This is a genomic window from Desulfuromonas thiophila (assembly GCF_900101955.1).
GTDB classification, from domain to species: Bacteria; Desulfobacterota; Desulfuromonadia; order Desulfuromonadales; family Desulfuromonadaceae; genus Pseudodesulfuromonas; species Pseudodesulfuromonas thiophila.
Window position 1 is genome coordinate 57,672 of record NZ_FNAQ01000004.1, and the last position, 56,651, is coordinate 114,322.

The window sequence follows — 56,651 nt, forward strand, 5'->3', positions numbered from 1 at the left end:
GTGCATCTGACCAATGACGCGCACCTCCACGCCCAGGCCGGCCACCACCGTCTGCATGGCAAGCAACTCGGCCGCCGACAGGCTGCAACGATGATCGAGGGTGCGCGGCTGCAGCACCAGGGTCGCCGCTGGCGCCCGTTGCACCACCAGCGCGGCGGCCTGCTCCAACTCCGTCGTCGCAGTGCCCGGACCGACCACCAGCTTGACCCAGCAACAGCGCTGCGCTGCCAACCGCAGGAACTCGTCATGAGCAGCCCAGGGGGTTGGCACACCGGTCTGCGACGCCAATTTGATATCCATCGCCACAAAATCGAGCCAGGGCAACAGTTCGGCCAGCGCCTGCGGCAAGGTACCGTTGGTTTCGAGCTGCACCGGCAGCAGTCCCCGCAGCTGCGGCAACCAGTCGCGCAGCAACGCCCCATGCAGCAACGGCTCGCCACCGGTCAGCGCCAGGCTGTGATGGGCACCGGGAGCCTGCTGCAGCCAGTCACGGATCTGGCCCAGTACCATCGGCAGTGCCACCGGATTGGGCCAGAGAACAAACTGGCCACTGCCCGGCTGCTGTTCCACCCGACAATGCGCCGACGGCGCAAAATCGGTATCACAGTACGCACAACACAGATTGCAGCCAGCAAGGCGCAGGAAGATCTGGCGACAACCGATCAGCAGGCCCTCGCCCTGCACGGACGAAAAAAGTTCCAGCACTGGCGCCCCAGCGCCGGTTTCAGGTAAGGCTGTAGCTGGCACAGGCCTGATCCGATTCCCACACGGTAACCACCTCAACAGCAACATTGGCGCTATTAAGACAGGCGGATAACTGACCAAACAGGTAGCAGGCAATATTCTCCGACGAAGGACTCAGCTGGTTGAAGGGTTCCAATTCATTGAGATACTTGTGATCAAGCTGCGCCAGCACCTCCTTGGTGCGGGCCTTGAGAATCTTAAAATCGATTCCCAACCCGGCCTGATCGAGTTCCTGAGCACAGACCGTCACCTCGACCTTCCAGTTATGGCCATGCAGGTGTTCGCAATCGCCCTCGTAATGCATCAGGTTGTGAGCAGCAGCAAAATGGGTAAATATCTTCAGACGATACATCAGCTTTTCCTTTATAAACAAACGAAATCAGGGCTCTTCTTCCTCTTCTTCAATCGGGCTTGCGGCGGCCCCGGCAATGCGATAGTCGCCCGCCGCCCAGTTCCCTAGATCCAGCAGACGACAGCGCTCGCTGCAAAAGGGGCGCCACGGGTTATCCTGCCACAGACAGGATATGCCACAGATTGGACAACGAACCTTCAAAACGTTATTCTCCTTAGAAACTCGCCGGTCTGACCGGCTTCTCAGCCACAGGAGTTCATCCGCCATGCTCAACCCCCAGCTGCTCGATCCACAACTCTACCAAATCGATAGTCTGACCGATGAAATTCGTGCTGACCAGAACTGTGCCACCCTGCTGCGGCAGATTCATCAGCAGCTATTGCAACAGGGCGAGTCTCCACTGCAGGCCGGACTGCTGGCACGCGGCGCCGATTATTTTCTGCGCGACTTCCTCATCGGCCATCGACGGCAGAACATCCTCTGCCCACCCGCCGAGGCTGTCTGGCAGTTCGGCGGCCACTGGTATATCATCCAGAACCTGGAACCCGATCTCGATATCCTGATGGACATTCTGTCCGGCGTAGCCACGTTTTACCGCCTGTTACACGAACAGTTCCCTCTGCCACCCGCCACGTTGGAACGGCTACTGCAGGACTGCCACCAGCGGGACATTTATGCCTGTCGGCTCGAACAATTCTGGGGGCTGGCACCTGACGGCTACGACAAATGGCGGCAGGACTGCCCGCTGCCGCCCCTCAATTGACGGATCGCCAAGGTGTCCCCCTTAACATCGAGCCGCCGCTGCCCGGCGATACAGGCGACCAGCCTGGCCATCCTGATCTCCGGTCTGCTGGCGCTGGTCAAGGGCGCCATCGGCCTGACCAGCGGTTCACTGGCCCTGCTGTCATCGGCGATAGACTCCTGTCTCGATCTGTTGCTGTCGTTATGTAACTACCTGGCCCTGCGTCAATCCCGCAAACCGGCCGACGCCCGCCATCCCTACGGTCATGGCAAATTCGAAACCCTGGCCACCTTTGGCCAGAGTCTGGTAATCGGCGCCACCGGTCTGGCCATCATGACCGAGGCCGGAAAACGCCTGTACCAGCCACCGATGATGCTCGACAACCAGTGGCTCAACATCGGACTGGCCGTTCTGACGTTAAACCTGGTAGCCGCAGCCCTGCTCAGCCGACACCTTCGCCGCGTTGGTCACCAACTGGAATCCTCCGCCCTGCAAGCCGACGCCCTGCATTACGCTACCGATGTCTACAGCAATCTGGCCCTGCTGATCGGCCTGAGCTGCGCCCAACTGTTTGATCTGGCCTGGATGGACCCGCTGCTGTCCCTGCTGGTGGGTGGCTATATCCTTCGAGCGGCCTGGCCGCTACTGCGCGGCTGCCTCGACGAATTTCTCGATGTACGCCTGCCGGAGGATCAACTGCAGCAGGTACGGCGCTGCATTGAAGGATTCCGGCCGCGCATCACCGGCTATCATCACCTGCGCAGCCGGCGCACCGGGCGCCGCAAGATGATCGATTTCCACCTCAATGTCTGTCGCTTCAAGACCATTCAGGAGGCCCACGATCTGGCCGACCAGATTGAACGGGCCATTCAGCGACAGCTGCCCATGGCTGATGTCACCATCCATGTCGAACCAACTGACTGCGCCCAGTGCGGCCAGTGCGCTGATTGCCAGCTGACCTGTGAGCGGCGCTCAAGAACCGGGACGGGAGGCTGCGTGGCCCGCGACTGGTGATCGTCCCAGGGTCTGCGCAGCCAGGGCTAACGTCCCAGCATAATGCCGAGTTTTTCTGCCGCCCGCACCATATCCCCATCAGGATCAACCAGATTGAGCTGCCCGACCGCCTCGGCGATAGGCGTGGCCAGCACCTCACGACCGCGCAGCGCCACCATTTGGCCGTAGCGTCCTTCAGCGATCAGGTCGACCGCCTTGACACCAAAGCGGGTACCGAGAATGCGATCAAAAGGCGTCGGCGAGCCGCCGCGTTGGACATGGCCCAACACCACGGTGCGGACCTCCATATCGAGACAATGGGTCAGTTGATCGGCCACGGCATGGGCGATACCGCCAAGGCGCGGCACGCCACAACAGCTCTGGTCGGCACTGACCTGCAGAACCTGCTGACCATCACGCGCAAAGGCGCCTTCGGCCACCACCACGATGGAAAAACGGCTGCCGCCTGCCCGCCGGCGTTGGATGGCGGCACAGATCTTCTCGATATCGTAGGGGATCTCCGGCAGCAAAATCACGTCGGCGCCACCCGCCAAGCCTGATTCCAGCGCAATCCAGCCGGCATCGCGCCCCATCACCTCCACCACCATCACCCGCTGATGGCTCTCAGCCGTGGTATGCAGGCGATCAAGCGCCTCCGTCACCACACTGACTGCCGTGTTATAACCAAAGGTCACATCGGTAGCCCGCAGATCGTTATCAATGGTCTTGGGCACACCAACCACCTGCAATCCGAGTTCGTGCAGACGCTGGGCAATCTTGAGGGTGCCGTCACCGCCCACCGCCACCAGCGCCTCGGCACCCAGGGCACGAAAATTGTCCACCACCTGCTGCGACACATCGCGAAACACCGTCTGGCCATTTTCCTGCACCGGATAACTCAGCGGATTGCCACGATTACTGGTACCGAGTAAGGTTCCTCCCAGCTGCAGGACACCACGGACAGCTGCCAGATCAAGCTCGCGCACCCGCGGTCCATTGAGCAGGCCGTCAAAACCATCCTCGATGCCCAGCACCCGGAAACCATAGGTCTTGATCGCTGAACGAACCACGCCGCGAATCACCGCGTTAAGCCCAGGGCAATCGCCGCCACCGGTCAGAATGGCAATGGTTTTGGCCATGAAACCCTCCTTCGTCTAAGACCGGCTCAGCGGCCGGTTCCGTTATCCCCTGTCTGGGTGGCGATAGCCAGATCGGTCAGTCCCGCCTGGCGGGCTGCATCCATGATAGCCACCACCTGACCATGACGCGCCTGACGATCCGCCAGTAAAACAATCGCCGGGCGCGGCTGCTGACGCCCGAAATGGCGCAGTCGTTCCAGCAATTCAGCCTGCGACAACGCCACATCATCCAGTCGAAGCTGCCCCCTGTCGGTCAGATAAATCCGCACCTCGCGCGGCGCGGCAACAGAGGCGGTGTCCGAAGCCTGCGGCAGGTTGATGCCAATGCTGCCACGATCGAGGAAGGTCGTCGACACCATGAAAAAGATCAGCAGCAGGAACACCACATCGACCATCGAGGTCAGTTCGATGCGAATTTCCTCCCGCCGTTTTTTACGTCCGAATGCCATGCCCCGGATTCCGTCAGGCCGGCTCGGACAAATCGTCCGCCAGACGATCCACCAGCCGCAAGGAGTAATCCTCAAAATCGGCGGCAATACGATCCGCCCGGCTGGTCAGATACTTGTGCAGCAATATCACCGGAATCGCCACACTCAACCCGGTAGCTGTGGTGATCAGCGCTTCGGAAATGCCGCCACCCAGGGTTTCCGGGGTACCAACACCCTTGAGCGATAACTCGGTGAAGGCGCGGATCATGCCCAGAACGGTTCCCAGCAGACCCAGCAACGGGCTGATGGCGGCAATGGTTCCCAGCAGACCGAGATAACGTTCCAGTTCGGCCATGCGGCGCGACCCCACCTCTTCAACCAGCGTCTTAAGCCGTTCACGGCTGCGACCGGCTGCCTGCAAGGCCACCAGAAAGATATCGGACAGCAGAAACGGCCGTCCGGCGCAAAGGGCCCGCGCTTCGGTCAGATGCCGTTCCAGCACCATACGATCGACCTCGGCATACAGGCGGCGGCCACGCCGTTGCAACAGGACATAAGTCAGCAACCGTTCAAAAAATATGGCCAGGGCCAGCACCGAACATAACAGGATCGGGTACATCAGGGGGCCGCCCTTATGAAACAGTTCCAACATTCGTGGCAATCCTTATCTCAGGCCGGACGATCAGCGTTGTGAGCTCCAGCCGATGGCCTGTCGTCGTCAACAGGCGGCTCATCGACCGGTCCAGCCGGCAGTTCAATGACTGGTGCCGAGCGGGAGGGTTCCTCATCCGGCAGAAACTCGGCATCCGCTACCGGGTTCTGCTCATCAGCGGCCGGCGACAGGGCCTCAGCAGCTGGGCGAACCTCCGGGACCGGCCGCTGCGCCTCAGCGACCGGTGCAGCGGCTGCCTTTACTGTCGACGCTGGCGGAGCACTCGGCTGCGATTGCGGAGGGCTGCCGGCAGATTCCTTCTTCGGGGCAGTCCCGGCCTGACGCAGCTGCCGTTTGAGCTGGAGGATCTTCAGGCTGCTGGCGAAGGAAGCCGCGATCATGCCGAGAATAAAGGTACTGACCAGCAGCAGAAACAGCGGAATCTCCGGCGTCAGATAGGTATGGAACTTCACCGTCACCGGCAGCGGGTTATCCAGACTGAATTTGAAGACCAATGCCAATCCCACCAGGGCCAGCAGCATTTTGACGAATTTCATCATCCCCCTCCGATCGCGCTAAGGCTTGCATAAAAAGGCTGACGCCCGCCACAGGCGCAGCCCGAGAACGTTAGACGATTTGCTGGCAGGCGTCAATGTCGATCACCTCGGCCCGGACGTCCTGATCCCCCAGATACAGCAGGGCAGCGCTGCGACGCATGGCACCGCGGCCAGCCGTCAGACTGCCGGGATTGAGCAGCAGCAACGATCCGATGCGACGACAGAGCGGCACATGGCTGTGACCAAATACCAGCACATCGATGGTCTGATCGGCAAAGACCTGCAACACCCGCTGCTCCAGCCCGGCGGGCGGGCCCCAGCCATGGACCAGGCCAATACGCCAGCGACCGAAGCGCAGAAGACGGCGGGTTGGCAGGTCGGAGCCAGAATCGCAGTTTCCGGCGACAGCATACAGTGGCAACGGCGCGAACAGCAGCGCCGCATCGGGAGTCACCAGGTCGCCGGCATGAAGCACCGCGTCTGCCGTGGCAAAAGGGCCGGTCAACAGATTCCCGACCAGTTCCCGTCCGTCTGCCACGGTGCGCCAGTGGCTGTCCGATACCACCGCCAGTTTCATCACCACCTCGGACACACATGACCGCTCCAAAGAACAAAAGCGCCGCGGACGGCGCTTTCGGGAACGGCAGTAAAAATCATCAGGTCAGACTGTTTTCCATGCGAATCAGCAGACTCTGGCCCTCGACCACCGGCAGGGCATCGATGCGTTCCAGCGCCTGACGGATATTCCGTTCGCAGGCATCATGGGTAACCATGACAATAGGAACAAAACCTCCCACCTTGCGCTCGGACTGAATCATTGAGCTGATGCTGATGCCGCAATCTCCCAGCACACCGGAGATCTGGGCCAGCACACCCGGCACGTCCTTTACCAGAAACCGCAGATAATACTGGCTGACCACCTCGTCCATCGGCCGGACAGGCAACCGCGCCATGCTCAGCGGCGGATAACCCAGCGCCGCCGCGCGGCCCTGGCGGGCCAGGCTCATGACATCACCCATCACGGCACTGGCAGTGGCCTCCATGCCGGCCCCGCGGCCTATCAGCATCACCGGTCCGACAAAATCACCCATCAGCCGTACGCCGTTGAACACGCCACGCACATCGGCCAGCGGATAATGCTGCGGAATCATGGTCGGATGCACACGGGCTTCGATCACGCCATCCTCGCATTTACCAATAGCCAGCAACTTGATCTGGTAACCAAACTGGCGGGCGAACTGAATATCGAGGGCGCTGATGCGGGTAATACCCTCGGTATAGATCCGGTTAAAATCGATCCAGGTACCGAAGCACATGGAAATCAGGATGGCCAGTTTATGGGCAGTATCAATGCCCTCGATATCGAAGGTCGGATCGGCCTCAGCATAGCCAAGCCGCTGGGCATCCTGCAGCACCAGAGCAAAATCCTCGTTTTCCTCGGTCATGCGGGTGAGGATGTAATTGCAGGTTCCGTTGAGGATGCCGAACACACCACTGAAACGATTGGCTCCGAGGTTCTCGCGAATGGCGGACAGCACCGGGATACCACCGGCCACCGCCGCTTCAAACAGCAGCCGCACACCGTTTTCCTCCGCCGCCTTGAACAGTTCCTCACCGTAAAGGGCCAGCAGGGCCTTGTTGGCCGTCACCACATGCTTACCATTGTTCAGGGCAGTCAGCACAAAGGTGCGGGCCGGCTCGTAGCCGCCGATCAATTCGATGACCACATCGATTTGCGGATCGTTGAGAATACTCTGGGCGTCGGTGGTGAGACGGGCCGTCGTCGCCACACCGCGATCAGTCGTCACATCCAGATCGGCGATGGCCACCAATTCCAGAGCCATCCCCAGCCGCTGCCGCATCAGATCGGCATTGGTGTGAAATACCTTGGCCACACCGGTACCGATGGTGCCAAATCCCAGCAATCCTGCCTTTAACGTCTCCATGGGACTCCTTGTCGATGAAAGAGTAGCGAGGGCAACAGCTCTAGGGCTTCGGCCGTGTGTCGCCATGCTGGCGGGCAATCCGGTCGAGAACGCCGTTGAGAAAAGCCGGGGTATCGCTGGTACCATAGCGCTTGGCGATTTCAATGGCCTCATTGATCACCACCCGCGCCGGCGTCTGCGGCATATACAGCAACTCGAAGGTGGCCAGCCGCATCAACGACAGATCAAGCCGCGCCATACGCTCCAGCGACCAGTTACGCGACACCTGCATCAACAGCTGGTCAATCTCCTCCAGCTTGTCGTACACGCCGCGCACCAGCTCTTCGGCAAACTGCTTCACCGACAGCGCAAGCCCGACCGACGCAGCTTCGTCGGCCTCGCCCAACACATCATCGCGAAAACGGAAGCTGGCCCAGAAATCGGCCAACACCGCCTCCAGCGGCTGATCATGATCGTAGAGACTGTAAAGAATTTTAAGCGCGTACTCACGGCCCGCGCGGCGTGTCCCCTGTGCCATGTTAACCCAGCTGCTTCAACAGGTTGATCATTTCGATCAGCGTCATCGCCGCCTCGGCACCCTTGTTGCCGGCCTTGCTGCCGGCGCGTTCGATAGCCTGCTCAATGGTATCGGTCGTCAACACACCGAAAGCCACCGGCACACCGGTCGCCAGGCTGACCGATGCGATGCCCTTGGACACCTCGGCGCTGACATAATCGAAATGGGGCGTCGCACCGCGGATCACCGCACCCAGACAGATCACCCCATCATAACGGCCACTGGCCGCCAGACGCTGGGCCACCAGCGGGATTTCGAAGGCCCCCGGCACCCGCACGATACTGATCTGGTCATCGCTGGCGCCGTGGCGCTGCAGGCAGTCCAGAGCTCCTTCCACCAGTCGTTCACAAATAAAACTGTTGAAGCGACTTACCACCAGTGCGACCCGCTGGCCGCCAGCATCAAGTTGACCTGCGATCTGATGTGCCATGAATAATCTCTCCTTGGCTGCCGGAGGCGACAACCCAATTAAATTCCAGAAGATGTGAGCCGGGGGAAAGCTATCTGCTCATCTTGCAGGGGCTGAAAAAAGCCCTTCCTGCAGTCGTTACCGTATCCTGCTACAGGTGTTCGAGCAGATGTCCGAGCTTGTCCTTCTTGGTCTGCAGATAGCGTTTATTGACGCGATTGGCCGGCATTTCAATAGGCACCCGTTCGATCACCTCCAGACCATAACCCTGCAGGCCAACCATTTTCTTGGGGTTATTGGTCATCAGGCGAATCTGCCGCACCCCGAGATCCGCCAGAATTTGCGCACCGATGCCGTAATCGCGCATGTCGGGCTTGAACCCCAGCGCCTCATTGGCCTCAACCGTATCGTGACCGCAATCCTGCAGGGCGTAGGCCTTGAGCTTGTTGACCAGGCCGATTCCCCGTCCTTCCTGGCGCATGTAGATGATGACGCCGGAGCCGGCCTCGTCGATCTGGGCCATGGCCGCCTGCAACTGCTGGCCGCAGTCGCAGCGCTGTGAGCCGAACACATCGCCGGTCAAACATTCGGAATGCACCCGAACCAGCGTCGGCTGCTGCGGATCGATGGTGCCCTTGATCAACGCCACATGGTGGGCGTTATCAACGTCGTTTTCATAGACGATGGCCTTGAACTCACCGCCATACCAGGTGGGCAGCACCGTTTCGGCGCCACGCCGCACCAGCAATTCCTTGCGCATACGGTAGGCAATCAGGTCAGCAATCGAGATAATCTTCAGATCATGCTGCTCGGCGAACACCCGCAACTGCGGCATCCGGGCCATGGTGCCGTCATCGTTCATGATCTCACAGATCACCGCCGCCGGTTTGAGACCCGCCAGCCGTGCCAGATCGACAGAGCCCTCCGTCTGGCCGGTACGCACCAGCACTCCGCCCTTGCGCGCCCGCAACGGAAACACATGACCAGGCCGCGCCAAATCGCGCGGGCCGCTGGCGTCGTCGATAGCCACGCGGATGGTGTGGGCCCGGTCGGCCGCCGAGATGCCGGTAGTGACGCCCCGACGGGCCTCAATGGACACGGTGAAGGCGGTGCCGAAGGATGAGCTGTTGTCGGACACCATCAGGGGCAGTTCCAATTCGTCGGCCCGTTCTTCGGTCAGGGTCAGGCAGATCAGGCCGCGCCCTTCACGGGCCATGAAGTTGATGGCTTCCGGGGTCACCATCTCGGCCGCCATGGTCAGATCGCCCTCGTTTTCGCGATCCTCATCGTCGACCAGAATCACCATCCGGCCCTGACGCAGATCCTCCAGCGCCGCTTCAATTTTTGCGATAGGCACTTGCCCTCTCCTTTCCAGCTGTACGTGAAGATACGCGGCGGCCGCTCTCAGGCAAAGCCGTTGCTTATCAGCGTCTCCAGACTCAGGCCAGCAGGCGGCGCAGTCGCACCACAGGCCGGCTGAAGCAGTTTTTCGACATAGCGGGCCAACAGATCCGTTTCAATGTTGACCCGGGCGCCGACAGCATAGTGCTGCAGGCTGGTTTGTGCAAGACTGTGTGGAATCAGCGCCACACCAAAACCTGCCGCATCAACACTGTTGACCGTCAGGCTGACGCCATCAATGGCGATGGAACCCTTTTCAACCACATAACGCAAGGCAGCAGGGTCAAGAGCGAACAGGAAGCGTTCGGCGTTGCCATCACGAAAGCGGCGTTGCAGCACAGCGCAAGCATCGATATGACCGCTGACCAGGTGGCCGCCAAGCCGATCGGTCAGTCGCAGGGCCCGCTCCAGATTGACCGGGCTACCCGGCTGAAGGGCGCCAAGATTACTGCTTTGCAGGGTTTCCGGCGACACATCGGCAGCAAAGCCCCCGGCCAACCGCTCCACCACAGTCAGGCAGACACCGTTGACAGCAATGCTGTCTCCCAGGGCGATTTCTGCCAGCGGCAGGCGGCAATCCAGGACAATGCGGCAGGCACCGCCCCGTCGCACCAGTTGCCGCAGTCGCCCCACATCCTCGATCAGTCCGGTGAACACGCCAGCTCTCCTTCCAGCAGCAGATCATCGCCAAAGCGGCGCAGGCGGATATCCCGTACCGGCAAGGCGTCAGCCAGATCGAGCGGCCCCGGGCCATCGAACAGACCCTTGCCATCTCCACCGCCGAGCAACTTGGCTCCCAAATAGAGCATCAACCGGTCGATCAGACGCTGCTGCAAAAAAGCCTGATTCACCCGCGCGCCGCCTTCCACCAGCAAACTGAGCAGACCGCGGCGGCCCAGTTCGTCGAGCAGGGCCGGCAGAGACACACCGCCGGAGGCGTCCGCCGGCAATTCCAGCAGTTCGACTCCCGACCGGCCGGCCAGCGCGGCACGCCGAGCCGGACAGGCCAGCGCCGTGGTGGCAATCAGGGTCGGGGCCGGCGAATCCAGCGACAACAGCGCTGCCGAATCCGGTATGCGCAAGCGGCTGTCCAGCACCAGTCGCAGCGGATCGCGGCCGGCGGGGGCGCGACAGGTCAGGCGCGGATCATCGCGCAAAACAGTCCCGACACCGACAAGAATAGCATCCACGCGATCGCGCAGGCGGTGAACCTGTTCGCGACAGGCAGCGTTGGTAATCCACTGGGAAGCACCACTGGCTGTGGCGGTACGGCCATCGAGGGTCGCAGCAGTCTTAAGAATCACCAAGGGCCGACCACTGCGCTGATGCTTGGCAAACGCGGCGATCAGGCGGCGGGCCTGGGCTTCGAGGATACCACACTGCACCTGCAGCCCGGCCTGACGCAACCAAGCCAGACCACGACCGTTGACCTGCGGATTGGGATCGGCACAACCGACGAAAACCCGCCGTACGCCGGCAGCAATGATGGCGGCACAGCAGGGGCCGGTGCGCCCCTGATGGGAACAGGGTTCCAGCGTTACATACAAATCGGCGCCACGCGCCAGTTCACCCGCCTGCCGCAGAGCGAAGATCTCGGCGTGTGGCTCCCCGGCCCGTGGATGAAAGCCCTCACCGATCAGCTGGCCGTCCCGCACCAGCAGCGCTCCTACCGGCGGGTTGGGTGCCGTGCGCCCCTCGCCCCGACGAGCCAGCTGCAGCGCCCGCGCCATCCAGCGCCGCGGGCTGTCTGTCATCTCGGTCATGGACAGCGTTCCCGCTGCTTCTGCTGGCGCAGGATATCGGTCAGCTCATCCATAAATTCATTAATATCCTTGAACTGACGATAGACCGAGGCGAAACGGACATAGGCCACCTCGTCGAGATCGTGCAACGCCTGCATCACCGCCTCGCCAATACGGCTGGCGGCAATTTCGCGCTCGCCACTTTCCTGAAAACACATCTCCAGCTGATCGACGATTTTCTCGATATCGGCCACCGGTATCGGCCGCTTTTCGCAAGCCCGTCGCATCCCGGCAACAATCTTGGCCCGGTCAAAGGGCTCGCGCCGGCCATCCTTCTTGACCACCAGCGGCAGAATGTCTTCAATGCGTTCGTAGGTGGTAAAGCGCCGGTCGCAGGTGCCGCACTCTCGCCGGCGACGAATGCTGTTGCCCTCGCGCGCCAGGCGCGAATCCACCACCCGGGTTTCCGGCGCACTGCAGAATGGGCACTTCATACCTGCTCCAGCGGCGGCGAGCTGAACTGGCAAAGCTCAATCCCCGCCTCCCTCAGCAGGCCCAGCGACAGATCGTCGGGATAGCCGTCAAGGTAGACGATCCGGCACAGGCCGGCATTGATCAGCATCTTGGCGCAGATGACGCAGGGTGCGGTAGTACAGTAGAGACAGCCGGCGGCAATATTGACGCCGTGCTTGGCCGCCTGGATGATGGCGTTCTGCTCGGCATGCAACCCCCGGCACAGTTCGTGGCGCTGACCGGACGGCACCTGCAGCTTTTCACGCAGGCAGCCCGTCCGGCTGCAGTGAGCCACACCGCAGGGGGTGCCATTATAGCCGGTGGTCAGGATGTTCTTGTCCTTGACAATCACCGCTCCCACCTGCCGGCGCAGACAGGTGGAGCGGCTGGCGACCAGACGGGCGATGTCCATGAAATAGGCTTCCCAGGATGGTCGCTGCATGGCTTGACGGCTCCCTACTGCAGCCGATAAACGTAGAGAGGAAACTGCTGACAGAGTTCCTTGACCTCACCGCGAATGACCGCCAGCGCGGCGGCATTGTCATGCTGCTGCAGAGCCCGGTCAATCCAGACCGCCACCTGGCGCATTTCCGCCTCTTTCAGACCGCGGGTGGTGGTGGCCGGTGTGCCGATACGGAATCCGCTGGTGACAAAGGGCGAACGGGTGTCGAAGGGCACCGCGTTCTTGTTGACTGTGATGCCGGCCTCCTCCAGCGCTGCCTCGGCCATTTTACCGGTGATCTCGCTGCCACTGAGATCAACCAGGATCAGATGGTTGTCGGTGCCGCCGGACACCAGATTGTAGCCTCGCGCCAGCAGCCCTTCAGCCAAAGCCCGGGCATTGCTCACCACCTGACGGGCATAGAGTCTGAAATCGTCCTGTTGGGCTTCCTTGAAAGCTACGGCCTTGGCGGCAATGGCATGCATCAACGGGCCACCCTGAGAGCCGGGGAAGATGTTGCTGTTGATGGCCTTGGCGAATTCCTCCCGACACAGGATCATGCCACCACGCGGACCGCGCAGGGTTTTATGAGTGGTGGTGGTGACAAACTCGGCAAAAGGGACCGGATTGGGGTGCTCCCCTCCCGCCACCAGACCGGCGATATGGGCCATGTCGACCATCACCGGGGCACCAATCTCGTCGGCCACCTGGCGGAAGGCGGCAAAATCGATCTGGCGCGGATAAGCGCTGGCGCCGACCACGATCAGCTTCGGCCGGTGCTCACGCGCCAGTCGGGCCATTTCGTCATAGTCAATGGTGCCGGTCTCACGTTTCACGCCGTAGGGCACAATATTGTACAGCTTGCCGGAAAAATTGACCGGGGAACCGTGCGTCAGATGGCCGCCGTGGGCCAGATTCATGCCCAGGATGGTGTCGCCCGGCTGGCAGACACTGAAGTAGACGGCCATGTTGGCCTGCGACCCCGAATGGGGCTGCACATTGGCGTGATCGGCCCCGAACAGAGCCTTGGCACGATCAATGGCGAGCTGTTCGGCAATATCGACCTGCTCGCAGCCACCATAATAGCGCTTGCCGGGATAGCCCTCGGCGTACTTGTTGGTCAGTACCGAACCCTGAGCTTCGAGCACCCGCTCGCTGACAAAGTTTTCCGACGCGATGAATTCCAGGTTGTATTCCTGGCGGCGGGTTTCGGCCTGAATGGTCTGGAAGATTTCGGGATCGAATTGCGCCAGTGTCTGCTTGTTCATGAGCGGTTCTCCCTGGATAAATAAGATGCCAAAACAAAGACAGGCGGTACTAGCCTCCCCGCCCGTCCGTTCCTCGTTGATGGCCAGCCGCGTCTGCAGCCGACAGCTGTCAGCATGCTACTCCCGCAGCACTTTCAAGACGCTGGATCTTGTCCAGCCGTTGCTGGTGACGCCCGCCCTCGAAGACATGCCCCAGCCAGAGGTCCACCATGACACAGGCCAATTCGGGATCAAGCACCCGGCCACCGAGCACCAGGATATTGGCGTCGTTGTGCTCGCGCGCCATCTGGGCGGTAAAACCATCATGGGCCAATGCGGCCCGCACGCCGGGAAACTTGTTGGCAGCGATGGACATGCCGATGCCGGTGCCACAAATCAGGATACCGCGCTCGGCCGTGCCGGCCGACACCGGTGCGGCCACCAGGGCGGCATAATCGGGATAATCGACCGACTCCGGCCCATTCACCCCCAGATCCCGCAGCGCAACGCCACGGGCCTGCAGATGCGCCACCAGCTTCTGTTTCAGCTCAAAACCACCGTGGTCACTGGCGATCAGCAGCATGCCCACCTCCTAGATCTTGCGGAACAGCAGGGTCGCGTTGGTCCCACCGAAACCGAGGGAATTGGACAACGCCACGCGGATATCGGCCTTCCGGGCGCAGTTGGGGACATAATCCAGATCGCATTCAGGCGAAGGCTGCTGCAGATTAATGGTCGGCGGCACCACGCCCCGCTCCATGGCCAGCAGGGTATAGACCGCCTCAAGTGCTCCGGCCGCACCCAATGCATGCCCGGTCATGCTCTTGGTTGAACTGACCATGACCTTGGCGGCCTGGCTGCCAAGAGCCGACTTGATCGCGAGGGTTTCATACAGATCGTTGAACGGCGTCGAGGTTCCGTGCGCGTTGATATAGTCAACCGCGTCGGCCGCCACACCGGCATTGCGCAACGCCATCCGCATGCAGCGGGCGGCACCCTCGCCACCCGGCGCCGGTGCCGTCAGATGATAGGCGTCAGCCGTCAGGCCATAGCCACCAATTTCGCCATAGATATGAGCACCGCGCTTTTTGGCCGCCTCATATTCCTCCAGTACCAGAATACCGGCACCTTCAGCCATAATGAAACCGTCCCGCCCCTCATCGAAGGGACGACTGGCCGCCTTGGGATCATCATTGCGGGTCGACAGGGCCTTCATAACACAGAAACCGGCCACACCCAGCGGCGTAATGGTGGACTCGGTGCCGCCTGCGATCATGGCATCGGCATCACCCCGTCGGATGATATGATAGGCATCACCGATCGAATGGGTGCCGGTAGCGCAGGCCGAAACCGAAGAAACGTTGGGGCCCTTGGCGCCAAAGCGGATGGAGATCTGCCCCGGTGCCAGATTAATGATCAGCATCGGAATGAAAAAAGGCGATACCCGCTTGTAACCACTGGTCTGCAATACCTCGTGGTATTTCTCGATCGCCGGCAGTCCGCCCAGGCCCGAGCCAACCAGCACACCAACCCGCTCGGCATTACTTTCGTCGATCACCAGACCGGAATCCTTCATGGCCATCTCAGCAGCCGCCAGCGCATACTGAATAAAGAGGTCCATCTTCTTGACCTCTTTTTTGTCGATAAAGTCCTCGGGAATGAAATCCCTGACCTCACCGGCAATGCGAACCGGCATATCCGCCGGATCAAAGCGGCTGATCAGATCAATTCCGGACTGCCCGTCGATCAGGGCCGACCAGTTTTTCTCAACGCCGGTTCCCAGGGAGGAGACAGCGCCCAGACCGGTGACAACGACTCTACGCATGAAGACAACCCCTGTATCTTAGGTTCTGTTCCACGACCGGCAACGCGGCAGCGTCGATCCGGCCCTTCGGCATCCCAGCCCCAGCGAGGGCAGAAGAGTATTTTCCGTCATGGCCGGACGCCCGACATTGCGTTTGGCGCCGGCACTTCACCGGCGGGCCCAACGGACCCAGCACGGTGACAGCTTGCGGGGTGGTGCAAAAGTCCCTTGCGGGGCTTTTGCAACCCCACCCGACTGAACACTACAGGCCAGCTCGCAGGGTGCAACCAGCCTGCAGCAGGTCAGAATCAGCTGTTGCTGGCGACGTAGTTGACTGCATCCTGCACGGTCTGGATTTTCTCGGCGTCCTCATCGGAAATCTCGATATCGAACTCCTCTTCCAGCGCCATGACCAGCTCAACGGTATCAAGCGAATCAGCACCCAGATCGTCCATGAAGGACGCTTCAAGGGTCACCTGCTCTTCTTCCACACCCAGCTGCTCTGCCACGATTTTCTGTACGCGTTCCTCGATTGAAGCCATGACTAACCTCCGTTTAAATGTGATTTAACCGCCTGAAGCCGGACGGATTCTGTTGTTTCCATCCCACTGCCTGCATGAACAGGCTGTCTGGCAATGACAGCCTGGGGACAGGTCGAAAGCCTGCTTCCGGCCTATCTTATCGAAAAAGCTGAGGGTCAGGTCATCGCCTGACACAGAACCTGTACTTATAGCAGGAGGTTGAAAAAGTTCCCCCCGGGGCTTTGCCAACGACGCAAGCCGAAAATACGCTTTCCGTATTGCTTACAAAATCAATCCATTACAAGTAATGATTGAGTTTGGTCGCCCATCCATGGGCGCTACAGGCTGTTTTTCAACAGCCTATTAGGCCATGAACATGCCACCATTGACGGCAAACTCCTGCCCCGTGATATAAGCAGCCGTGGGTGAAGCCAGAAAACATACAACGGCAGCGACATCGGCCGCCTCACCGAAACGACCACAGGGAATCTGATCCAGCATCTGCTCACGGATTTTTTCAGGCAAGGCCGCCGTCATATCGGTTTCAATAAAACCAGGTGCCACCGCATTAACGGTGATATTGCGCCGCGCGAGTTCGCGCGCCATGGAGCGGGTCATGCCGGCAAGACCCGCCTTGCTGGCACAGTAATTGGCCTGACCGGCATTGCCCATCTGACCCACTACGGAACTGATATTGATGATCCGGCCATAGCGCTGTTTACTCATCAGCCGCGCCGCCGCCCGACTGCAGAGAAATGCGCCGGTCAGATTGATCCGCAAAACACTGTCCCAGTCGTCATCCTTCATCCGTGCCAGCAGGGCATCACGGTTGATACCCGCGTTATTGACCAGAATATCCACCCGGCCAAAGCGTTCTTGAGCGGTCTGAAACAAGCCATCAACCTGGGCCGCATCACCCACATCGGCTGCAAAAGACAGGGCCTCGCCACCGCGCTCCTGAATCTGCCGCGCCAACTCAGCAGTATCCTCGGCCCGCCGACTGACCAGCACCAGCCGGGCTCCTGCCACAGCCAGGGTTTCGGCGATGCTGCGGCCGATACCGCGTGAGGCTCCAGTTACCACAGCGACCTGATCTGTCAAGCTCAACATGACTTCCTCCCTGCTTCCACAGCTGTGTGGCCGTTGGCCACCTCCCGAATCAGAGGGCGCGCAACGACGCCAGATCCTCGACATTGGCAACGGCAACACCACGTTCGATGCGTCGAATCAGGCCCGCCAGCACCTTGCCCGGCCCCAGCTCGATGAATCGCTCGACTCCCTGCGACACCATGGCACGCACCGACTCCTCCCAGCGCACCGGCGCACTGACCTGGGCCACCAGCAAATCGGCAACACGCGTCTCATCCTGATTGGCGCAAGCCTCAACATTGGTGACCACCGGAACAGCCAGCGGCACAATTTCAAGCCCGGCCAGAACCTGCTGCAGCTGCCGGCCGGCTGGCTCCATGAGAGCGCAATGGAAAGGAGCACTGACCGGCAGCAGCAAAGCCTTTTTGGCTCCTCTCGTCCGTGCCAGCTCAATGGCACGCTCCACGGCAGCACGATGGCCGGCAATCACAATCTGCCCAGGACCATTAAAATTGGCCGGCGCCACCACCTGACCAGTCGCAGCCTCGTCACAGACCGCCTGCAACTCGACCGCTTCCATACCGAGAATGGCAGCCATGGCCCCGTCACCAACGGCCACAGCCTGCTGCATGAATTGGCCCCGCTGACGGACCGTGCTGACGGCATCGGCAAACCCCAGGGCGCCGGCAGCAACCAGGGCGGCATATTCCCCCAGTGAATGGCCAGCGACAAAAGCAGGTTGCAAACCGGTTTCCCGCGCCATGACCCGCCAGGCAGCGATACTGACCGTCAGAATGGTCGGCTGGGTATTGGCCGTGAGCTTCAGAGCCTCTTCCGGCCCTTCATGACACAAGCGGGCAACATCCTCACCAAGAGCCTCACTGGCTTCCTCGAAGCAGTGTCGCGCCTCGGCAAAATTGTCATACAGCTCCTTGCCCATGCCCACATACTGAGAGCCCTGGCCAGGAAAAACAAAAGCTATCATCGATACTTTTTCCCTGCGGATAAAAACAGATCAACCCTTGGCACAAGGTTCAGCCACTACCAGCGCACCAAGGCCGCCCCCCAAGTGAACCCGCCACCAAAGGCGTCGAACACCAGAATATCCCCCTGCCGCAGCAGACCCTTGCGATTGGCCTCGTCCAATGCCAGCGGGATAGAAGCCCCCGAAGTGTTGCCGCAGAAGTCGACATTCACATACATCTGCTCCTCACGCAATTCCAGTCGCTTGCGCACGGCTTCAAGAATCCGGCGATTGGCCTGGTGCGGAAACAGCAGATGCACATCGGCGGCCGTCAGTCCATTGGTCTCAAGAGCCTCGATAGCCACATCGTAAAGCGAGCGCACAGCGGTCTTGAACACCTCGTTACCGGCCATTTTCAGAAAAGGCAGGCGCTGTTCGATGCCAGCGACGCTGGCCGGATGACGGCTGCCGAAACCCGGCTGGTAAAGCAGTTGCCAGTCGCCTCCGTCGGCATGCAGATGGGTCGAAAGAATGCCGAAATCACCGTCCTGGGCCTCCAGCACCACGGCTCCCGCACCATCGCCGAACAGGATACAGGTATTGCGATCCTGCCAGTCGATCACCCGGCTGAGCACCTCGGCGCCGATGACCAGGGCATAGCGGGCACTGCCACTTTCGATAAATTTACTGGCACTGGCCAGAGCGTAAACGAAACCGCTGCAGGCGGCCGACACATCCCAGGCCGCGGCACGGGTCGCCTTGAGACGGTCCTGCACCAGACAGGCCGTTGACGGCCAGGGAAAATCGCCGGTAATGGTGCCGACAATGATCAGGTCGAGCTGGTCGGCGCTGATGCCGGCCATCTGCAAGGCCTTTTCGGCAGCAAAAACGGCCAGATCGGATGTCATCTCGTTTTCGGCGGCAATCCGGCGTTGCTGGATACCTGTACGAGCGGTGATCCACTCATCGCTGGTGTCGACCATCGTTTCGAGATCGGCGTTGGTCAGGATTTTCTCCGGCAGATAGGAGCCGGTACCGATAATGCGCGCTCTTTTCACAATCCGCTTCCCCCTGTGCAACCTGTCTCCGCCGAACCGCCAGGCCCCTCCGCCCGGCGGTCGCGACGCTGTTTATCTGCGATTCTTGCCTGCTACGCATTACATCCGGCGCTGGTCTGCCACCAGCTCAGAGGGCTGCCAGCTGTACCGTCTCCGTCTGGCCCAGACAGTCAAGCTGACGCATCAACTCCTGATTCACCGAGGCACGCACGCTTTCCGCCGCCTGATGGATGGCATTGGTCACCGCCTTGACGTTCGAACCGCCATGACAGATCATGGCCGTGGCACAGATCCCCAAGAGCGGTGCACCACCGTATTCGGCGTAATCGACACGCTTTTTAAACGCGTCGAACGCCGGTTTGGCCAGCAGATAGCCCAACCGTGAACGCCAGCGTGACCGCAGTTCACCGCGCAACATCTGACCAATGGACTCGGCCAGCCCCTCCGACACCTTGAGCACCACATTGCCGACAAAGCCGTCACACACCACCACGTCTACCGCGCCACTGTACAGATCGCGGCCCTCGACATAGCCAATATAGTTCAGAGGCTGGGTCTTGAGCCGCTGGTGGGTTTCGCGGGTCAGATCGTTGCCCTTCTTCTCCTCGCTGCCGTTGGAAAGCAGCCCGATACTTGGACGGACTCTCCCCATGACATGACGGGCATAGACATCACCCATCAGAGCAAAATGCTGCAGATGAGACGGACGACAGTCGACATTGCCTCCGACATCCAGAATCAGCGACTGCCCCTTCATCGTGGGAATGATGGTGGCAATGGCCGGCCGTTCAATACCGGCAATTCGCCGCACAACAAACATGCCGGCGGCCATGGTGGCACCGGAATTGCCGGCACTGACCACAGCATGAGCCTGATTCTGGCGCACCAGTTCAAAGGCCACCCGGATGGATGAGTCCTTTTTTTTGCGCACCGCGTCCGAAGCGGCATCCTCCATCGTCACCACCTCGGAAGCGTGGTGGATCTGCAGCGGCAATCCCTCAATAGCATGATGCTGCAACTGCTGGGCAATGCGCTCGGCATCGCCCACCAGAATAATGGTCATGCCCCAGCGACGAGCCGCTTCAACCGCCGCAGCCACCTCGACGGCCGGAGCGTTGTCGCCTCCCATGGCATCCACTGCAACGACTACAGAACGCATCGGCGTCAGCCAGCCTTTCGTCAGTTGGCGTTGCCCAGAACGTCACGGCCCTTGTAAAAACCGCAGCTGGCACAAGCACGATGCGGCTGCGTCGGCTCGTCGCACTGAGGACATACCGACAGACCGGGAGCGCTCAGAGCGTCGTGGGCGCGGCGGCTATCACGTTTGGCTTTCGATGTTTTTCCCTTGGGTACAGCCATGAACAGGGTCTCCTTGTTGTGCAATCCGGTTTAGGGTGCCAATCAGCCGCCCTGATGGCAGCAAACAGGCGTTTCAGAAGTAAAAAACACGAAGCTGACAGCAGCTTCGTGAACGAACAGACGTCTCTGGACAGAGAACCGGGCAAAACTAAACCGATTCCTGTCTACTTTTCAACCTTAAAATCCTTCAGCGCCGCAAAGCTCAGGCGCGCCGGTGGCAGGGCACAGTCGCACCGTTCACGGTTGCGGTCAATGCCGCACTGCGGGCAAAGCCCCTGGCACTGCTCCGAACACAGGGGATAGGGCGGCATAGCCAGCAACAACTGCTGTTCGATCTCGCCAGCCACATCGATGGTTTCGCCATCGTAGAGTTCCAGCCCCATGTCATCGGCAGTCAGCCCGTCCTCTTCATCTCCGTCACAGGCAACTTCCGGCAACTGCTCGGCAAAGGCCTGGTGGAACCGCACATTCAGTTGCTGGCGGCACGGCGCCAGACAACGCGAGCAATCCTGTTCCACCTCCAACTGAAGCTGGCCTGTCACCTCAATCAGTTCGGCGCAACGGCTCAGCTGCAACCGGGCCCGGACCGGTGAGAGAAAACGCACCTGGCCACCATCCTGCAGCGCGGCCAAGGCCGGGAAGGACGCAACCGGCTCCTGCAGCTCCAGATCAAGCGGCTGGCGTTTAAGTTCCCGCACATCGATACGCATAACGTTTTCTCCCCCAAAATGAAGGCGGTCAGTATAGAATCTGCCCTTGACTTGTCAAGAAATTTTCCCGGTCCCCCAACCGCTATTCGCAACCCTTCACAGGGAGTCCGCATGCCGTTCCCACCCCCGCAAAGAAACCAGACACAGCAGGCCGATCCACTCCTTGACCGCCTGCGCGCCCTTATCGTTCAGTTGCGCTCGCCTGGAGGTTGCCCCTGGGACCAACGCCAGGACTGGCAGAGCCTGGCACCTCATCTGCTGGAAGAATGTTACGAGGTACTCCAGGCCATCGACCTGCAGAATGGCCCGCTGCTGTGCGAGGAACTGGGTGATGTCTTGATGCTGCTGGTCTTTCTGGCCGAGATCGCTGCAGAACAGCAGCTGTTCGATTTCGATCAGGTCATCGAGGGCATCTGCGCCAAGCTCATCCGTCGCCATCCGCATGTCTTTGAAAAGTCGACAGCGCTGAGTGACAGCGAACTGCATCGCCAATGGCAGCAGATCAAACAGAGCGAGCGCCAAAACGTCCGTCCCCCGCCCACGGCCGGCACTGCCCGTCCCTTGCCAGCCCTGCTGCAGGCGCAACGCCAACTGCAGCCTCCGGCCGGCGCTGACCAGGCTTCGCAACTGTTAGCACAGCTGACTGAGCGCCTGTCCGCCACGGCCCGTCAACCGGAACAGCTTGACGCCCCCGGCTATGGCGCCCTGTTGGCCGAACTGGTACGCTGTGGCCAGAGCCTGCAACTTGATGCCGAAAGCTGCCTGCGCCAGCACCTTGCCAGGCTGGCCACACAGGGGCAGATCAAGGAAGAAAAATCTTGACAGCGGCAAAAGCCAACCAGTTCGGCCCAGTTACCCCACTTCCCCACACGGCCTGTGGATAACCTGTTCACAACGCTGTGAATGAAGCTGCCTGGCGCCATGCCGGAGGGGTCTGCATCATTTTGCCTATTTTTTTTGCACTGTTTTTATGTAAATAATTTCGATTACTTAAACGAGATTCCGCCAACATAGCCGCTATAGACTGGCTTTTTTGGGTACTCCTGAGCCGAAAAATGAACAAAGCCAAACGAAAGTGACGAAAATGTTTATAAAACTGCTGTTTGCCTTCATTTCCGTGCCGCTGCTGGAGCTTTATGTGCTGCTGCAGATCGGCCGCTGGCTTGGTGCCCTGCCAACCATCGCCCTGGTCATCGTGACAGCCATCTGCGGTTCTGTCCTGATGCGCAGCGAGGGTCTGCTGACCCTGCAGCGCATCCAGCTCAGCCTGCAACAGGGACAGATGCCGACGGAGGAACTGCTCGACGGCCTGCTGATACTGCTCGGCGGTCTCTGTCTGCTGACCCCAGGCTTCTGCACCGATCTGTTCGGTCTGTCGCTGCTTCTGCCCTGGAGCCGGCCCCTGCTTAAAAGCGCCCTGCGACGCCTGCTGGAACGACATCTGCGAGGCTGTCAGATCGAAATCCGTCTGCCCTAGCCAAAAAAGCGGCACCACAATACCCCCAGGTCAGCGATGCGGCCGGCGACGGTGCGGCTTTTTTGCAAAGATCACCCTCAAAAAACTGCGGCCAGCCGTCAGGCAGGCGGTCGCTGTCCAGTTACCAGAAAAACAGGATAAACCTTTTCTCCACCGGCGCGCTGCTTGCGGATACAATGCGCCGTCATCGCCCGCACCGCCACCAGCCCCTGCTGGCGCAGCTGTTGCTGCAGCAACTCGCGGTCAATGCCGGCATGTGCTACCCCCTCACCCTGATCATGAAAGTCGCCGTCCTCCAAATCCAGATCGGCCAGCGCCAGATAGCCGCCGGGGGTCAGGGCTGCCACCAGCCGGGCCACCACGGCGGCGTAATCGGGCACATGATGCAACACCATGCTGCTGTAGATCAGTTCGAAGGTGTCCCCTGGTGGCAGCAGAGTGTCGTCCGTTGCCAGAAAGGTCGACACCCGCTCACCCTGCCCCAGCTCACGGGCCTTCTGTTCGAATACCTGCAGCATGGCCGGCGCCCGGTCGACCCCGGTCAGCGTTGCCAGTTGCGGCAGCAGCAGATAGCTCACCAGCCCGGTACCACAACCAAATTCGAGCGCCCGTGGGCTGACTGCCAACGGAATTTCGCTGCGGATAGCCCCGGCCACCGCCTGGGCCAGCAGCTGACGCCGGGGTTTGGCGTCCCAGCTCTGCGCCACGGGATTAAAATCCTTGATGCGTTTATCCTGGGTCATGATTCCCTATTCTCCTTCGTTGAAATACTCACACCAGCCGTCCCATAAAGGAAAATACAACGCCGCCCGACAGGGCTGTTGCGGTTGCCACTGGCGGTAGAGCCACAGGTAACGCTCCAGCTGCGGCCCGTAACGCTCCAGCTGCCGCGCATAGAAAACGGCATGGGCTTCGCCGCTGGCGGGTACGGCGCTTTTGTAATCGACGATCAGCCGTTCACCGCTGCGGGCGTCGACAAAACTACGATCAACCACACCCTCGATCCATTCGCCATCACGCCAGCCGGCCAGAGCCTGTTCGCAGACCGCCAGAGGATGCGGTTGCAACAGCCAGGCGCCGCGTTCACTGGCCAGCACCTGCTGCAGGGTTGCAAGAAGTTCGCGGCTGAGAGCCTCGGCCCGGTCGGCGAATCCCTGTTGACGACAGTGCTGTAACAGCTGCGGCTGCAGCTGGGCCAGCGCCTGCGGTTGCTGCCAGCAGGGCTGTTGTGCCAGCAGGGCCAGCCACTGATGCAACAGCGTGCCCGCCTGACGCGCCTGCCAGCGGGCCAGGGGTTCGCCCATTTCGTTCTGCCACCGTCGGGTCAGCCCTGTAGCAACCGCTAACGCCGGCGCGGGCAGCTGCGCCAGCGGCCGGCGCCACAGGCCCGGCGGTGTTTCCGGCAAAGACGGTAACCTGTCGCGTTCAGCGCTTTCACCGGCCAGCGAATCGGGCAAGCGGGCAAGAAAGTCTTCCTCCACAGCCGGCCACAGCAGCTGCAACAGGCTGCCGGCCGGCGGCTGGGGCGACTGTTCCGGGCCGGTCAACCGCAGATGACCGAACAGATGCAAGCCCTTGCGGGCCCGGGTCAGCGCCACATACAGTAAACGCACCCGTTCATGGGCTTCCCGCTCGGCCTCGATCCGTTCAAGCAGGGCATAAACCGGATCGGCCGCCGTCTGTGTCAGGGTTCCCAAAGGTGCCAGCAGCAAGCCGGCCTCCACATCCTCCTGCCAGCTCAGCAAACGCCGCTGGGGCGGACGGGTGGTCAGGCCCAGACCAGGCAGCAGCACCTGATCGAACTCCAGACCCTTGGCCTTGTGGATGGTCATCAGACTCACCCGGCAGTTGAGCGGCGCCGCCAGGCGTGCCGGGGTCTGCCGCAACAGCTCATCGAGCCGGGCAAAGTCGACCAGATCCCCCCCCTGGTCGCAGGCATCGAACACCTCGGCCAGCTGATCCAGACAGGCCCCTTCAGCCGACGGGTAACAGGCCGACCCTGCCAGCAGATCCCAGCAGTCACGCACCCAGTCATACAGCGGTTGCAAACCACGCTGGTGCTCTGCCCGCGCCAGGGCGGCAGCCAGCCGCAGCAGCCGCGCCTGGCCCTCGGGCGACAGTTCGCCCAGCAATTCCGGCTCTTGCAGCTGCGCCAACAGATCGGCCTCGGGCCGCTGGGCAATACGGGTCAGATCAGCCAATTCCAGACCGCACAGGGGCGAACGCAGCAGTGCCAGCAAACTCAAGTGATCACCCGGCAACAACAGGGCCCGCAGCAGCAACACAAAATCCATCACCAGCGGCCGCTGCCCTAGCGCTGCCAAATCCTGCGCCTGACACGGCAGGCCGGCCTGGTGCAACGCCCGCAGCAGCGGAGCCACCTGACTGCGCGCCCGTACCAGGATCGCCAGCCGGTCCTGCGGCTCACGCTGCAGCAGTGCCTCCACCAGCGCCGTCAGTTGTCCCGCTTCGGCAACAGCGTCCCGCCCCAGCTGCGGGTAGAACGTAACCGCGCGACCCGGCAGAGCCGGTAATGCCGCCGTACTGGGGCTGAAGCTGACAGCACCGTCAGCGATACTCTCCTGACGGGGAAACAGCTGACTACAGCAGAGATTGGTCCAGTCAACCAACTGCTGCTGAGCCCGGAAATTGGTACAGAGTTGCAGGGATTCAAGCCGCACCGGACCGATACCGTCGCGCCCGGCACGCAAAAACAGCCCCACCTGAGCCTCGCGAAAACGGTAAATGGACTGCATCGGATCGCCAACGACAAACAGGCTGCGGCCGTCCCCGGCTGACCAGCCGACCGTCAACCGTTCCAACAGATCGAACTGCAACCAGGAGGTGTCCTGAAATTCATCCACCAGAATATGGCGAATCTGGTCATCAAGCTGCAGCAGCAGATCGGTCGGCTGCCCCTCCTCGACCAGCGCCTGGCGCGCCCGCAAAGCCATTTCGCAAAAATCGATCTGGCCGTGACGGGCAAAGACCAGCCACAGCCGCGCCACCAGCGCCGGCAGCAGCTGCCACAAGGCTTCGAGCACGGCCGCCGCCGCATCGGAATAGCGCGGTGGCGGCAGCTGGCGCAACTGCTGCCAGTCCTGTGCCGGACAGCGGTCGGCCAATTCAGCCAGCAACTCAGTCATCCGGTCCTTCATGCGCGCCGCCGTCCCCTTGCCGGGCGGAAAACCTCCGTTTTTATCCAGCCGCCGGCGCCACTGACCGGCTGCCGTCAACAGCAGTTCGGCCAGAGCCTGCCAATCGGCCAGTCGCTCTGCCAACGGTTGCGGAAAGGTTTCAGCCCGGTAATTCGTTAGCGGACTGTCGCTACGGCCAACCTGCTCAGCCGCATAGCGCATCAGCACCTGCAACTCCGCCCGCAACGGATCATCAAGCTGATGCCACAGCCGCGTCAGAACCAGCTCCACCCGCTGGCACAGGGCCGCTTCCAGCGCCGCCCGATCCGGTTGGTGTCCGCTGGCTGAGAGATGACGCAGCCACTGATCGCGCCGCTGCAGCAAATCGATCAGCAAGTCCTCCAGCAGAGCCGTGCGGTTGTCCAAGTGGCACACCAGTCGTGCCACCGCCGCGTTGAGTTGGGCATCTTCATGATGCAGATGGAGGGTCTCAGCCACGGCCTGGCGGTAAAGGGCCTGCGGCTGCGGCTGAACCTGCGGCAGGGCGCCCAGCCGGCTGAGCCAGGGCATGCGCCGTACCAGACTGGCATTGAAGCTGTCAATGGTCTGAATGGCCAACTGATCGGGGAACTGGCGCAGATTCCAGCCACTCTGGGCATCTCGGGCCAGGGCGGCGCAGGCCAGCTCACGCGTGATGCGTGCATGGGCTGACAGCTCGGCCGGCGCAGGGGTTGCCGCCTGATCGAGGGCGGCAAGGATGCGGTGGCGCATCTCCGCTGCCGCCTTGCGGGTAAAGGTCATCGCCAGAATTTGTTCAGGCTGATCGACACCGGCCAGCAACGCCAGATAGCGCTGAATCAACAGTTCGGTCTTGCCCGAGCCGGCCGGCGCCCGCACCAGACAACTGCAACGCGGATCGATGGCCCGGCGGCGCTGTTCAGCATCCTTCAGCATCGCTACCCTCCTGCTGGTCGCGCAGCGTGATCCGACACAGCGGCTGCAGATCACAGTTCCGGCAAACCTGTGGCTGGGCCGGCTGCACGGCAGCGGCGCCATCGGCCACGGCCTGCGCCAGCGCTTCGATCTGGTCACGCCACTGCTGACACAGCTCGCGCCAGTCACCAACCGCCAGTGGCTCAACCCCCGGCAGATCGTCCAGCGTCCCCAGGGCGGCAAACCGGCAGTCATCCGGCCGCAGCTGGGCAAAGGCCACGCCAGCGACCGGGCCCGGCAAGGGAGCATAGAGCGCATAGAGCGGCAACTGTGGCTCCAGCAGGGGCAGCTGCTGCAACACCCTGGCACTGCTGCGAGCGGTTTTGTAATCGATGACCAGGACCGAACCTGCCGCACTGCGATCAAGCCGGTCACAGATCAGCCGCAGCTGCAGCGGTCCGACGCTGACCTGACAGACCTGCTCCAGCTGTTCCACGCTGAAAGCACCCCGCTGCCGTTCCAGCCGCTGCCATTGCAACGCCAACTCCAGCAAGCGGTCAGCCTCCAGCGGCCAGAACTCGCGCTGCTGCAAATCCGGCCAGACGCCCGCCGAAGACGATGCCAGATCGGCCAGCAACTGCTGCAGCAGCTGACGGCAAGCGTTCTCGTCCCGGTGCAGCAAGGCGACGCTGCTGCCGAGCTGCTGCCAGAACTCCTGCAGCAAACGATGGATCAGGGTGCCGCGCTGGCGGGCATCGAAGCCACCAGCCGGCTCCTCCAGCGCCCGCAGGCCCAGTCGATGGCGGGCATAAGCCTTAAACGGACAGTGCGCCTGGTCACGCAACAGGGCTGCGCCACCGCGCGCCGGATCGCCAGCGGTCACCAGCGGCAGACCACGGCTGTCATTTTGGCACTCCAGCGCCACCACAGGCGGCGCGGCGGCCAGGGCGCCAGCCGGTTCCGGCAGTGGCGGCTGCTGCAGCTGCAGCAATGGCGAGGGGCGCCGCTGAATAGCTGCCTCGTCGGCACTGTCGCGACGGGAGCAGCTGAAACAAACCGTGCTGGCAGCGCCGGCCAGGCGCTGCAACTGCTGCCGGGCAAAACGCAGTTCGCGGTCCTGGCTGGCCCGCGGCATGTCGAGCCGCTGTTGCAGCCAGCGGGGCAGAAAGGGCTGAGGGTCGAGGGCGGCGGGCAGTTCCTGATCGTGCAGGCCCATAACCCAAAGCGCATCGGCTTGCAGACCGGCACTTTCCAGCAAACCCACCACCTGCACCGGCTCATCGGCCGCCTCGGGCTGAAACAGGATCTGATCGGCCAGTTGTTCCAGCCAGGCCAGTGCCTGGCGGCGATCACAGACCGGCAACACGCGATCAAGGCTGCACAGAGCCGGCAACAGTTTTTCCTGCCAGCTCTCCAGCAACTGATAGGTGGCGCTGTCAAGGGCCCGCTCACCAGGCCAGCCGGCCTGCTCCAGCCAGGCACTAAAACGCCCGGCCCAGGCCGAACAGGGCAACCGTTCGCGGCAGCAGCTCTGTTGGGCCAGCAGCTCGGCCAGGCGCACGGCAGCAGTATCGACCGGCTGGCGCCGCAACAGATCGACACAGGTGGCGCAGTCGGCCCGGCGCAAACGCGCCTGCCGCAGAGCCAGATCAGCGCGGACCCGCTGCTCCCGTTGACTGCAACCGCCCGCCAGAAACGGCGAACGCAGCAAATAACTCAGTTCGCTGCGGGCCAGGGGCTCCTGTACGCTTAGAAAACGCAAGGCGGTCTGGATGGGCCCGAACTGGCTCAGCGGTCGACCGAGCGACAGGTTGGCTGCCACCTTGCGGCGAGCCAGCGCCCGGCTCAGAGGCTGGCGCAGCGCCTCCAGCCGGGGGACCACGATCAGACGTCGGCCGGGGGTAACCGCCGCCCAATCAACCAAGGCCGTCAGTTCATCATTCAGGCTGTCGAACAGGCGAAAACGGGGGGGCTGGGGCGGCGCAGCGGCAACGGCGGGTTCAATCAGTTGACAGCCACACTGGCGCAGCTGATCGCACAGCTGATGGAGATCCGGTGCCATTTCATCAAAACCGGCCAGGACCAGCCGTTCCGGTGGCGTCAGGCGACCGGCAGCAAAGGCCTGGCACAGATAAGGTGGCAGGGCCGCCTCGTCCAGCCAGTCCTGCTGGCGGCAGTGAACCAGATAGGCCTGCTGCCAGCGCACGAAGGCCTGTTCCTCGGCTCGCGCCGGCGCGTAGCGTCCCACCAAGCGATAGGCACAGCTGAGGCGATGCGCTGCCATGGCCTGCTCGGCCGTGGCGCCCAACTGCAGCAGTTGCAGGCCACAGCGGGCAGCATCGTCACGGATCACCTGCTGCCACACGGCCTGCTGCTGCGGCCGGTTGAGCAGTCGGCCGGGCTCACCCAGTAGCGCCAACTGACGGACAAACCAGCTGGCCAGATCCTCCACCAGCGGCACCGGCCAGGCCATGGCCTGCTGGCGACAGTGTTCGTAATAGTGCTGCAGCAGATGGCGGGCCAGCCGGCGATTGACCGTGATGATGGGGGTGGCGGCCTGCAATTCAGGCCACAGCTGGGCAAACAACGCCATGGTTACACCTTGGGGAGGGGAATTTGACAAAAACGCGCTGGCGATCAGCCGTCGTTTGCGTCGGGCACAAACCGCAGCCGGTAAACCAGTCCGGCCAGAGCGTCGCCCAGATAGAGGGCGCCATCGGGGCCAATGGCCAGCGCCGTGGGCAGCCCCTGCAGGCGGCGACCATTGTGCCAGCCGCGTACCAGATCAATCCCCCAGCCCAGGGGCTGACCTGCCTCATCAAGGGGAACACCCAGCAGGCGATAGCTGCCAGCCGGCCCATCGTCCCCCTGCCCCTGCACCACCAGATAAAGCATGGCACGCAGCGGTGCAGGCGCAGCCAGAGAGCTGCCAAACTGCAGCGCGGTCGGCAACAGTGCCGGCGGCAGCTGCAGCAGCGGCGCGACTGTCTGCTGGCACACCGCGGTGGTCCCCCAGGTGACATCGGGCTGCTGGCGGCCGAAACAGAAAGGCCAACCGTAATCGGCCTGCGGCCTGACCACATTCACCTCATTGGGCAGCCGGGTAAAATCGAGTCGCGGCGGTGCGACCTCCGTTGCCCAGACCTCGTTGCGCAACGGATGCCAGGCCAGCCCGCCGCACTGATGCAGCCCCACGGCATGCAACTCCGCCGGTGCCGCTGCCGTGGCCGGCAAGTCGATCCGCAGCAGTGTGCCCAGCCGCCAGTCAGTCAGCGGCGGCTGAACACCGATACCGGCCACCGGCAGATACAGAGTCCGGCCTGACGGGCTCAACAGGGGACGGTATTCACCCGCCGCGGCGCGGGGCAGCTTTAGCCCCAGCGCCTGCAACGGTGCCCCGCCGCGCGGCAGGCGCACGACATCGGTAGCGGTCGCCAACAGCATCCGGCCATCCTGCCAGCACAACCCCATGGGCCGGTCGAGGCCATCGACAACCAGCCGGCGACGATCATACCAGCCATCGGCGTCACTGTCGGACAGGCACAGCACCCGCCCCAGAGCGGTCTGGCTCAGCCACAGGCGTCCCTGGTCGTCGAATGTCAGGGCCCGCACATCGGCAACGGCGTCGGCTACCACCGTCAGCTCGATGCCCTGTGCCACCTGCAACGACAACGCCGGCAACAGCCGCCGCGGCGTCGCACTGCAAAAACGGATCGAATCAGACTGCAGCGGCAGCAGCGTCTTGAGCCAGGGGCCAAGCTGCTCACGGGCAACCGCATCCTCATGCAAGCGCAGCACCCTCACCTCGGTCAGCGGCGGCGGCCACAGTCGCTGCTGCAGCGCATACGCGCTCAGCACCGACAGGGGAATGGCAATAATCAGCACACCACGCCCGAAACGGCGGCCGAACAACGCCAGACAGGCACCAATGGCGAAGGTGGCCACAAACCAGCTCAAAGCCGTTGGTAGCGGCAACCGTGGCGCGGCCAGGGCAAGCAGGACCGCTGCAGTCTGCAGCAGCAGACAGGCGCAGAAAAAAAGCAGCCCCATCATGCCGCCCTACCGGGTACGCGGCCGCACCGGCTATTGACCCAGCACCACACCAGGCACCAGATAATTGCGCACATAGTCAGCGACGGCATCCGTCAGGTGATAGCCCGTACCGGCGTAGCCGGCTCGCCGCAGCCGGTCGGTATTGGCACAGGTATAGTACTGGTAACGGTCGCGCAGTTGCGACGGCATGCCGATATAGTCAATGGCCGGCTCGCGCCCGAGGGCGGCGAAAATGGCCCAGGCCAGCTCATTCCAGCTATGAGCCTGGCAGCTGCCGATATTGAACAGGCCATTGACCTGGGGATGATCAAGGAAAAACAGGGTCATGTCGACCACATCCTTGACGTAGACGAAATCGCGCTGCTGCTCACCATCGGCATAGTCAGGGCGATAGGATTTGAACAGACCGATGCGGCCGGTGGCGACAATCTGCTCATAGGCCTTGATCACCAGCGAGCGCATTTCACCCTTATGGTATTCGTTGGGGCCGAACACGTTGAAAAACTTCAGCCCGACACAGGAATCAAGCAACCCCTGCCGACGGAGCCACAGATCAAACAGATGCTTGGAATAACCGTACATGTTGAGCGGCCGCAACTGTTCCAGAGCGGCGGCATCATCATCGAAGCCCTGGGTGCCATCGCCATAGGTGGCCGCACTCGAAGCGTAGATGAACCGTGCTCCGCTACGCCGGGCCAGCAACGCCATCTGCTGGCTGTAGGCGACATTGTTCTGCATCAGATAGCGGGCGTCCCGTTCGGTGGTGGCTGAACAGGCTCCCAGATGAAAAATAGCGTCGAGCGGCAGCCCCCGTTCGCCCAGGTGCTGTCCCAGGCGATCAGCCAGCACCAGCTCAAGAAACTGATCCTTTTCCAGATAGTCCCGGTAACGCAGCGGCACCAGATTCTTCCACTTGTCCCCGTTTCCCAGCGCATCGACAATCAGAATGTCCTCGTGGCCCAGCTGATTCAGCCGCCAAACCAGAGCACTGCCGATAAAGCCGGCGCCTCCCGTGACTACAAGCATCGCTTTGACTCCTTTGTTTTGCAGTAAAAGAGAATCCGATGGCCGGCCCGGACCACCACAGTGGCCCCGCCGCCAGCGCCGGATTCTAGCACGAGCATCGGCCAGGACCGGATCTTTTTAGTCTATTCAGGATATAACGGCGTTATGCCTCACCCTTCTGCCAGCCCGACAATATTTTTCGCGACAGTAAAAAATGATGGTCAGAACTGCCAGCAAGCTGATACGGTGCGGCAGGAAAAATCCGAGCAAGCTTCCCTGAAAACAGCTAAACAGGGTTCTGTTTTTTTAGTTGCCACCGTCCCCCACCCGCCTTTTCGCCTTGACAAGAACGCAAGCCCGAGACTATCTTCCGTTTTTAACATCATTAAAAGAGCTGTGGCGCAGTGAATACCTGACAATGTCGCTTTGTTGCTCCCAATGGCGCCTACCGATTTTTACCGCGACTAAAAAAGAAAGGGTGGTTTTATGGCCAAGAAACGCGAAGCACTGGACTACCACAGCAGCGGCCGCAAGGGCAAGATCGAGGTTGTGCCGACCAAGCCCTGCGACACCAGCCGTGACCTGGCACTGGCCTACAGTCCGGGCGTGGCAGAACCCTGCCTTGAAATTGAAAAGAACCCGGAGGACGCCTACAAATATACCACCAAAGGCAATCTGGTGGCGGTGGTCTCCAACGGCACCGCGGTTCTGGGTCTGGGAGACATCGGCGCCCTGGCCGGAAAACCGGTGATGGAAGGCAAGGGCATTCTGTTCAAACGGTTTGCCGATGTGGACGTATTCGACATCGAGCTCGATACCCACGACCCGGACGAGATCATCCGCACCGTCAAACTGCTTGAGCCCACCTTCGGCGGCATCAATCTGGAAGACATCAAGGCGCCGGAATGCTTCTATATTGAAGAAAAGCTCAAGGAGATCATGAACATTCCGGTGTTCCACGACGATCAGCACGGCACCGCGATCATTGCCAACGCTGGTCTGATCAATGCGCTGGAGCTGATCGGCAAGCCCATTGGAGAGGTGCGCATTGTCGTCAACGGCGCCGGCGCCGCCGGCATCGCCTGCGCCCAGATGGCCCTGACCCTGGGCGCCCGCCTGGAAAACATGGTGCTGTGCGACAGCAAGGGTGCCATTTACAAGGGCCGCACCGAAGGCATGAATCCCTACAAGGAACGCCTGGCAACGGAGAGACCCGTGCGCACGCTGGCCGACGCCATGGTCGACGCCGATGTCTTCTTCGGCGTCTCGGCCAAGGATGCCGTCACGCCGGAGATGGTCGCCAGCATGGCGCCCAATCCCATCATCTTCGCCATGGCCAACCCCGACCCGGAGATTCTGCCGAGCGAAGCCCAGAAGGTGCGCAGCGATGTCATCATCGGCACCGGCCGCAGTGACTTTCCCAACCAGGTCAACAATGTGCTGTGCTTCCCGTTCCTGTTCCGCGGCGCTCTCGACACCCATGCCACCGCCATCAATGACGAAATGAAGATGGCGGCCGTCAAGGCGCTGGCCAATCTGGCCAAAGAGGACGTGCCCGATTCGGTGGTCAAGGCCTATGGCGATACCAAGTTCACCTTTGGCCGCGACTACCTGATTCCCAAGCCCTTTGACCCGCGCGTGCTGCTGCGTGTCGCACCGGCGGTGGCCAAGGCCGCCATCGACAGCGGTGTCGCCCGCCGCAGCATCGAGAACATGGACCGCTACGTCGAAGCCCTCGAAGCCCTGCAGGGCCGCTCGAAGGAAATCATGCGCACCCTGATCAACAAGGCCAAATCCTGCCGCAAGCGCGTGGTGTTCCCCGAGGGCGACAACGAAAAAATTCTGCGCGCGGCACAGATTCTGGTCGACGAGAAAATCGCCATTCCGATCCTGCTCGGACCGGAAAAAACCATCATCAATCGCATCAAGAGCCTCGGCCTTGATCTGCACGGTGTGCAGATCATTGACACCAAGGACAGCCCCAAGCACCGCCAGTACGCCCACGAGATGTTCCGCCTGCGCCAGCGCAAGGGCGTCACCCTGGCCGAGGCCAGCCGCACCATGTGCCGCGAACGCAACTATTATGGTGCCATGATGGTCCACATGGGCGATGCCGATGCCATGCTGTCGGGCATCAATGCCCACTATCCCGAAACCATCCGGCCGGCGCTGGAGATCATCGGCAAGCAGGAAGAGGTCAGGGGTGTCCATGGTCTGTACATGCTGGTGTTCAAAAAGCAGGTCGTGTTCTGTGCCGATACCACCGTGACCATTGATCCAACAGCAGAGGAACTGGCCGAAACGGCCATTCTGGCCGCCCACAAGGCGCGCCACTTCAATGTTGAACCCCGCATTGCCATGCTGTCGTTTTCCAACTTCGGCAGCGCCAACCACCCCTTCACCCAGAAGGTGATCCGCGCCACCCGCCTGATCAAGGAAATGGCACCGGAACTGGTGGTAGATGGCGAAATGCAGGCCAACGTGGCCTTTGACCCGGACCTGACCGAACGTCAGTATCCCTTCTCCGCCATCAAGGGCGACGCCAACGTCCTGATCTTCCCTGACCTTAATTCAGGCAACATCGCCTACAAGCTGCTGGCCAAACTGGGCGGTGCCGAAGCGGTCGGACCCATCCTGATGGGCATCAAGCGGCCGGTCCATGTGCTGCAACGCGGTGATGACATCAACGATATCGTCAACATGGCGGCGGTGGCGGTGGTTGACGCCCAGCAGACCAACGAACACGAACTCAACAACCACTGTTATTGATCAATCCTGCCAGTCCCCTGGCACATCAACCCAAAAGGCCGGGAGAAACCTCCCGGCCTTTTTTGCGTCAGACCAACCTGCCTGCGGGCGGTCTGGCGCTTTGCAAGCCCGGTCAATCCTGTTACACTCGCGCCCAACCATTGCGCCACACCTTCAATTTCACAGGAGCGTCTCCCATGCGTTATAAAAGTACCCGCGGACAGGTGCGCGATATCTCTTTCAAGCAAGCGGTTCTGATGGGGCTGGCCACCGATGGCGGTCTGCTGTTGCCGGAAAAGATTCCCGTCCTCAGTGTTGCGGAACTCGACAGTCTGGCCGGTCTGCGCTATCCCCAGCTGGCTTATGCCATCATCAGCCGCTTTGTTGGCGATGACATTCCGGCCGCCGATCTGCGCCAGCTGATCGAACGTTCCTACGCCAGCTTCGACCACCCGGAGGTCACCCCGGTGGTCAAAAAAGACGGGTTATACATTCTCGAACTGTTCCACGGTCCGACCCTGGCGTTCAAGGATGTTGCCCTGCAACTGCTTGGCAACCTGTTTGAATATCTGCTCAAGGAACGCGGCGAAAAGATGAACATCTTGGGCGCCACCTCGGGCGACACCGGCAGCGCCGCCATTGCCGGGGTGCGCGGCAAGGACAACATCAACATCTTCATCCTGCATCCTCATGGCCGGGTATCACCGATCCAGGCGCTGCAGATGACCACCGTCACCGATCCGAACGTGTTCAATCTGGCCATTGATGGCACCTTCGACGACGGTCAGCGCATCGTCAAGGAAATCTTCAACGATCTCGCCTTCAAGCAGCGCTACGCCCTGGGTGCCATCAACTCCATCAACTGGGCACGGGTGCTGGCCCAGGTGGTCTATTATTTTTACGCCTGGAGCCGCATCGCCGCCCACCGCGACGATGCCAGCGTCGATTTTGCCGTGCCCACTGGCAATTTCGGTGATATTTTTGCCGGCTACATTGCCAGACGCATGGGCCTGCCCATCCATAAACTGGTACTGGCCACCAACGAAAACAACATTCTCTCGCGTTTCGTCGCCAGCGGCGACTACTCTGTCGGCCGGGTGGTGGAAACCCTGTCGCCTTCCATGGACATCCAGATCGCCAGCAACTTCGAGCGCTATCTCTATTACCTGCTCGACGAGGATGCCGAGTTGCTACAACAGCAGATGGGCGAGTTTTCCGCCACGGGCCGGTTGCAGTTCACTACCGAACTGCTTGAACGGGTACGCGACGACTTCGCCACCCTGACCGTTGACACCGAGCAGACCCTGGCCACCATCCGTCAGTTTCACCGCCAAACCGGCTATGTGCTCGACCCCCATACCGCTGTCGGCGTCAAGGCCGGCAGCACCTTCCGCCAGGGCGAGCGGCCGATGATCTGCCTGGCCACGGCTCATCCGGCCAAGTTTGCCGATGCCGTCATCCGCGCCACCGGCAGCGCACCCGACCGGCCCGACAGTCTGTGTGAAATTGAAAACAAACCGCAACGCTGCCAGCGCATTGCCGCTGATACAACCGAAATCAAGGACTATCTGGCCAAGCACGCCCTGCAATAACCGGCGGCACCGTTAACAGCGCCGCGCAAACGGCCACGGCCCGACACACAAAACCCCCGCCGATCGCTGATCGACGGGGGTTTTGTGTGTTTTTCAGCAACTAACGCTGAAGCAAGGGATCAATGGGCCGCGGTCGGCAGCGCCGACAGATCGGGCCGCGGAGTGCTGGCGGTACTCGGCGGCAGCACCGGATGCAGCACCTCCGGCTGATCGCCACTGAGTGCTTCGAGGAAGCGGGTAATCTTGACCGCCTGGGCCTCGCTCAGTTCAGCGCCCAGTTGGGAGCTGCCCATCACCGCAACGGCATCCTGCAGGCTCCAGACCTTGCCGCTGTGGAAGTAGGGCGCGGTCAGCGCGATGTTACGCAGGGCCGGTGAACGGAACACATACTCATCCTTGGAGGTGTTGGTAACCGCAAAACGTCCCTTGTCGCCCGGCGGCAACAGCTCGGCACCCGGCTGTTCCACCACGCCGAAGGGGAAGTAATCGGTACCACCAAGGTTGACACCGTCATGGCAACCAGCGCAGCCGGTATCGACAAACAGCTGCAGACCTTCTTTCTGCTCGGCGGTCAGCGCCTTGTCGTCACCCGCCATGAACCGGTCAAGGCCGTCATTAGGCGTCAGCAACGTGGCCTCGAACAGTTCGATCGCCTTGGCCATATTTTCGAAATTAACCGGATCCTTTTCGCCGGGAAACGCCTTGGCAAACAGATCAACGTATTCGGGTATCGATTTAAGGGTTTTCTCAACCATTGCCGGCTTGTTGTTCATCTCCACCGACGCCTGCACCGGCCCCTTGGCCTGCTCCTTCAGGTCCGCCGCTCTGCCGTCCCAGAACTGGGCGGTATTGAACACGGCATTATAGGTGGTCGGCGCGTTACGCGGCCCCTTCTGCCAGCCGTGCCCCGTTGAGGTTTCCTGCAGATCGGCACCGGCCAGACCCACGTTGTGACAGGTCTGACAGCTGATCAGCTGGGAAGCCGACAACCGCGGCTCGAAATACAGCATGTGGCCAAGACGCAGCTTGTAATCGTTGTGAGGATTGGCCTTGATTTCCGCTGCCGTGGCCGGAATGGGCTTGAACAGGCCTTTGGCAGTGGCTCGCAGATCGGCATCGCCGGCACTGGCCAGGGATGTCGACAGCAGACAGGCCGTCAAGACAAGCAATGATACGGGTTTTTTCATGTTTCCCTCCTGTAAAAGAAATAAATGGCAACGCAACGTTGCCCCGGGTGATGACAGGACGCTGATAGCGGCTGAATGGAGGTCAATATAACCAATTTTGTCATCTATGCAAGACAAAAATGAAAACGATTATCAAAGGCACTGTGCCGGCGCAGACAGACGCAACCAGAACGCTAATCGCCGGATAGCAGGCAGTCTAGCAGAGTCCTGCCAATTGTGAACCGCCGCAGGCCGAAAAACGCCGCGCCCCAGTATTGTCCGGTTAATCGGCCACAGCAGCTTTGGTGTGAGCAAAAGCCGCCAGCGCCTGCTGGCGTGAGGTTGCCAGATCCACCAGTGGCAAGGGATAATGCTGCCCCAGCACCACACCGGCCTGACGCAGTACTGCTGGCGGAGCCTGCCAGGGGCAAAACAGATATTTCTGCGGCAGACGAGCCAGTTCCGGCAACCAGCGGCGCGTATAAGCACCATCGGCATCGAAACGCTGACCCTGGGCGACCGGATTAAAAATGCGAAAATAGGGCGCGGCATCCAGCCCGCAACCAGCCACCCACTGCCAGTTGGCGCTATTGCAGGCAAGATCGGCATCGAGCAGGCAGTCGTGAAACCAGCGCTGCCCCAAGCGCCAATGAAACAGAAGATTTTTTACCAGGAAGGAGGCCGTCACCATGCGCACCCGGTTATGCAGGGTACCGCTGTGCCAGAGTTGCCGCATGCCGGCATCAACCAACGGATAGCCCGTTTGGCCCTGCTGCCAGCACCGCAGAGCAGCGGCGCTGCTGTCCGTCTGCCAGGGAAAGCGATCGAAGGCAGCGCGCAGATTGCGCCAGGGCAGCTGCGGCCAGAAGTGCAGCTGGGCGTAACAGAACTCGCGCCATACCAGCTGGCGCAGGAAGGCTGCGCCATCATCACAAGCCGGCAGAGCTGCCAGGGCGGCCCATATCTGGCGCGGACTGATTTCACCCCAACGCAAGGCTGCCGCCAGACCAGAGGTCTGCTCCCGAGCGGGCAGATCACGCCCGCTGGCATAACCACTCAAACGCTGACAAAGGAACTGCTGTAGCCGTTGCCAGGCTGCGACTTCGCCAACCTGGGCCACCGAGCCAAAACCCTGATACCAGGCCACGCGCGGCAACAGTGCCAAAGCCGCCAATGCCTGCCCGCCGGCCGTTTGTGCGGTGGGAGGGCCGTACCAACGCAGGGTCACCGGCAGCGACAGAGGCGCTGGTAGCGGCCCAAGCGCCTGCAAATGACGATGAAAGGCGCTGAACACCTGATAGGCTGTGCCATCGGCTTTGCCCAGCTGGCTGGTCGGCCACAGGGTGGCCGCCTCACAGCATTCCACCCGCACGCCCTGTTGCTCCAGCCTCGCACGCACCTGGGCTTCCAAGGCCAGCTGGGCCGGCTCAAATGCACGATTCCACACCACCAACCGGGCGCCTGTCTGCGCCGCCAGTTGCGGCAGCAGTTGTACTGTCGATCCCGCCAACAAACGCAACCGCCCCTCACAGCCACGCTGCAAAGCCGCCAGACTCTGGTGCAGCCACCAGCGACTGGCCGCGCCGGCACCTTGCTCGAACACCGCCTGATCCCAGATAAAAACCGGCAGCACGGCCCCAACCGCGGCGGCACGGCACAACGCCGGGTTGTCCGCTAGGCGCAGATCCTGACGAAACCAGTACAATACAGGGATTTCAGACATCAGCCCTCTCCTGTCATCAGCCATGCGCAGCCCTGCCAGCATTCACCGACAGACAGCACCCCAAACGAAAAAAAGCCCGATACAGAATATATCCGTACCGGGCATCTTTTTTTTGTGGTGCCGAAGGGGAGACTCGAACTCCCACGGCCCTACGGCCACTAGACCCTGAACCTAGCGTGTCTACCAATTCCACCACTTCGGCGTGAAGTGAGTGGGGTTATAACAGAGCACGAACAAGGATGCAAAGGAAAAAACCGCTTGGCCGTTTTTTTCACTGCAGCGCCACGGCCGCTTCCATGCGGCCACCATAAAGGCAGTGCGCCGCCTGGCCCTGCACCAGATCGCTGAACAGTTTCCGCTGCTCGGCATTGCCAATGGCGGCCACCAGATCATCGGCGGCAAAGATAAAATCGGCTGACGGATTTGGCACAAAATGGCCCTGGCGAATAACCCCGACCACCGACACCCCGGTGCAGCGGCGCAACTCCAGCTGGCGCAGACTCTGGCCCAGCAGCGGCGTGGCGGCCGGCAGCCGCTCCCAGCTCAGTTCCAGCAAATCCTTGGCCTGTTTGAGCTGGCGGATCTCCTGATAGCCATCACCGACCTCGGAAAGCGGATGGTAGAGTTCACGTCGTATGCTGTCGGTATAGCGCTGAATCACCGGGATCGGTATCTGCAGATGCAGCAGGGCCTGACGGGCGATTTCCAGCCCTGCTTCGAGTTCGGGCAGAATCACCATGTAAACACCCTCTTCATACAGAGCACTCATGGCTTCCTCGCCGTCGGAACGAGCAACTATCTGCAATTCGGGGTGAAAACGGCGGACATGACGCACAATGGCCTGTGCCGCCAAGACCACCGGCATGGTCACCAGCAATTGCTGAGCATGCTCAATGCGGGCCGCCTCCAGTACCAGATCCTTGCTGGCATCGCCATAAATGGTCGGGAAACCGGCATTGCGACACTGCTCAAAATGGCGATGATTAACCTCAATGATAACAAAGGGCACATCAAGCTGCTTAAGCACGCGAGCGATGTGGCGCCCTACCCGACCGCCGCCGGCAATAACCACATGATCCTGCAGGCCCTCGCGCGGCAGGTTGATGGATTCAAGGCTTTCATGACGAAACAGCTTCTGCCGTAGGGCATAAAGCGGCGCGGTAAAACCCGACAACAGCGGGGTCAGCACCATACTGATAATGGTGGCCGACAGCACGAAGGCATAATGCTCCTGTCCCAGCGCACCACTGCCATACCCTACCTGAGCCAGCAGAAAAGAAAATTCACCGATCTGGAACATGCCCAACCCCAGGGCCAGAGGCACCACGTTGCCATAGCCGAACAGCCGTGCCAGACTGGCCATGATGATACCCTTGCCCAGTCCCACCAGCAGCACCAAGGCCAGCACCTCCAGCCAGTGTTCCAGCAGAAACAGCGGATTGAGCAACATGCCAACAGAGGTGAAAAACAACAGGCCGAACAGGTCGCGCAGCGGGATGATGTCACTGAGTGCCTGATGGCCATAATCCGATTCACTCAGAACAATGCCGGCGACAAAGGCGCCAAAAGAAAACGACAGACCCGCCAGATAGGTGGCATAGCCAATTCCCAGACCAATAGCGGTGATCGACAGCAGAAACAACTCGCGGGTGTTGCAACGGGCAATGGCCGCCAGCAGTCTGGGCAGCCAGCGGGTTCCCAGCAACAGCATGACCGCGAGAAACACCCCCGACTTGATGGTCGCCAGCCCCAGCACCGGCAGGCCGGCGGCCGGATCACTCAACTGCGGCAGCAGAATCATCAGTGGTACCACCGCCAGATCCTGCACCAGCAGAATGCCAATCATCACCCGACTCGACAGGGTGCCCATCACCCCCTGGTTCATCAGAGTCTTGAGAATGACCATGGTGCTCGACAGGGAAATCAGTCCCCCCAGCCATAAAGCCGGAATGGTGTCCCAGCCCAGCCAGCGCCCCACCAGATAGCCATAGCCCATGGTCAATAGAATCTGCAGCGGTGTACCGATCAAGGCAATGGCGCGCACCGGCCGCAATTCCTTGAGGGAGAATTCCAGCCCCAGGGCAAACAGCAACAGAGCCACGCCTATCTCCGCCAATTTCTCAATTTCATGCACATCGGTCACCGTCACGCCGCTGGTAAAGGGACCAACCAGCACCCCGGCCAGAATGTAACCGAGCATCAGGGGCTGACGCAGCTTCTGCGCCAGCAGGGCCCCAAACAGGGCAGCGACAATGATGATGACCAGATCCGCGGCGATTCCCATACGCGTTTTTCGCTTTCCCGGATAAAAACCAAATGGCAGCAGAAGAGCGTTGCAGGCTTTCACAAAGCCTTCATTCTAGCGAAAAACCGGCACCGAATACAGCCCTACCCGTCTGGCGACCACACATTCTGCCGTCCCCAACGGGGCAGGCGCGAACTGCGCCCTGAGGGAGAAAACCCTTCCAGGGGTGGTTTATCCAACTCGGCAGCACACTACGGATTCGTGACAATCGGGGAAGACTGCGCAATGGGCGCGGTCGTCCCGTTGGTCCAAAAAAGAAAACCCGGCACAGAAGCGAATCTGTACCGGGTACGTTTTCTTTGTGGTGCCGAAGGGGAGACTCGAACTCCCACGGCCCTACGGCCACTAGACCCTGAACCTAGCGTGTCTACCAATTCCACCACTTCGGCGTGAAGCGAGAGGTTTTATAACAAAGCCTCCTCGACATTGCAACCAAAAAAATCAGGCGGGTGGCAATGTGGTACCGACAGTGGCCGCGGGGGGTGTCGGTATGACCCGCAGACTGCGATAGGCAGTCACCCGCACCTGTCCCGGTCGGCCACCGGGCAGGGTTCGAACTGCCCGCCCCTGCGCCACCATCACCTCAACCCGGCCAGCATCGCGGGCGCGTGAATAGTAGGCCGCGACCTGGGCTGCGTAGATCACGTCACTTTCGGCCACCACGGCCCAGCCACCTCTGATCACCAGATGACAGCCGGGAATACCCAGGGCATGCAGCCACAGGTCATCAGATCTGAGCAGCTGACGGCTGAGGTAATCATTTGTCCGACTGTTGCGACCCCACAGCAACTCCAGCCCGCCGGGAGTGCGGGCCGAATGCAATGCCTCGGCCGGCGCAGGTGCCCGTGTCCGTTCGAAGCGGGTTTTCACCGGCCGGAACAGACCGGCGGTCATCAGTTCCTGTCGCACCAGTTCGCTATCGAGGGCCGTGTCGGCCGTTTCCAGTTCGTGCTGCAGGGTTTCCAGCCAGGACAGCAGCTCACGGGTTTCCTCCCGCCGCCGGCGGGCATGTTCCAGACCACGACGGGCCTTACGCGCGCGACGAAACCAGCCTTCAATGTTCTGCTGCGGTGACAGGGCCGGATCAAGAAGAATGCGCCGCGGGCAGGGCGGCTGGCGATAGTAGTCCGGCAGTTCGATGGCGGCAAGCCCCGGTCGCAGCAGATGGCGATGGCCATTCAGCAGTTCGGCGGTCTGCTGCCAGTCCTCGGCCTGTTCAGCCTCGGCCTCCTGCCGGTCGATCTCCGCCAGGCGGCGCTGCAGGCGCTGCAGAGCCTGATGGACTGCCGTTTGCACCGGCTCGTCAACCAGCACCCGGCCGCTGGCCGCCGTCTCCAGTCGTTGCCGCTGATCCAGCAGGGCCGACAGGTCCGGTAGTGGTTCTACCGATCCTTCTGCCGGCCACAGACTCAACACCCGATCCGTGATTTGCAGCTGCCAGCGCTGCTGCTGCCAGGCGGCAACAAACTGCTGCAGCGGCTCCAGCGCGGCCTGTGCCACCATCTGGCCGGCCAGACGACCGGCGACCAGCCGGCTCATGGGACGCACCTGCTGTTGCAGCCAGCGGGCCAGCAAGGTCTCATCCAGCAGGCTGACCGCGCCAGCGGCAATGGCAGCGGCGGCCTGCGGCAGGGCAATCGCAGCGGATAGCGGCATCGGCCAGATACTGCCTGCCGACGGCTGGCCAGCCGTCGGCAGGCGGCCGAGAATCCGGTCATCATCGTCCAGCAGCAACAGGACCGGGCGACGACCGAACAGTTCCAGCAACAGGCGGCAGCGCCGGCCATCGGTCGCCTGGCCATGCAGCACTACCCGACGATCCTGATCGTAGAGTTCCAGCTTGAGGATACGCTGCAGGCGAGCCCGCAACAGCTGACAGAAGCCCGCTGGCACAGCGGGATTGCGAAAGCGCCGGTCGGTCAGCCACAGACCGGCGCTGCCCGGCATCAGGCTCAGCAGCAGCTGGCACTCCTGCTGCCCGGTCCAGAGACGCAGCACCAGCAGATCCGCTGTGGGCTGATGAATTTTGCGGATCTGGCCACTGCCGATCCGCTGGCGCAGCTGAGTTATCAACGCTTCAAGAAAAAAACAGTCCAGGGTCATCCGTTCTCAGACCTTTCTGCTACACCCACGGGCAACAAGCGCCCCGTACCGGCTGGACGGTTGCCGTCAGCCCCGGCTCATGCTACAGTCGCCGCCATTTTCAACTCCCAACAGGAACCCCACTGCGACCATGCGCCGACCGCTTCGCACCCTGCAAAATCTGCTCGAAGCCCTGCCCTTCTTTTTTCTGGTGGCCATAGCCCAGTTGCTCCCACGCCGTGCGGCCCTGCGTTTCGGCCGTGTTCTCGGCCGGCTCGGGCGTCTGTTGCAGCCAGCCCGGCGCCACACCGCGCGGGACAATCTACGGCAGGCCTTTCCACAGCAGTCCGCCGACTGGATCGAATATCAGCTCAGCAGCATGTTCGAGCATCTGGGCATCAGCGCAATGGAGTTGCTGCGCCTGGCCAGCGCCCGGGGTCGAACCGCCCTGCAAAGCCAGTTGCATTTCTCCGGTCTGGAACAGCTGCAACAGCTGCGCGAACATAAGCAGGGCGCCTTCCTGCTGACAGCCCATCTCGGCTTTTGGGAAGTCGGACCGCTCTTTCTGCCACCGCAGGGGCTGCAGGTCAGCTTTGTCGCCAAAGCCATCCGCAACCCCTATATCGACCGCTTTTTCTGGCGACTGCGCACCTCCGGCGGCGGCCAGGGCATCGACAGCCGCCACGCCGCCCGCCGCATCGTGCGAGCCCTGGGGCAGGGGCAACTGGTCGGATTGCTGCTGGATCAGCATGTGTCAAAAAAAACCGGCGTAGTCGTCAACTTCTTTGGCCGGCCGGCCTACACCACACCCATTATCACCCAGATTGCCCTGAAAACCGGCACACCGGTGGTGACCGCCTTCGCCTATCGCCAGCCCGACTTCAGTTACCGAGTTCTCATTCAGCCGCCGCTCTATCTTGAAGGAGACTGCAGCGACACCAACATCCAGCAGCAGACTCAGCGCCTCACCGCCATCATGGAAGAGGCCATCCGCCAGCAGCCGCAGCAGTGGTTCTGGCTGCACCGGCGTTGGCGCTGGCGGCCGGAACAGGGCAACCCGCCGCCCGCCACCCCAGAATCAACAGACAGCAGGTCCGACCCATGAACCCACCCAGCCCCTTCCATATCGTTCTGATCGAGCCGGAAATCCCGCCCAACACCGGCAACATTGCCCGGCTCTGCGCCGCCACCGGCAGCATCCTGCACCTGGTGGAGCCCCTCGGCTTTTCCCTCGACGACCGGCATCTGCGACGGGCCGGGCTGGACTACTGGCCTCAGGTGCAACTGCGCCGCTGGCCTGATTTCGCCAGTCTGCAGGTCGCCTATCCAGCGGGACGCTGGTGGCTGGCCTCAAAAACAGCGCAACGCTGCTATGTGGAAGCCAGCTTCCTGCCGGGCGACTTTCTGGTCTTCGGCAAGGAAAGCGCCGGCCTGCCCGCCGATCTGCTGCAACAGCATGCCGACCGTTGTCTGCGCATCCCGCTGCTGGAACCGGCCGTTCGCAGCCTCAACCTGGCGTCGGCGACCGCCATCTTGCTGTACGAAGCCCTGCGCCAGAACCACCGCCTGCGCTAACGGGCTGTTGACAAACAGCCTGTAGAGCCCATGGACGGGCGACCGAAATCAGTCCTTGCTCCGTAATGGATTGATTTTGTGAGCAAGACGAAAATCGCATTTTCGGCTTGCGGCGTTGAAAGGTTCCCGGAAGGGACGTTTTCAACATCCTGCTAAGGCCTGCCTCCGCGTCTCAGCGACCAGCCGGCCGCCGCCGGCGCAGCAGCATTCCCAGATCCCGCACCAAGGCCACACCCAGCAGGCGGCACAGCAGCAGATAAGCCAGCCCACCACTACCGACAGCCCCCAGCAGTACCAGCCCGTTGCGCCAGGTTTGACCAGCGGGCCAGTCCCCCTGCTGCAACAGCCAGAACACCACGCACGCCATGCCGGCCGCAGCCCCGCTGGCCTTCACACCAAGCCAGAATAACGGTCGCAGCCCCAGCGGGCCCAACTGGCGCCGCAGCACCCAACCCAATGCCAGCGCATTGAACAGGGCCGACAGGGTCAGGGCCAGGGCCAAGCCGACATGGCCATAACCACGCATCAGCAGCAGCCCGGCGATGGCATTGACCAGCAGAGTCCAGAAAGAAATCCATACCGGCGTACGGGTATTCTGCCGGGCGTAAAACACCGGCACCAGCACCCGGCTGAGACCAACAAACACCAGTCCAGGGGCGTACGCCATCAGCGCCAGGGCTGTCTGGTGGACAGCCCTGACATCGAAGGCACCCTGCATGAACAGCAGACTGAACAGCGGCTTGGCACAGAGCAGCAAACCGGCTGCCGCCGGCAACGTAATCAGCAGGATCAAACTCAGGCCGTAGCGCAGATCGTCCAACAAGGCGCTGCGATCATCAGCCACGGCATGACGGCTAAGGCTGGGCAAAACGGCCTGGGCGATGGAAACCACAAAAATTCCCTGGGGAAACTCGAACAGTCGCTGACTGTAATACAGGTAAGACAGGCTACCTTCAGCCAGAAAGGAACTGAGCAGACGCGTCACCACCACGTTGATCTGGTAGATGGCCACCCCCACCACCCCCGGCAACATCAGACGGGTGATGCGCACCACAGCCGGATTGCGCCAATCCCACCCAGGACGCAGCCGCACTCCGTAGCGGCGCAACAGCGGCAGGCTCATGCCCAATTGCAACAGACCGCCAACCACAACGCCCCAGGCCAGTGCCTCGATCGGCACCGCCATTCGGCTGGAAAACAGCAGGGCGGCAAGAATCATGGCCGCATTGAGCATGACCGGAGACAGCGCCGGCACGAAATAATGACCGTAAACATTGAGGATACCGGTCACCAGCGCCAGCAGGCTGACAAAGAACAGGTAAGGAAACATCAGCTGGGTCAGGCGCACCGTCAGTTCCAGCTTGCCGGCCACGGTCCCGAAACCGGCCGCCACCAACGGCACGACCAACGGTGCCAGCAAAATGCCCACTGCCGTGACCAGAGCCATGACCAGCAGCAGCAGGCCCCAGCACTGGCAGGCCACATGGTGGGCCTGCGCTTCACCCTGCTGCTGGCGTACCGCCGAAAAGGTTGGCACAAAAGCCGCGGTCAACGAGCCTTCGGCAAAGAAGCGCCGTAACAGGTTGGGCAGCGTAAACGCCATGAAGAAGGCGTCGGCACCATAACCAGCGCCAAAGAAGGCAGCGATCACCACATCGCGTATCAATCCGGCGCAGCGACTCAGCAAAGTGGCCAGTGCCAGCACAGCGGCAGCCAGGGTCAAATGTTTTTTTTCCGACATAGGCCATACCCCAAAAGGGATTATTTTAAATTAATCGCTTAGCAATAAACAGTATCTATTTGATTTTACTTGATTCTACAAGAGGGATTAAATCACTTCCACCTTGACAGTCACAACACAGCGGTGCTATATGTTGCCCGCATGCGGCAGTCAGCGCCGCGCCAGACCCTATCCTTTCCATAAGCAGGCAACAACGGAGAACTGAACATGGCCAACCATAAATCGGCAATCAAGCGCAACAAACAAAGCAAGATTCGCAATGCCCGCAATGTCCACGCCCGCAGCACCATGCGGACCCTGGTGAAGAAGGTTCGCGAAGCGGTCGCGGCGCGGGAAAAAGATCAGGCAGTCGGTGCCCTGAGCGAAGTGGTTCCGTACATCGACAAATGCGCCAGCAAAGGCATCATCCACAAGGCCACCGCTAGCCGCAAGATTTCGCGTCTGAGCAAACTGGTCAACACGCTGGACTAATCAACCGAAGGCAGGTTGCCACAGGATCATCATCAGAACCTTTGGTGACGAAACAAGATAAAGACGCAAAAAGGGGCTTATCAGCCCCTTTTTTTGTGCATTGTGTTCACGGAGCCTCCTAAAAAATCGCCTTGCCAGTGCGTGTGGTGGCGACAGAAGTTCCGGCATGGGGGAGAAACAAACCCTCGACAGTGGCCTGGCTAGCTCATCACTCGGCGGGCTGCTGGGCCAGGGGTAGCAGTTCCATCAGGCTGTGCTGCAGCAACGCAGCCGGATCGATCCGGCTTGACTTCAACGCCAGATCCACCTGCAGCAGGCGGTCGAACAACTGGGGGAAAAATTCAGGAGCGAACAAACGGGCCTGGCGAGTCAGTTGTGGCACCAGAAACGGCAGCACACCGGCGCGCTGCGCCAACTCGGCCGGCGCGACCCGTTGGCCCAACAAGGCCTGCACCTTCCACAGCTGACGAAAATGGCGTGCTATCAGGAAATTGATCTTGACCGGCGCCTCGCCATCCTGCAGCAGCCGCTCCAATAGATAAAGCGCCCGTGCCAGATCACGTTCACCCACCGCCTCCACCAGTTCAAAGATTCCCTCAGGCCGGGTATCACAGACCACGGCGGCTACCGCCTCAACATCTATGAGCCGTTCGGCACCGTTAAAAAGTACCAGTTTGTCGATTTCAGAAAGAACCTCCTGAAGCCCTTCGCCGACTCGCTGACACAGCAACTGCAGAGCCGGCTCGGTCAGCACCTTGCCAGCGGCCTGCACCTGCTGATTGATGAAATCGGGCAGGCGGGCTGGCGAAAGCTTCTTAAACTCAAACAGTTCCCCATTTTTCTTAAAGCACTGGAAAAACTTTCTGCGTTTGTCGATCTTGTCACAACACAGAATCAGACAGCTCTCGGCCAGCGGTTTTTCAACGTATGCCTGTAGCCGTTCCATCTGTTCGGCCCGCAAATCCTGCCCTTGGCGAATCAGCACGCAGCGACGTGGCGCCATAACCGGATAGGTATGCAGAATGTCAAGCACCTGCGCCGCCTGGACCTCTCGTCCAACAAACACATCCAGATTGAAATCCCGGTCAGTCGGAGCCACCAGCGCAGCAAGGGCAGCCTCGCAGGCCCGCTCCAGCAGGTAGTTTTCCGGCCCGTAAAAACACAGCAGGGCCGGTTTCACATCACGCGCCAGACAACGACGCAGGGTATCAGGCAGCATCAACAACCACCCGCCTAGAAATCATCGACGATGCGGTTGAAAATTTCGCTGGCCAAGCGGCGACACAATTCCTGCTGTGCCTGGCGCTCAGCCACATCCTGCGCCGCCCGGTCCGGATTCACGCGGTATTCTTCCTGCCAGCTCACCTGCCCCTGCCAGAGGATTTCCTGGCCATCGGCGCGCATCAGCTGCACATCGGCCAGCAAGGCGATGCGGTATTCGGTGATGGCGTCCGTCGGACTGTAAGCCACCGCGCCTTCCTGATAACTGTGGACACGGCCCTGCAGAACGGCATCGGCCAGATCGCCGGTATCGACCAGTTCATAATCCGGGCGGCGGGCAAATTCGTCACGCAGGGCGTTGGTCAGATAAACCTCGATCAGTGGTTCGGTGGTCCGGTTTTCCAGCAATTCCACAGCCAGCCGCTGCACCCCTGCGAAACGGGCCGGCCCCTGGCCGGATAAATGATAGCCACAGGCTCCCAGCAGCACAGCCAGCAGCGACACCAGCAGCCATGCCCGCCTCATGCCACCACCAGATTGACCAGCTTATCGACCACGACAATGGCCTTGCGCAGGGTTTTGCCGTCCAGCTGCCGCTGCACCGCGGCGTCGGCCAGCACTGCCTGCTCAAGAGCCTGTTCATCCAGGCCCGCCGCTACCGTCAGTTTGGCGCGTACCTTGCCGTTGATCTGCACCACAATCAGCTTTTCGTCCTCCACCATCAAGGCCGCATCCCAGCTCGGCCAGCCGGCCTGCTCAAGGCTATCCGGCCGGCCCAGACCGGCCCAGAGTTCCTCGCTGAAGTGCGGCACGAACGGCGCCAGCAGCCGCACCAGGGTTTCCAGCGCCTCGCACAGGGCACCAGGATAGCGCTCCTTCTCTTCAAAGGCATAGACCGCGTTGACCAGTTCCATAATGGCAGCAATGGCGGTGTTGAAATGAAAGCGGCCGTCAATGTCCTGGGTTACCTTGCAGATGGTGCGATGACTGATCCGGCGCAGGTTACGGGCCGCACCCTCATTTTCCGGCTGTGGCCGGCTCTGGCACAGGGCGCGATGCTCGTAGACCAAGCGCCAGACACGGTGCAAAAAGCGGTAGCAACCCTCAACACTCTGCTCATTCCACTCCAGATCCTTTTCCGGAGGCGCGGCAAACAGCGAGAACAGGCGGGCCGTATCGGCGCCGTAGCGGGCGATAAGATGGTCGGGATCGACCACGTTCTTTTTCGACTTGCTCATCTTCTCGATGCGACCGATTTTAACCCCTGCACCACATTGACGGCACTGACCATTCTCCACTTCCTCGGGATAAAGCCAGCCATGCTGCGGACAGGACTGCGTTTCCTTGCACACCATGCCCTGGGTCAACAGATTGGTGAAGGGCTCGTCAATATTCATGTAGCCCAGATCGCGCATCACCTTGGTGAAGAAGCGGGCGTAAAGCAGATGCATGACGGCGTGCTCGACCCCGCCAATGTATTGGTCAACAGGCAGCCAGTATTCGGCCGCCGTGCGTTCAAGCGGGCCAGCCGTATAGTCAGGGCAGGCATAACGGGCAAAATACCAGGAGCTTTCGACAAAGGTGTCGAAGGTGTCCGTCTCACGCCGCGCCGCCGCACCACAGCGTGGACAGCAGGTGCGGTAAAAGGCTTCGTGCTGAGCCAGCGGGCTGCCGCCTTCGCCAGTGAAGGCGACATCGCGCGGCAATTCCACCGGCAGCTGCTCACGCGGTACCGGCACCGTGCCACAGGCATCGCAGTAGATCACCGGAATCGGCGTGCCCCAGTAGCGCTGACGCGATACCCCCCAGTCGCGCAGACGGTAATTGACCGTCTTGCTGCCAAGCTGCTTTTCGCTGAGATAGTCGGCGATCTGCTCCTTGGCCGTCTCGTTATCCAGGCCATCAAAGGGCGCGGAATTGACCAGCTTACCGGGGCCTGTCCAGGCTTCGGTCAGGGTCGCCGGGTCGAGGGCCTCGCCTTCAGGCTGAATCACCACCACCAACGGCAGTTCATACTTGCGGGCAAATTCAAAATCACGCTGATCGTGGGTCGGCACCGCCATGACCGCACCAGTGCCGTAATCCATCAGCACGAAATTGGCCAAGAACACCGGCATCCGCCGGCCGGTCACCGGATTAAGACAGTAGGCGCCGGTAAAAACCCCTTCTTTCTCGAAATCCTCACTGGTGCGTTTCTTTTTATCCTGCGCCTTCACTTTGGCAATGAAGGCCTCCACCGCCGGTCGTTGTTCAACCGTGGTCAGGCTCAGAGCCAGGGGGTGCTCCGGTGCCAGGCTCATGAAGGTAGCGCCCCACAGGGTGTCCTGGCGGGTGGTGAACACGCGGATGCTCTCTTCGTGGCCTTCGAGAGCAAAAGCGATTTCGCAACCGGTGCTGCGGCCGATCCAGTTGCGCTGCATGGTCAGTACCGAATCCGGCCAGCCCTTGAGCTCTTCAATGCAGCGCAGCAATTCCTCGGCATAATCGGTTATGCGAAAGAACCACTGATCAAGTTCCTTATCCACAACTGCTGTGCCGCAGCGCCAGCAACCGCCATCTTCCACCTGCTCGTTGGCCAGCACCGTCTGGCAGGCTGGACACCAGTTAACCGTGGAGCTTTTCTTGTAGGCCAGGCCCTTTTCCAGCATCTGCAGGAACATTTCCTGCTCCCAGCGGTAATAGCTGGCATCGCAGGTAGCGAATTCGCGCTGCCAATCGTACGACAACCCCATCTTCTTGAGTTGGGCACGCATGTTGGCGATGTTCTCCACCGTCCATTTGGCCGGATGGATGCCATGTTGAATGGCGGCATTCTCCGCCGGCATGCCGAAGGCGTCCCAGCCCATTGGCTGCAGGACATTATAGCCCTGCAGCCGCTTGAACCGCGCCACCACATCGCCAATGGAATAGTTGCGCACATGGCCCATGTGAATGCGGCCGGAGGGATAGGGAAACATTTCCAGCAGATAGTATTTGGGTTTCGGGCCACCTTCCGTCACCCGGTAGGTCTGCTGTTGTTCCCAGCGCTGCTGCCAGGACTGTTCGATCTCCGCCGGGTTATACCGCTCTTCCATGGTCATCTCTCCGTTCAGGCGCCGTTTTAACGTCTGTACAAAATGAAAAACCGGCATCTGCCGGCTTCGCATATCCTGGCCGCGCCCGGTCCCTGTCATGACAGGGACGGTGGCCCGGTTCCTGGTTATTTTTCCCGGTAGGTAATGCGACCCCGGGTCAAATCGTAGGGCGACAGTTCGACGGTCACCCGGTCACCCGGCAGAATACGGATGTAGAACTTTCGCATCTTGCCGGAAATATGGGCCAGCACCACATGGTCATTATCGAGCCGCACCCGGAACATGGCATTCGGCAAGGGTTCGATAACCGTTCCCTCAACCTCGATCGCTTCCTCTTTTGCCAACGTAAACCTCCATAGCAATAAAAACGCCGCGCCAGACAACGCGACTGCATATAGCACCGAATTCGCCGCCCTGTCAAGAACAGCGCGGAGCGCAACCCTGCGCTCCTTCAGCGTGCCGCCAGAAACCGTTCGATGGTTTCGATCACCTTGGCCGACTTGAACGGTTTGGTGACATACCAGTCAGCTCCGACCTCGTCACCCCGCGCCAGATCCTCGTGACTCTTCTTGGCGGTCAACATGATCACTGGCAATTTTCGTGTCGCCGGATTTTCCTTGATGCGGCGGCACACCTCGTAACCATCAATTTCCGGCAGCATGATATCAAGCAGCACCAGATCGACCTTCTCGGTCTCCAGCACCTTCAGAGCCGCCTGGCCGTGAGGCACGGCGATGACCGCATAACCGCGCGAGGTCAGCAGAATGGTTTCAAGCTTGAGTAGGCTTTCCTCGTCTTCCACCACCAGTATCGTTTTTTTGTCCACGAAAACCTCCTCCGCAGGCCCGCCGGAAAACCGTTTTTCCGTGTTACGGATTCTATCTGCCACCCACATTACGACTATAACATAAAAACCGTTCGGCGAAATGCCATGAAAGCGTCCAGCACACGCAGGCTTGCCACGGGTTTTCAGCGTACGCGATCGCGATATTCGATCCGAATCGGACAGCCGAGGAAACCAAAAGGTTCACGAATCTTGTTGGCCAGATAGCGTCGGTAGGAAAAGTGGAGTCCTTCCTGGCGGTTCACAAAGATAACGAAGCTGGGTGGTCGTACCGCCGTCTGGGTCATGTAAAACAACTTGACCCGTTTCCCCTGAAAAATCGGCGGCTGGTGCGCCGCCTCTGCGGCCTGCAACACCCGGTTGAGTTCTGCCGTGGAAACCTTGCGATTGAATTCGTTGGCCACCTGCTCAACGGTTTCCATGATCTTGGCCACACGTTGTCCGGTCAGGGCCGAAACAAACAACACCGGGGCAAAGGGCAGGAACTTGAACTGGTCACGCACCTGCTGGGTAAACTGGTTGAGGGTACGATGATCCTTGGCCACCGCATCCCACTTGTTGACCACCAGAACAAGGGCCCGACCGCGCTCATAAGCATAACCGGCCACGGTCAGATCCTGCTCGGTAATACCCTCGGCCGCATCAATCAGCAGCAGAACCACATGAGCCCGGTCCATGGCCTTGAGCGCCTGAAGGACCGAATATTTCTCCAGTTTCTGGCTGACCCGCCCTTTGCGGCGGATACCGGCCGTATCAATCAGCAGAAAGTCTTTACCATTGTAACGGAACGGGCTGTCGATACTGTCGCGCGTGGTACCGGCCTCGGGATTGGCCACCACGCGCTCTGCCCCCAGCAAACGATTGACCAGCGACGACTTGCCGACATTGGGTCGGCCGATCACCGCCAGCCGAACCTGGTCGGCCGCCGCAGTCTCGCGCGGCGCCGGTGGCAACTGGGCACAGATCTGGTTCACCAAATCGTTGATACCCTGACCGTGCTCGGCGGAAATCGCCACAAAGGACTCAATTCCCAGACCGTAAAACTCCGCGGCAGCCTGTTCCTGCTGGGGTCCGTCGACCTTGTTGACCACATAGAGCACCGGCTTGGTGCTCTGGCGCAGCAAGGCGGCCACCTCCTCGTCGGCCGGCGTCAGTCCTGCACGACCATCGAGCACGAACAACACCAGATCGGCCTCCTCAATGGCCAGCTGAGACTGTTCACGCATCTGGACCAGCATGCGATCCTCACTGGCCGGCTCGAAACCACCGGTATCAATCAGCGTGAACGGCTTGGCATGACGGGTCACCAGGGCATAGTTGCGGTCACGGGTGACACCCGGAAAATCCTCCACCAAGGCCTTGCGCTCGCCCAGCAAACGATTAAACAGGGTCGATTTTCCCACGTTGGGCCGGCCAACAATGGCAACAACAGACATGACAATTTCCTTCCAGAACGAACGGACCAGGGAAGACCAGATCGGCTAGAGATAGCCCAGATCTCGCAGGCAGCGATCCGACTGGGTCCAGTTCGGCTGCACCTTGACAAACAGATCGAGAAATACCCGGGCATCAAGCAATTTTTCAATATCCTGCCGCGCCTGAGTGCCAAGGTTGCGAATCATGCTGCCTCCCTTGCCCAGCAGGATGCGCTTATGCGCCTCCCGTTCAACATAGATCACCGCCTGAATCACCACCAGCTGACGTTCGGGCCGCTCCTCGAAACGCTCCACCTGCACCGCCACACCATAGGGCACCTCCTGATGCACCCGCCGCAACACCTTTTCCCGGATCAGCTCGGCGGCAATAAAGCGCTCCGGCACATCGGTCAACTGATCGTCCGGATACAACGGCGCCCCCAACGGCAGCAGGGCATAAATCTCATCAAGCAGGATGTCGACACCCTGACCCTTGAGCGCCGACAATGGCACCACGGCACTGAAGGGATAGCTCCGGCAATAGCTGTCGATCAGCGGCAACAGAACCTCGGGCGTCACCCGGTCGATCTTGTTGATCACCAGGATCACCTTCAGGCCATTGCGCTGCAACAGCTGCAGAATCCGCTCATCCTCCTCGCCGAAACGGTCCTGGGCCGTAATGACATAGAGCGCCAGCTCCACGCCAGCGCAGGCCGTCAAAGCCTGATCCACCATAAAGCGGTTCAGCCGGCCCCTGGCCGCATGAATACCAGGCGTATCCAGCAGCAATGCCTGCATCCGCTCGCTGCTGTAAATTCCCAGGATCCGGTTACGGGTGGTCTGCGGCTTGTCGGCCGTAATCGATAGCTTCTGGCCAAGAATGCGATTGAGCAGGGTCGACTTGCCAACATTGGGCCGACCGATCAGCGACACAAAACCACAGCGAAACGGCGTCTCAGCCGCCTGTGGTGTTTCTTCGGGCGTTTCCTTCATATTTTTATCTCTCCCCGCAAGCGCTGCAGGGCCGTCGCCGCCGCCTGCTGTTCAGCCGCTTTTTTGCTGCGGCCGGTACCACAGCCGAGTTCACTTGAGCCACAGAACACCGCCACCTGATACAGGGGCTGATGATCCGGGCCGCTCTGGTCGGTCAGTTCATAACGCGGCGGCGAAGCAAACAGGGCCTGACAAACCTCCTGCAAGCGGCTCTTATAATCATGCGACTGCTGCACCGCCACCTGCTCAATAGCCACGGCGAACAGCGGTTCAACCACCTGCTGCGTTGCCGCCCAACCGCCATCAAGGAACACGGCACCCAGCACCGCTTCAAGGGCGTCAGCCAACAGACTGTCCTTATCGCAACCGCCGCTGCGACGCTCACCACGCCCCAGCAACAAAAACTCACCCAGCCGCAACTCCCGCGCCAGCTGAGCCAACGCCGCAGTGCTGACCAGCTCCGCCCGCAGCCGCGACAGTTCGCCCTCTGTCTGCCGGGGAAAACGACCATAGAGCTGCCCGGCAATCACCAGGTCAAGCACGGCATCGCCAAGAAATTCCAGCCGCTCGTTGCAGGCCAGCAGATCATGCAGCGTTTCGTTGGCGTAGGATTTATGGACCAACGCCTGACGCAACAGTTCGACCTGATGAAAATGATAATTCAGACGCTGCTGCAGCCGACCCAAATCCCACCCACGGCCGGACCCATAACCGGGCAACGCCTCCGCCTTCACCGCGGCATCCAACATGCAAATTCCTGTCCTGTCATGCAAAAAACGGCAAACCGATGGCCGAAGCCACAGACCGATCGGACACCATACACACAAAGACACCTCAGCGCAACGGTCTGTTGGCGGGTTCTTTGTCGAATGTGTCTGAGGGGCTAAGGACAAAAAAAGGCTGCCCCGAAATCCTGGGCTTCCCACTATTGATAGTGTTCTTCTCCGCTTGTGAGGTCTCGACATCGGTTGCCGATTCACGGCTTCTTTTGCTGGTCATCGCCCTTGCTTTTGCTGGCCCCCAGCAAGCCGTGCAGGCGGCTGGTGAGTGCGGAAAAACCGCCGCGCCCTTCCTCCTTGGCCTGCTGCTTGACGGCCTGCTTTTCCTCTCTGGCCTTCTCCTTGGCCATCTGCTTGAGAAACTGCTCGGCGGCCTTTTTCGCCATCTTGTCCGCCCGCTTCTCTTGCTTTTCGCGAATCTTCCGTTCCTTAGCTTCCCTGACTTCGCGCTCGGCCCGCTCCTTGGCTTCGCGAACCTCGCGTTCGGCGCGTTCCTTGGCCTCTCTGGCCTCGCGCTCGGCCCGCTCTTTCGCTTCACGCTCGGCTCGCTCTTTGGCCAGCCGCTGCAGCCGCTGTTCCTCGGCCTGATTGATGGTAGCGAAATCGACCTGATCTTCAATGAAGAGCCCCTCGAACCGACGCTTGCGGGCCAGCTCGTACAGCCCGAGAATGTCGGCCCCCTTGATACGGGCGGCGAAGAAGTACAGATGGCGACAGCTGCCTTTCTGCTTGACCACCTGCTCAAAGCCGCGCAGCAACTCGTTGGTGAGCTTGTTGTTAATTTGCAGTAGCCGGGCGAACTCAAACGAGCACCAGCCGTCCGTGTCGCGCTCCATCGCCATGCGGGCCAGCGGGTGGCTCTGCTGAGTCTCATTCGAAGGAAGAGCGCAAACGGCGTGGAAGGCGTCCCAGGGGCTACTCTTCGGGCTGTTGAGCACCAGTTGCGCCA

Annotated in this window: 55 protein-coding genes and 2 tRNA genes (2 of these 57 cut by a window edge); 10 read left to right on the forward strand and 47 right to left on the reverse strand. The window is 60.9% G+C overall.

Annotation, left to right across the window (positions count from 1 at the left end; all coding sequences use genetic code 11):
• The 3 genes in view from BLR80_RS05490 to BLR80_RS05500 are tightly spaced (at most 27 nt apart) and all read right to left on the reverse strand, a layout consistent with a single transcriptional unit that may run on beyond the window.
• Positions 1-705, reverse strand: the 5' portion of a protein-coding gene (locus BLR80_RS05490; RefSeq protein WP_171906333.1) for a 7-carboxy-7-deazaguanine synthase QueE. Its footprint begins 21 nt before the window's first position; 705 of the gene's 726 nt are visible here — the first part of the coding sequence; its start codon is at positions 703-705; its stop codon lies beyond the left edge, outside the window.
• A gap of 19 nt (positions 706-724) precedes the next feature.
• The gene (gene queD, locus BLR80_RS05495) at positions 725-1,096 is read right to left on the reverse strand and encodes a 6-carboxytetrahydropterin synthase QueD (protein WP_092077084.1); all 372 of its coding nucleotides are present in this window, start codon (positions 1,094-1,096) and stop codon (positions 725-727) included.
• 27 nt (positions 1,097-1,123) lie between these two features.
• Positions 1,124-1,363, reverse strand: a complete 240-nt coding sequence (locus BLR80_RS05500; RefSeq protein ID WP_092077086.1) for a DNA gyrase inhibitor YacG — start codon at positions 1,361-1,363, stop codon at positions 1,124-1,126.
• Here BLR80_RS05500 and BLR80_RS05505 point away from each other — a divergent pair.
• A complete protein-coding gene (locus BLR80_RS05505; protein ID WP_092077088.1) occupies positions 1,362-1,859 on the forward strand; it encodes a hypothetical protein in 498 nt (165 codons plus the stop codon). The genes BLR80_RS05500 and BLR80_RS05505 overlap by 2 nt on opposite strands.
• Before the next feature lie 12 nt (positions 1,860-1,871).
• On the forward strand, positions 1,872-2,852 hold the full coding sequence (locus BLR80_RS05510) for a cation diffusion facilitator family transporter (protein WP_171906334.1): 981 nt from the start codon (positions 1,872-1,874) through the stop codon (positions 2,850-2,852).
• Between the two features lie 26 nt (positions 2,853-2,878).
• On the opposite strand, the gene BLR80_RS05515 is transcribed toward BLR80_RS05510, so the two are convergent.
• The 23 genes from BLR80_RS05515 to BLR80_RS05625 form a co-directional block, all read right to left on the reverse strand.
• A complete protein-coding gene (locus BLR80_RS05515) occupies positions 2,879-3,970 on the reverse strand; it encodes a 6-phosphofructokinase (RefSeq protein ID WP_092077092.1) in 1,092 nt (363 codons plus the stop codon).
• Positions 3,971-3,996: 26 nt separating this feature from the next.
• On the reverse strand, positions 3,997-4,419 hold the full coding sequence (locus tag BLR80_RS05520) for an ExbD/TolR family protein (protein WP_092077094.1): 423 nt from the start codon (positions 4,417-4,419) through the stop codon (positions 3,997-3,999).
• Positions 4,420-4,432: 13 nt separating this feature from the next.
• The gene (locus BLR80_RS05525; RefSeq protein WP_092077095.1) at positions 4,433-5,050 is read right to left on the reverse strand and encodes a MotA/TolQ/ExbB proton channel family protein; all 618 of its coding nucleotides are present in this window, start codon (positions 5,048-5,050) and stop codon (positions 4,433-4,435) included.
• Positions 5,051-5,067: 17 nt separating this feature from the next.
• Positions 5,068-5,607, reverse strand: a complete 540-nt coding sequence (locus BLR80_RS05530) for a LapA family protein (protein ID WP_171906335.1) — start codon at positions 5,605-5,607, stop codon at positions 5,068-5,070.
• A 70-nt stretch (positions 5,608-5,677) separates the two neighbouring features.
• Entirely contained in the window at positions 5,678-6,199 is a 522-nt protein-coding gene (locus tag BLR80_RS05535) for a metallophosphoesterase family protein (protein WP_143012085.1), read from the reverse strand.
• Positions 6,200-6,263: 64 nt separating this feature from the next.
• Positions 6,264-7,553: a homoserine dehydrogenase gene (locus BLR80_RS05540; protein ID WP_092077101.1), complete on the reverse strand. Its 1,290-nt coding sequence runs from the start codon at positions 7,551-7,553 to the stop codon at positions 6,264-6,266.
• A 40-nt stretch (positions 7,554-7,593) separates the two neighbouring features.
• Positions 7,594-8,070 carry a transcription antitermination factor NusB gene (nusB, locus tag BLR80_RS05545; protein ID WP_092077103.1) on the reverse strand — a complete coding sequence of 159 codons (477 nt, stop codon included), beginning with the start codon at positions 8,068-8,070 and terminating at the stop codon, positions 7,594-7,596.
• Between the two features lies 1 nt (position 8,071).
• Positions 8,072-8,539: a 6,7-dimethyl-8-ribityllumazine synthase gene (gene ribH / locus BLR80_RS05550; protein ID WP_092077105.1), complete on the reverse strand. Its 468-nt coding sequence runs from the start codon at positions 8,537-8,539 to the stop codon at positions 8,072-8,074.
• A gap of 130 nt (positions 8,540-8,669) precedes the next feature.
• Positions 8,670-9,875 carry a bifunctional 3,4-dihydroxy-2-butanone-4-phosphate synthase/GTP cyclohydrolase II gene (locus BLR80_RS05555; RefSeq protein ID WP_092077107.1) on the reverse strand — a complete coding sequence of 402 codons (1,206 nt, stop codon included), beginning with the start codon at positions 9,873-9,875 and terminating at the stop codon, positions 8,670-8,672.
• Positions 9,876-9,922: 47 nt separating this feature from the next.
• Positions 9,923-10,576 (reverse strand): riboflavin synthase, encoded by a 654-nt coding sequence (locus BLR80_RS05560; protein ID WP_092077109.1) that lies wholly within the window; start codon positions 10,574-10,576, stop codon positions 9,923-9,925.
• Complete coding sequence (gene ribD / locus BLR80_RS05565) at positions 10,561-11,673, reverse strand: bifunctional diaminohydroxyphosphoribosylaminopyrimidine deaminase/5-amino-6-(5-phosphoribosylamino)uracil reductase RibD (protein WP_092077444.1); 1,113 nt, start codon at positions 11,671-11,673, stop codon at positions 10,561-10,563. The genes BLR80_RS05560 and ribD overlap by 16 nt, the downstream gene beginning before the upstream one ends.
• 5 nt (positions 11,674-11,678) lie before the next feature.
• The gene (gene nrdR, locus BLR80_RS05570; RefSeq protein WP_092077111.1) at positions 11,679-12,155 is read right to left on the reverse strand and encodes a transcriptional regulator NrdR; all 477 of its coding nucleotides are present in this window, start codon (positions 12,153-12,155) and stop codon (positions 11,679-11,681) included.
• A complete protein-coding gene (locus BLR80_RS05575) occupies positions 12,152-12,616 on the reverse strand; it encodes a deoxycytidylate deaminase (protein ID WP_092077113.1) in 465 nt (154 codons plus the stop codon). The genes nrdR and BLR80_RS05575 overlap by 4 nt, the downstream gene beginning before the upstream one ends.
• 14 nt (positions 12,617-12,630) lie before the next feature.
• A complete protein-coding gene (glyA, locus tag BLR80_RS05580; protein ID WP_092077115.1) occupies positions 12,631-13,884 on the reverse strand; it encodes a serine hydroxymethyltransferase in 1,254 nt (417 codons plus the stop codon).
• Between the two features lie 109 nt (positions 13,885-13,993).
• Entirely contained in the window at positions 13,994-14,446 is a 453-nt protein-coding gene (rpiB, locus tag BLR80_RS05585; protein ID WP_092077117.1) for a ribose 5-phosphate isomerase B, read from the reverse strand.
• A 9-nt stretch (positions 14,447-14,455) separates the two neighbouring features.
• The gene (gene fabF / locus BLR80_RS05590; protein WP_092077119.1) at positions 14,456-15,688 is read right to left on the reverse strand and encodes a beta-ketoacyl-ACP synthase II; all 1,233 of its coding nucleotides are present in this window, start codon (positions 15,686-15,688) and stop codon (positions 14,456-14,458) included.
• 287 nt (positions 15,689-15,975) lie between these two features.
• Entirely contained in the window at positions 15,976-16,209 is a 234-nt protein-coding gene (acpP, locus tag BLR80_RS05595) for an acyl carrier protein (protein ID WP_092077121.1), read from the reverse strand.
• A 342-nt stretch (positions 16,210-16,551) separates the two neighbouring features.
• Positions 16,552-17,295: a 3-oxoacyl-[acyl-carrier-protein] reductase gene (gene fabG / locus BLR80_RS05600; RefSeq protein ID WP_092077447.1), complete on the reverse strand. Its 744-nt coding sequence runs from the start codon at positions 17,293-17,295 to the stop codon at positions 16,552-16,554.
• Positions 17,296-17,347: 52 nt separating this feature from the next.
• Positions 17,348-18,262, reverse strand: a complete 915-nt coding sequence (fabD, locus tag BLR80_RS05605) for an ACP S-malonyltransferase (RefSeq protein WP_092077123.1) — start codon at positions 18,260-18,262, stop codon at positions 17,348-17,350.
• 56 nt (positions 18,263-18,318) lie between these two features.
• Entirely contained in the window at positions 18,319-19,299 is a 981-nt protein-coding gene (locus tag BLR80_RS05610) for a beta-ketoacyl-ACP synthase III (protein WP_092077125.1), read from the reverse strand.
• A gap of 127 nt (positions 19,300-19,426) precedes the next feature.
• Positions 19,427-20,458: a phosphate acyltransferase PlsX gene (gene plsX / locus BLR80_RS05615; RefSeq protein WP_092077127.1), complete on the reverse strand. Its 1,032-nt coding sequence runs from the start codon at positions 20,456-20,458 to the stop codon at positions 19,427-19,429.
• Positions 20,459-20,478: 20 nt separating this feature from the next.
• Positions 20,479-20,658 (reverse strand): 50S ribosomal protein L32, encoded by a 180-nt coding sequence (rpmF, locus tag BLR80_RS05620; RefSeq protein ID WP_092077129.1) that lies wholly within the window; start codon positions 20,656-20,658, stop codon positions 20,479-20,481.
• Positions 20,659-20,822: 164 nt separating this feature from the next.
• Positions 20,823-21,368 carry a YceD family protein gene (locus BLR80_RS05625; RefSeq protein ID WP_092077131.1) on the reverse strand — a complete coding sequence of 182 codons (546 nt, stop codon included), beginning with the start codon at positions 21,366-21,368 and terminating at the stop codon, positions 20,823-20,825.
• Positions 21,369-21,479: 111 nt separating this feature from the next.
• On the opposite strand from BLR80_RS05625, the gene BLR80_RS05630 reads away from it, so the two are divergent.
• Both BLR80_RS05630 and BLR80_RS05635 read left to right on the forward strand, forming a co-directional pair.
• Entirely contained in the window at positions 21,480-22,190 is a 711-nt protein-coding gene (locus BLR80_RS05630) for a MazG family protein (RefSeq protein ID WP_171906336.1), read from the forward strand.
• Positions 22,191-22,452: 262 nt separating this feature from the next.
• Positions 22,453-22,845, forward strand: coding sequence for an FxsA family protein (locus BLR80_RS05635; protein WP_092077135.1), 393 nt, complete (start codon positions 22,453-22,455; stop codon positions 22,843-22,845).
• A 98-nt stretch (positions 22,846-22,943) separates the two neighbouring features.
• On the opposite strand, the gene BLR80_RS05640 is transcribed toward BLR80_RS05635, so the two are convergent.
• From BLR80_RS05640 to rfaD, 5 genes are read right to left on the reverse strand one after another with little or no spacing between them, the layout of a single operon-like run.
• Entirely contained in the window at positions 22,944-23,588 is a 645-nt protein-coding gene (locus tag BLR80_RS05640; RefSeq protein WP_092077137.1) for a class I SAM-dependent methyltransferase, read from the reverse strand.
• Between the two features lie 6 nt (positions 23,589-23,594).
• Entirely contained in the window at positions 23,595-26,936 is a 3,342-nt protein-coding gene (locus BLR80_RS05645) for a UvrD-helicase domain-containing protein (protein ID WP_216095182.1), read from the reverse strand.
• Positions 26,920-29,508: a PD-(D/E)XK nuclease family protein gene (locus BLR80_RS05650; RefSeq protein WP_092077141.1), complete on the reverse strand. Its 2,589-nt coding sequence runs from the start codon at positions 29,506-29,508 to the stop codon at positions 26,920-26,922. Before BLR80_RS05650 ends, BLR80_RS05645 begins: the two co-directional genes overlap by 17 nt.
• 44 nt (positions 29,509-29,552) lie before the next feature.
• Entirely contained in the window at positions 29,553-30,968 is a 1,416-nt protein-coding gene (locus BLR80_RS05655) for a PQQ-dependent sugar dehydrogenase (protein ID WP_143012086.1), read from the reverse strand.
• A 30-nt stretch (positions 30,969-30,998) separates the two neighbouring features.
• Positions 30,999-31,994 (reverse strand): ADP-glyceromanno-heptose 6-epimerase, encoded by a 996-nt coding sequence (gene rfaD / locus BLR80_RS05660; RefSeq protein ID WP_092077145.1) that lies wholly within the window; start codon positions 31,992-31,994, stop codon positions 30,999-31,001.
• Positions 31,995-32,138: 144 nt separating this feature from the next.
• Here rfaD and BLR80_RS12655 point away from each other — a divergent pair, with 144 nt between their 5' ends.
• The 3 genes from BLR80_RS12655 to thrC all read left to right on the forward strand — a co-directional run bounded on the left by BLR80_RS12655 (position 32,139) and on the right by thrC (position 36,313).
• Entirely contained in the window at positions 32,139-32,381 is a 243-nt protein-coding gene (locus BLR80_RS12655) for a hypothetical protein (RefSeq protein ID WP_143012087.1), read from the forward strand.
• 78 nt (positions 32,382-32,459) lie between these two features.
• Positions 32,460-34,742 (forward strand): NADP-dependent malic enzyme, encoded by a 2,283-nt coding sequence (locus BLR80_RS05665; RefSeq protein WP_092077147.1) that lies wholly within the window; start codon positions 32,460-32,462, stop codon positions 34,740-34,742.
• Between the two features lie 176 nt (positions 34,743-34,918).
• A complete protein-coding gene (gene thrC, locus BLR80_RS05670; protein WP_092077148.1) occupies positions 34,919-36,313 on the forward strand; it encodes a threonine synthase in 1,395 nt (464 codons plus the stop codon).
• 119 nt (positions 36,314-36,432) lie between these two features.
• Here thrC and BLR80_RS05675 read toward each other — a convergent pair whose 3' ends face one another.
• The 6 genes from BLR80_RS05675 to BLR80_RS05700 form a co-directional block, all read right to left on the reverse strand.
• Complete coding sequence (locus tag BLR80_RS05675; RefSeq protein WP_092077150.1) at positions 36,433-37,500, reverse strand: cytochrome-c peroxidase; 1,068 nt, start codon at positions 37,498-37,500, stop codon at positions 36,433-36,435.
• A gap of 262 nt (positions 37,501-37,762) precedes the next feature.
• Positions 37,763-39,202: a cryptochrome/photolyase family protein gene (locus BLR80_RS05680; RefSeq protein WP_092077152.1), complete on the reverse strand. Its 1,440-nt coding sequence runs from the start codon at positions 39,200-39,202 to the stop codon at positions 37,763-37,765.
• Positions 39,203-39,317: 115 nt separating this feature from the next.
• A tRNA-Leu gene (locus BLR80_RS05685) sits at positions 39,318-39,404 on the reverse strand.
• 69 nt (positions 39,405-39,473) lie between these two features.
• Positions 39,474-41,486 (reverse strand): monovalent cation:proton antiporter family protein, encoded by a 2,013-nt coding sequence (locus BLR80_RS05690; protein WP_092077450.1) that lies wholly within the window; start codon positions 41,484-41,486, stop codon positions 39,474-39,476.
• 323 nt (positions 41,487-41,809) lie between these two features.
• Positions 41,810-41,896, reverse strand: a tRNA-Leu gene (locus BLR80_RS05695).
• Positions 41,897-41,948: 52 nt separating this feature from the next.
• The gene (locus BLR80_RS05700; RefSeq protein WP_092077154.1) at positions 41,949-43,610 is read right to left on the reverse strand and encodes an Rqc2 family fibronectin-binding protein; all 1,662 of its coding nucleotides are present in this window, start codon (positions 43,608-43,610) and stop codon (positions 41,949-41,951) included.
• Between the two features lie 130 nt (positions 43,611-43,740).
• On the opposite strand from BLR80_RS05700, the gene BLR80_RS05705 reads away from it, so the two are divergent.
• Complete coding sequence (locus tag BLR80_RS05705; protein ID WP_171906337.1) at positions 43,741-44,694, forward strand: lysophospholipid acyltransferase family protein; 954 nt, start codon at positions 43,741-43,743, stop codon at positions 44,692-44,694.
• Positions 44,691-45,164 (forward strand): tRNA (cytidine(34)-2'-O)-methyltransferase, encoded by a 474-nt coding sequence (locus BLR80_RS05710; protein WP_092077158.1) that lies wholly within the window; start codon positions 44,691-44,693, stop codon positions 45,162-45,164. Before BLR80_RS05705 ends, BLR80_RS05710 begins: the two co-directional genes overlap by 4 nt.
• 172 nt (positions 45,165-45,336) lie before the next feature.
• Here the strand turns inward: BLR80_RS05710 and murJ are convergent, their stop codons facing one another.
• The gene (gene murJ / locus BLR80_RS05715; RefSeq protein WP_092077160.1) at positions 45,337-46,905 is read right to left on the reverse strand and encodes a murein biosynthesis integral membrane protein MurJ; all 1,569 of its coding nucleotides are present in this window, start codon (positions 46,903-46,905) and stop codon (positions 45,337-45,339) included.
• A 207-nt stretch (positions 46,906-47,112) separates the two neighbouring features.
• Here murJ and rpsT point away from each other — a divergent pair, with 207 nt between their 5' ends.
• Positions 47,113-47,376: a 30S ribosomal protein S20 gene (gene rpsT, locus BLR80_RS05720; RefSeq protein ID WP_092077162.1), complete on the forward strand. Its 264-nt coding sequence runs from the start codon at positions 47,113-47,115 to the stop codon at positions 47,374-47,376.
• A 208-nt stretch (positions 47,377-47,584) separates the two neighbouring features.
• On the opposite strand, the gene holA is transcribed toward rpsT, so the two are convergent.
• From holA to BLR80_RS13075, 9 genes are all read right to left on the reverse strand, one after another.
• Entirely contained in the window at positions 47,585-48,595 is a 1,011-nt protein-coding gene (gene holA, locus BLR80_RS05725) for a DNA polymerase III subunit delta (RefSeq protein WP_092077164.1), read from the reverse strand.
• A 14-nt stretch (positions 48,596-48,609) separates the two neighbouring features.
• Positions 48,610-49,122, reverse strand: coding sequence for an LPS assembly lipoprotein LptE (gene lptE / locus BLR80_RS05730; protein WP_092077166.1), 513 nt, complete (start codon positions 49,120-49,122; stop codon positions 48,610-48,612).
• On the reverse strand, positions 49,119-51,671 hold the full coding sequence (gene leuS, locus BLR80_RS05735; RefSeq protein ID WP_092077453.1) for a leucine--tRNA ligase: 2,553 nt from the start codon (positions 51,669-51,671) through the stop codon (positions 49,119-49,121). Before leuS ends, lptE begins: the two co-directional genes overlap by 4 nt.
• 125 nt (positions 51,672-51,796) lie before the next feature.
• Positions 51,797-52,015: a translation initiation factor IF-1 gene (infA, locus tag BLR80_RS05740; protein WP_092077168.1), complete on the reverse strand. Its 219-nt coding sequence runs from the start codon at positions 52,013-52,015 to the stop codon at positions 51,797-51,799.
• Positions 52,016-52,122: 107 nt separating this feature from the next.
• Positions 52,123-52,497, reverse strand: a complete 375-nt coding sequence (locus BLR80_RS05745; protein WP_092077170.1) for a response regulator — start codon at positions 52,495-52,497, stop codon at positions 52,123-52,125.
• Between the two features lie 143 nt (positions 52,498-52,640).
• Entirely contained in the window at positions 52,641-53,951 is a 1,311-nt protein-coding gene (gene der, locus BLR80_RS05750; RefSeq protein ID WP_092077172.1) for a ribosome biogenesis GTPase Der, read from the reverse strand.
• A 45-nt stretch (positions 53,952-53,996) separates the two neighbouring features.
• On the reverse strand, positions 53,997-54,923 hold the full coding sequence (gene era, locus BLR80_RS05755; protein ID WP_092077174.1) for a GTPase Era: 927 nt from the start codon (positions 54,921-54,923) through the stop codon (positions 53,997-53,999).
• On the reverse strand, positions 54,920-55,672 hold the full coding sequence (gene rnc / locus BLR80_RS05760; RefSeq protein ID WP_092077176.1) for a ribonuclease III: 753 nt from the start codon (positions 55,670-55,672) through the stop codon (positions 54,920-54,922). The genes era and rnc overlap by 4 nt, the downstream gene beginning before the upstream one ends.
• Positions 55,673-55,899: 227 nt before the next feature.
• On the reverse strand, positions 55,900-56,651 hold the 3' portion of the coding sequence (locus BLR80_RS13075; RefSeq protein WP_092077178.1) for a hypothetical protein. The gene runs 127 nt beyond the window's last position; only the last 752 of its 879 coding nucleotides appear in the window; the start codon falls outside the window, past its right edge; the stop codon is at positions 55,900-55,902.

What these genes read in the sequence shown, in the direction of transcription:
- queD (WP_092077084.1), bottom strand. Translation starts at nt 1,096, where the DNA reads ATGTATCGTCTGAAGATATTTACCCATTTTGCTGCTGCTCACAACCTG.
- BLR80_RS05505 (WP_092077088.1), top strand. Translation starts at nt 1,362, where the DNA reads ATGCTCAACCCCCAGCTGCTCGATCCACAACTCTACCAAATCGATAGT.
- BLR80_RS05500 (WP_092077086.1), bottom strand. Translation starts at nt 1,363, where the DNA reads ATGGCGGATGAACTCCTGTGGCTGAGAAGCCGGTCAGACCGGCGAGTT.
- BLR80_RS05515 (WP_092077092.1), bottom strand. Translation starts at nt 3,970, where the DNA reads ATGGCCAAAACCATTGCCATTCTGACCGGTGGCGGCGATTGCCCTGGG.
- BLR80_RS05520 (WP_092077094.1), bottom strand. Translation starts at nt 4,419, where the DNA reads ATGGCATTCGGACGTAAAAAACGGCGGGAGGAAATTCGCATCGAACTG.
- BLR80_RS05525 (WP_092077095.1), bottom strand. Translation starts at nt 5,050, where the DNA reads ATGTTGGAACTGTTTCATAAGGGCGGCCCCCTGATGTACCCGATCCTG.
- BLR80_RS05530 (WP_171906335.1), bottom strand. Translation starts at nt 5,607, where the DNA reads ATGAAATTCGTCAAAATGCTGCTGGCCCTGGTGGGATTGGCATTGGTC.
- BLR80_RS05540 (WP_092077101.1), bottom strand. Translation starts at nt 7,553, where the DNA reads ATGGAGACGTTAAAGGCAGGATTGCTGGGATTTGGCACCATCGGTACC.
- nusB (WP_092077103.1), bottom strand. Translation starts at nt 8,070, where the DNA reads ATGGCACAGGGGACACGCCGCGCGGGCCGTGAGTACGCGCTTAAAATT.
- ribH (WP_092077105.1), bottom strand. Translation starts at nt 8,539, where the DNA reads ATGGCACATCAGATCGCAGGTCAACTTGATGCTGGCGGCCAGCGGGTC.
- ribD (WP_092077444.1), bottom strand. Translation starts at nt 11,673, where the DNA reads ATGACAGACAGCCCGCGGCGCTGGATGGCGCGGGCGCTGCAGCTGGCT.
- nrdR (WP_092077111.1), bottom strand. Translation starts at nt 12,155, where the DNA reads ATGAAGTGCCCATTCTGCAGTGCGCCGGAAACCCGGGTGGTGGATTCG.
- BLR80_RS05575 (WP_092077113.1), bottom strand. Translation starts at nt 12,616, where the DNA reads ATGCAGCGACCATCCTGGGAAGCCTATTTCATGGACATCGCCCGTCTG.
- glyA (WP_092077115.1), bottom strand. Translation starts at nt 13,884, where the DNA reads ATGAACAAGCAGACACTGGCGCAATTCGATCCCGAAATCTTCCAGACC.
- rpiB (WP_092077117.1), bottom strand. Translation starts at nt 14,446, where the DNA reads ATGCTGCTGATCGCCAGTGACCACGGTGGTTTTGAGCTGAAACAGAAG.
- fabF (WP_092077119.1), bottom strand. Translation starts at nt 15,688, where the DNA reads ATGCGTAGAGTCGTTGTCACCGGTCTGGGCGCTGTCTCCTCCCTGGGA.
- acpP (WP_092077121.1), bottom strand. Translation starts at nt 16,209, where the DNA reads ATGGCTTCAATCGAGGAACGCGTACAGAAAATCGTGGCAGAGCAGCTG.
- fabD (WP_092077123.1), bottom strand. Translation starts at nt 18,262, where the DNA reads ATGATAGCTTTTGTTTTTCCTGGCCAGGGCTCTCAGTATGTGGGCATG.
- plsX (WP_092077127.1), bottom strand. Translation starts at nt 20,458, where the DNA reads ATGCGTTCTGTAGTCGTTGCAGTGGATGCCATGGGAGGCGACAACGCT.
- rpmF (WP_092077129.1), bottom strand. Translation starts at nt 20,658, where the DNA reads ATGGCTGTACCCAAGGGAAAAACATCGAAAGCCAAACGTGATAGCCGC.
- BLR80_RS05625 (WP_092077131.1), bottom strand. Translation starts at nt 21,368, where the DNA reads ATGCGTATCGATGTGCGGGAACTTAAACGCCAGCCGCTTGATCTGGAG.
- BLR80_RS05630 (WP_171906336.1), top strand. Translation starts at nt 21,480, where the DNA reads ATGCCGTTCCCACCCCCGCAAAGAAACCAGACACAGCAGGCCGATCCA.
- BLR80_RS05635 (WP_092077135.1), top strand. Translation starts at nt 22,453, where the DNA reads ATGTTTATAAAACTGCTGTTTGCCTTCATTTCCGTGCCGCTGCTGGAG.
- BLR80_RS05640 (WP_092077137.1), bottom strand. Translation starts at nt 23,588, where the DNA reads ATGACCCAGGATAAACGCATCAAGGATTTTAATCCCGTGGCGCAGAGC.
- BLR80_RS05645 (WP_216095182.1), bottom strand. Translation starts at nt 26,936, where the DNA reads ATGCTGAAGGATGCTGAACAGCGCCGCCGGGCCATCGATCCGCGTTGC.
- BLR80_RS05650 (WP_092077141.1), bottom strand. Translation starts at nt 29,508, where the DNA reads ATGGCGTTGTTTGCCCAGCTGTGGCCTGAATTGCAGGCCGCCACCCCC.
- BLR80_RS05655 (WP_143012086.1), bottom strand. Translation starts at nt 30,968, where the DNA reads ATGATGGGGCTGCTTTTTTTCTGCGCCTGTCTGCTGCTGCAGACTGCA.
- rfaD (WP_092077145.1), bottom strand. Translation starts at nt 31,994, where the DNA reads ATGCTTGTAGTCACGGGAGGCGCCGGCTTTATCGGCAGTGCTCTGGTT.
- BLR80_RS12655 (WP_143012087.1), top strand. Translation starts at nt 32,139, where the DNA reads ATGCCTCACCCTTCTGCCAGCCCGACAATATTTTTCGCGACAGTAAAA.
- BLR80_RS05665 (WP_092077147.1), top strand. Translation starts at nt 32,460, where the DNA reads ATGGCCAAGAAACGCGAAGCACTGGACTACCACAGCAGCGGCCGCAAG.
- thrC (WP_092077148.1), top strand. Translation starts at nt 34,919, where the DNA reads ATGCGTTATAAAAGTACCCGCGGACAGGTGCGCGATATCTCTTTCAAG.
- BLR80_RS05675 (WP_092077150.1), bottom strand. Translation starts at nt 37,500, where the DNA reads ATGAAAAAACCCGTATCATTGCTTGTCTTGACGGCCTGTCTGCTGTCG.
- BLR80_RS05680 (WP_092077152.1), bottom strand. Translation starts at nt 39,202, where the DNA reads ATGTCTGAAATCCCTGTATTGTACTGGTTTCGTCAGGATCTGCGCCTA.
- BLR80_RS05690 (WP_092077450.1), bottom strand. Translation starts at nt 41,486, where the DNA reads ATGGGAATCGCCGCGGATCTGGTCATCATCATTGTCGCTGCCCTGTTT.
- BLR80_RS05700 (WP_092077154.1), bottom strand. Translation starts at nt 43,610, where the DNA reads ATGACCCTGGACTGTTTTTTTCTTGAAGCGTTGATAACTCAGCTGCGC.
- BLR80_RS05705 (WP_171906337.1), top strand. Translation starts at nt 43,741, where the DNA reads ATGCGCCGACCGCTTCGCACCCTGCAAAATCTGCTCGAAGCCCTGCCC.
- BLR80_RS05710 (WP_092077158.1), top strand. Translation starts at nt 44,691, where the DNA reads ATGAACCCACCCAGCCCCTTCCATATCGTTCTGATCGAGCCGGAAATC.
- murJ (WP_092077160.1), bottom strand. Translation starts at nt 46,905, where the DNA reads ATGTCGGAAAAAAAACATTTGACCCTGGCTGCCGCTGTGCTGGCACTG.
- rpsT (WP_092077162.1), top strand. Translation starts at nt 47,113, where the DNA reads ATGGCCAACCATAAATCGGCAATCAAGCGCAACAAACAAAGCAAGATT.
- holA (WP_092077164.1), bottom strand. Translation starts at nt 48,595, where the DNA reads ATGCTGCCTGATACCCTGCGTCGTTGTCTGGCGCGTGATGTGAAACCG.
- lptE (WP_092077166.1), bottom strand. Translation starts at nt 49,122, where the DNA reads ATGAGGCGGGCATGGCTGCTGGTGTCGCTGCTGGCTGTGCTGCTGGGA.
- leuS (WP_092077453.1), bottom strand. Translation starts at nt 51,671, where the DNA reads ATGGAAGAGCGGTATAACCCGGCGGAGATCGAACAGTCCTGGCAGCAG.
- der (WP_092077172.1), bottom strand. Translation starts at nt 53,951, where the DNA reads ATGTCTGTTGTTGCCATTGTTGGCCGGCCCAACGTGGGAAAATCGACC.
- era (WP_092077174.1), bottom strand. Translation starts at nt 54,923, where the DNA reads ATGAAGGAAACGCCCGAAGAAACACCACAGGCGGCTGAGACGCCGTTT.
- rnc (WP_092077176.1), bottom strand. Translation starts at nt 55,672, where the DNA reads ATGTTGGATGCCGCGGTGAAGGCGGAGGCGTTGCCCGGTTATGGGTCC.